The following is a 50989-nucleotide window of genomic DNA, read 5'->3' as shown; positions in this document are numbered from 1 at the left end:
TGGGACTGGCTCGCATCTGGCGCCAGGCGTTCCACCCGCAGGGCCGGCTGCGCGACTTCACCGATGCCTGGCATACCTGCATCGATCCCTTGGCCTTGCATGCTTGCTGAAACCTCCTACAGAGGAGTCAGAAACGCCTTTCGATATAAGTAGGATTGTCCTACAAAACCGCTCTATCTCCGGGGATTCAGCCTGTAGCGCGCCGAAGGAAATGTTGGTAGCGTTGGCCTCGGAGATCCCAAGGAGTTCTAATAATGAAAACAGTAATGCTCAAATCTTCTCTCGCCATCGCCGTTACACTCGCTTCCAGCCAACTGTTCGCCGGCGGTTTCGCGCTGAACGAACAAAGCATCAGCGGCATGGGGACAGGATTCGCGGGTCGTTCTTCCGCTGCCGAAGATGCAAGCACCGTGCACGGCAACCCTGCCGGCATGTCGCGCCTCAAGCGCGAACAATTCACCGTGGGCGGCGCCGCCATCATCGCCAAGGCCGATATCAAGGGCGGCAGCTCCTATGGCGGTGAAACCGATGGCGACATGGTGCCGGTGGTGGGCGTCCCCTTGGGGTACTACGTCAAGCCGATCGATGACCACTGGAGCGTCGGCTTCGGCCTGTACGTGCCGTTCGGGCTGGTCACCGACTATGGCAGCGATGATGCCGCGCGCTACTGGGGCAAGAAGAGCCATGTCGAAGTCATCACCCTGCAGCCCACCGTCAGCTATGCCTTCAACGACAAGGTTTCGATCGGCTTCGGCCCGACCTTCAACCGTATCAAGGGCGAGCTGGGCTCGAACCTGCGCACGCCGATACCCGGCGCCAGCGATGGTTCGGTCAAGATCAAGGGCGACGATACCGCGGTTGGCTACAACATCGGCCTTCTCGTACAGGCCACCGACAAGACACGCCTGGGCCTCACCTACCACTCGATGGTCGACTACAAGCTCGAAGGCAAGACCCGCATCAGCACCCCGCTGATCGGCGGCCTGAGCGGTCGCAAGTTCGATGCCGAGCTGAAGATCAAGACCCCTGAGTCGGTGGACTTCTCGGTGACCCACGAGCTGGATGATCAGTGGACCCTGTACGCGGGCAGCACCTGGACGCGCTGGAGCCGGCTGGAGGCCATCACCGTGACCAACGATGTTCCAGCGCCGATTTCGGGTCAGTTCGGCACCATCTCCGAAGACCAGAACTGGCATGACAGCTGGGCCCACGCCATTGGTGCATCGTACAAGGTGAACAAGCAGTGGACCTTGCGCACCGGCTTCACGGTCGACCAGTCGCCGACCAACAACCATGACCGTTCGCCGCGCATTCCCACGGGTGATCGCAAGATCTTCAGCCTCGGTGCCGGCTGGAGCCCGAACGACGACGTGACGGTCGACGTGGCGTATTCCTACCTGTGGGAAGAAGACACCAAGGTCAACCGCACCGGTGCCACGCCGACCGAAAGCCTGCTCAAGGGCAGCTACAACGCCAAGTACGAGAACAGCGCCCACGGGATCGGGGCTTCGCTGACGTACCGTTTCTGATCGGGTTCAGCGCCTGACGACAAGCCGCCCTCCGGGGCGGCTTTTTATTGAGCGGGTCAAGCGCTACCCATCCGGGCTTGCAGGTAGTCCATGAAGGCTCGGACGTTGGCGGTGAGGGCGAAGCACAACCGATATTCACCCACCGCAAAGGCCACCACAGCAAAGCGCATCAAGCCACTACAGAGCCCGCCACAGCAAATAGCTACCTGAACGCCACAGAGCCCATGCCCCAAAACCACTAAAAAAAACCTCAAGGCCGCGAAGCAATCGCCTTCTCGATCGCCGCCTTGAACTCCGGATCATCCGGCTTGGTCAGGCTGGAAAAACTGGCAATCACCTTCCCCCGCCGATCCACCACATACTTGTAGAAATTCCACTTCGGCGCACTGCTCTGCTCAGCCAGCTCCTTGAACAACCCGATGGCATCATCACCGCGAACCGGCTGGGCCTTGGTCATGGTGAAGGTCACGCCATAGTTGGCATAGCACACCTTGGCAGTCTTCTCGCTGTCGGTGTCTTCCTGCTTGAAGTCGTTCGACGGCACACCGAGCATTTCCAGGCCTTGCCCGTGGTACGCCTTGTAGGCGCCTTCGAGCCCTTCGAACTGGGGCGCGAAGCCCCAATAGCTGGCGGTATTGATGATCACCAACGGCTTGCCGGCAAAGCGCTGGCACAGGTCAACCTGCTCCTTGCCACGCAGTTCCGGCAGGCTGCCCTGCAACAACGCCGGACACTCGGCCGCCCAGCTCGATGCCGCGGTGGCGAGGGTCAACAGCGGAATCGACAACCAGCGTGCTCGCATCTTCGTTCTCCTGCCTAATGGTCCTTGAAGCCGCAGATTACGCCTAACAGACGCCCATGCCCAACTGCATCAACGCCAGCCCGCCCCTCTGCCAGCCCCACCAGGCCAGTGCCAGCAGCGCCAGCCCGGCAGGAAGCAGCAGCCAGGACAACGTGCGCCGGCTCATGCCACGCCTGCCTGCAAGCGGGCAACCGGGCGTTCGCGAACCGGCCAGTTCAGCGCGGCGGCCATCAGGCTGAGCAGCACCGAAATCTGCCAGACCAGATCATAGTTGCCGGTCTGGTCATACACCACGCCACCCAGCCAGCCGCCGAGGAAGGCACCCAGCTGGTGCAGCAGGAACACGATGCCGCCAAGCATGGACAGGTTTCGCACGCCAAACAGCGTGGCCACGGTGCCGTTGGTCAAGGGCACAGTGGACAGCCACAGCAGGCCCATGGCGATGCCGAACAGGTAGGCGCTGACCTCTGTCACCGGAGCGAGAAGGAACAGCACGATGACCACCCCGCGCAGCAGGTACAGGCCGGTCAGCAGCCGTGGCTTGGACATGCGCCCGCCGAGCCAGCCCGCGGTATAGGTCCCAACGATGTTGAACAGCCCGACCAGGGCCAGCACGGTGGTGCCGGTACTGGCTGGCAGATGCTGGTCGACCAGGTAGGCCGGCAGGTGCACGCCGATGAACACGACCTGGAAGCCGCAGACAAAGAAGCCCAGCGCCAGCAGCCAGAAACCGGAATGCGAGCATGCCTCGCGCAGGGCCTGGCCCAGTGTCTGGTCGACACCCGCCTGGCTGGGCAGCGGCCGGTCACGCAGCAGGCCCACCAATGGCACGATGAACGCCACCATCAGGCCGAGCACCAGCAGCGCCGCCGACCAGCCGAGCCAGCCGATCAGGCCGAGGGTGCCAGGCAACATGGCAAACTGGCCGAACGAGCCGGCGGCGCTGGCGATGCCCATGGCCATGCTGCGTTTTTCCGCAGGCACCGCGCGGCCAACCACGCCGAGAATCACCGAGAAGGAGGTACCGGACAGCCCGATGCCGATCAGCAGCCCGGCGCTCAGTGACAGTGACCAGGCGGAGTCGGCCATGCCCATGAACATCAGCCCCGCGGCATAGAGAATGCCACCGACGATGACCACCCGCGCGGCGCCCAGGCGGTCAGCCAGCGCACCGGCGAATGGCTGGGCCAGCCCCCAGATCAGGTTCTGCAAGGCAATGGCGAAGGCGAACACTTCGCGCCCCCAGCCAAAGTCGGCGCTCATGGGCGCCAGGAACAGGCCGAAGCCGTGTCGCACACCGAGCGACAGCGCCAGGATCAACGCCGCGCCAACAAGGATCCAGCCACTGGTTCGCCAAACGGAAGTCATTATTGTTCTCCAGCCGTCGCAAGGTTATCCGGGTATATACCCGCTTATAGTCGTTCGAAATCAGGCCAAGCGTTCCAGCAAGCGTATGAGCTCATCCCGCTGCCCTTCACCCAAGGTATCAACCAGCGCGTTTTGCGCCTGTTCCCACGCCGGCCAGGCCGCGTCCAGGCACGACATGCCCCGTGGCGTCAGCTGCACCAGGCGATTGCGCTGGTCGCTGCCCTCGGCCAGCGCCACCAGCCCGTCCGCCTCCAGCACGCGCAGGTTGCGGCCTAGCGTGCTGCGGTCAAGGCCCATGGCCTCGGCCAGCGTGGAAATGCTGGGTTGGTCGAGACGTTTCAGGTGACGCAACAGGGAAAACTGGGCGACATTGATGCCGAAGCCCGCGAGGGCCTCGTCATAATGTCGGCTCACCCCGCGGGCGGCACGACGCAGATGGGTGCAGATGCATTCACTGGTCAACATGAATACGTGTATATACCCGCTTTAACCTCACGGCAAGCGCTGCGTGCGGTGGTCAGGGTTGCAGTCGTCGGCGGACAGGTTCGAATTCCGGGGTGGCCTTGCGCGCGATCGGGTCAGGCACGCCCTTTTCGATCGCCTGCCAGTACGCCCAGGGCACCTTCGCCGACCCCAGTTCGTAATCCATGCCATCCCAGCTGTCTTCGCGAAAACTGTAGAACGCCCAGTGCAGACGCGCGTCGTCGAGCACCCCCAGCACGTCCTCCAGATACTGCCGACAACCCGGCAGCCGGCGCATGCACCCCAGTTCACCGACCACCAGCCGCGAGCTGGGCAGGTTCACTGCCGCCGCCCAGCGCAGCGGCTGGTGCAGGTAGTCCGCCACTTGGCGGGCATCCCAGGTTTGCGTCCGACCGCCGAAGGGCACCGGGCCGGGATAGGCGTAAGGCTGGTCACGCAAGAGATTGGGTGCGCTGGTGGCCGCATAGGGCTCGTACATGTGCACGCTATACAGCGCTTTGCCGTCCGCCAGTGGCGCCGGCCAATAGGCGAAAGCGTCGGCCGCGGCGTACCAGCCGGCGTCGAGCATCACCGGGGTGCGCGGGTCGACTTCGCGAATGGCCGCGACCACCTGCTCGTAGAACAACGGCAGATCCCGCGATCCGCCCTGCTCACGCTGGTACCAGGCGCGCATCGCCTCGGCGCTGGCATGCTCGGGCAGCCACCCGTTCTTTTCAGGGGCCGGTTCGTTGATCAGGTTATAGGCGGCGATTGCCGGATGGTCCTTGAGGGCAAGCGCCAGGTCGCGCCAGAAGGCGGCCGACTGGTCCCAGTAATGCTTGTCTTGCCAGAGACGGTCGTCGAAGCGGCCGTGATTGTTCTGCGCCCAGCGCATGCCGGGCAGCGACAACGGGGCGATGACCACCTTCAAGCCGGCGGCGTGGGCATCGTCCAGCACCCGGCGGAGCGTGGCCAGATCGGATTCGGCGATACCCTGGTAGTCATCGGCGTCGCCCAGCAGGAAATCCCGTTCGCTGGGCTGCCACTTGTCGTAGGACAAACGCACCCAGCTCGCGCCATGGCCGCGCAGGGCATCGAAGTAGTCCTTGCGCGGCGGCAGGCGGTTGAAGCTGTTGCCGCCATGGCGCGGCGTGTCCCAGAAACCGATCAGGTCGGCGGCGAGCGCCTGGCCCGAGAAACAGCACAGCGTTATCAGGCTCGCGATGATCCAGTTGCGCATGCAGCCTCCCCGGCCACCATGAGAAAGGCGGCGAGCTTACGGCCGGGGCGCTGTTCAAACACTAAACGACACGTGTCCAGCCGTTACAAGGCCAGCACCACCACCACGGCCAGCTCCAGCAGTTCCAGCAGCGCCCCCGCCGTGTCTCCGGTGGTGCCACCCAAGCGCCGGCACATGAGCTGGCGCAGCCAGGCGAAGACCAGCAGCGACACTGCCAGCACCACAAAGGCTTGCGCCCCGCCGAGCAGCAGGCACCCCAGGCCGCACGCCAGCAGCATCAGACGGCCTGCGCCTCGCGGCAGATGATCGGCGAGCGCCTGGCCCAGGCCACCGGGCCTGACGTAAGGCGTGCACAGGAACAGCCCCAGCAGCCCCGCCCTGCCGATCAAGGGCGCCAGGACCAGCCAGGCGCCCTGCCCGCGCTCGACCAGCACCCACAGCGCACAGAACTTGAGCAGCAACACCAGCACCAGGGTGACCACGGCGATCGGGCCACTGCGCGGATCCTTCATGATCTGCAAGGTGCGCTCGCGGTCGCCGAAGCCGCCCAGCCAGGCGTCGGCGCTGTCGGCCAGGCCGTCCAGGTGCAGCGCGCCGCTGAGCAGCACCCAGAACGTCAGCAGCAACGCGGCCTGCAACGGTGGTGCGGTGCCCTGCAGCGCGCTGCAGGCGCCCCACAGCAGCACGCCGAAGAGCAGCCCGACCAGCGGATAGCACAACAGCGAGCGCCCCATCTGCCGAGGCGCGGGCATGCCGGGCAGGGTGACCGGCAGGCTGCTCAGGAACTGCAGGGCAATCCAGAAAGGCAGCACTCAGGCCACCTCGCCCAGCTGGCCATCATCCTGCAGCGCAAGGCGCATCAGGGCGCCATGCGCGACCTCGACCTGCAGCAACTGCTCGCGCGGCAGGCCACGGGCACGCGCCAGCAACAGGCGCATGACACCGCCGTGGGTCACCAGCAGGACACGTTTGCCCGCGTGAGCACCTTGCAGCCGCTCGATCGCGGCCAGTACCCGCTCGGCGAATGCCGTGACCGGCTCGCCGCCAGGTGGGGTACAGGCGTAGGGATCAGACCAGAAGCGCCCCAGCTCATCAGCGTGAGTGTCCATCAGCTGCGCGGCGCTGCGGCCTTCCCACTCGCCGAAATGCAGCTCCTGCAACGCAGGTTCACGCTGCACCGGCAGGCCCAGGCGCGCACCCAGTTCATCAGCGAACAGCGCGCAGCGCTGCAGGGGCGAACTGACCAGCACATCCCACGGCCCGCCCTGCTCCACGGCCTGGCGCATCTGCGTCCAGCCCAGCGCGGTGAGCGCGTCGTCCAGGCTGCCGCGCAGCCCGCCGCCCTGCTCGGTCTCGCCATGGCGCAACAGGTCGAGGATCATGCCGGACGGTCCGCCACGGCCGCTTCGGCAAAGGTTGCCATCTGCCCGTGCAGGGCGCAGGCCAGGCGCAACAGAGGCACGGCCAGGGCGGCGCCACTGCCTTCGCCCAGGCGCAGCCCCAAGGCCAGCAAGGGTTCGGCTTCAAGCGCGGCGAGCACGGCCTGGTGGCCGGGCTCGGCGCCTTGGTGGGCAAACAGCAACCACGGCCGCGCGGCAGGATTCAGCCTGACCGCCACCAGCGCCGCCACGCTGCAGATAAAGCCATCGACCAGCACCGGCACGCCTTGCTGCGCGCAGGCAAGATAAGCGCCCGCCAAGGCGGCGATCTCGAAACCGCCGACGCAGCCCAGGGCATGCAACGGATCGTCGGCCTCCACGCCATGCAACGCCAGCGCGCGCTCGATCACTTGTGCCTTGTGGCGCACCCCGGCGCTGTCCAGGCCGGTGCCTGGGCCGCTGAGCGCGCTTGGCGGGCAATCCAGCAAGGCGCTCGCCAAGGCCGCCGCGGCGGTGGTGTTGCCAATGCCCATCTCGCCACCGATGAACAGCTGGGCGCCCTGCTCGACCGCTCGCAGGGCACTGTCGCGTCCACCCTGCAGCGCCTCGTGCAACTGCTCCTGGCTCATCGCCGGCTGGCGGGCAAGGTTGCTGGTGCCGGCGCCCAGGCGCAGGTGCCGCACACCCGGCAGCTCAAGTGCCGGATCGATGGTGCCCAGGTCCACGACATCAAGCGTTGCATCGAGCTGGCGCGCCAGCACGCTGATCGCCGCGCCGCCGCCGACGAAGTTGCGTAGCATCTGCCCGGTCACGGCCTGCGGATAGGCGGAGATGCCCTCCTCCACCACGCCATGGTCGCCGGCGAAGATGCTGATCCACACCTGTTCCAGCCGTGGTCGTTCACGGCCTTGCAGGCCGGCCAGCAGCACCGCCAGGGGTTCGAGCTGACCGAGGGAGCCGGCCGGCTTGGTCAGTTGCTGCTGACGGGCGCGGGCCTGGTCCATGGCGTCGAGGTCGAGAGGTTGGCAGGCATCGAGCCACCACGGGTGAGTCATAAAGCAGGTCCTTTGAGCATGAGGGGAAGGCCGGCGACCGTCAGCACCACGCGCTGGCAGCGCTCGGCCACGGCCTGGTGCAGCAGGCCGGCCAGGTCGACGTAACGGCGGGTCAGCTCGCCCATGGGCACCACGCCCAGGCCGGTTTCGTTGCTGACCAGGATCAGCGTGCCGGGCAGCGTGCCCAGGCAGTCGAGCAGCGCGTCACGCTCCTCGGCCAGGCGCTGCGGGTCTTCGAGCATCAGCAGGTTGGTCAGCCACAAGGTCAGGCAGTCGACCAGCAGGCAGCGGCCTTCGCCGGCCTCGCGGCGCAGCACGCTGGCCAGCGCCAGGGGCTCTTCGATCAGCCCCCAGTCAGCCGGACGCCGCTCGCGGTGCAGTTGCACCCGCGTGTTCATTTCGCCATCCAGCGGCTCGCTGGTGGCGATGTAGGTGACCGGCAGGCCGCTCGCCGCGGCCAGTTGCTCGGCCAGGCGGCTCTTGCCCGAGCGGGCGCCACCAAGGATCAGGCTATGCATGTCAGGCGATTCCACAGAGTCGGCGCAAGGCCGTGGTGTCCAGGTGCTGCTCGACCAGGTCGGCCAGGCGCTCGATGTCACGTTCGCGCAGGGCCTGGTAATCGACGGGCTCGACCGCCTCCAGCCCGGCCCAGCGCAACAGCGCGGCGCACGATGCGGTCCCTTCGAACAGGCCGTGCAGGTAGGTGGCCAGCACCTGCCCGTCGGCGCTCACCGCGCCGTCGCAGCGTCCGTCGGCCAGTTGCAGCGCGGGGCGTTCAAGGGCCGGGCCGGTGGTGACGCCCGCGTGGATCTCATAGCCGGTGACCGGCGCCTGCTCGAGCTCCAGGGTGCCAGCGACGTTTCGCAGCTGTTTATCGGCTTCGAGCACGGTGCCGTAGTCGAGCAGTCCCAACCCAGGGCTCGAGCCTGCGGCGCCTTCCAGGCCCAGCGGATCGTGCACCTGCTGGCCCAGCATCTGCAGGCCGCCACAGATCCCGATGACTTTGCCGCCATAGCGCAGGTGGCGGGCGATGGCGCTGTCCCAGCCGCGCGCGCGCAGCTGCGCGAGGTCGCCGCGCACGCTCTTGGAGCCCGGCAGGATGATCAGGTCGGCCGGCGGGATCGGCTGGCCAGGACCGATGAACTGCAGGTCGACCTGCGGGTGCAGGCGCAACGGGTCGAAGTCGGTGTGGTTGCTGATGCGCGGCAGCACCGGGACGATCACCTTGAGGGCGCGAGCGTGCTTGGCGCCCTGGCGCTGGTCGATGCCATCCTCGGCTTCCAGGTGCAGGTCGGTGACAAACGGAAGCACGCCCAGCACCGGCTTGCCGGTGCGCGCCTCAAGCCAGTCCAGGCCAGGCTGCAGCAGGGCGATGTCGCCACGAAAACGATTGATGACAAAACCTTTGACCCGCGCCTGCTCGCTCGGCGACAACAGTTCGAGGGTACCGACCAGATGGGCGAAGACCCCACCCCGGTTGATGTCGGCCACCAGGATCACCGGGCAGTCGACGGCCTCGGCAAAGCCCATGTTGGCGATGTCGCCAGCCCGCAGGTTGATCTCGGCTGGAGAGCCTGCGCCCTCGACCACCACCACCGGGTACTGCTCGCCCAGGCGCTGGTGCGATGCGAGCACGGCCTGCATGGCGATGGCCTTGTAGTCGTGGTAGGCCACGGCGTTCATGCAGGTGACCGCGCGGCCATGCACGATGACCTGGGCGCCGGTGTCGCTGTTGGGCTTGAGCAGCACCGGGTTCATGTCGGTGTGCGGCGCCAGCCGGCAGGCCTGGGCCTGCACCGCCTGGGCGCGGCCGATTTCGCCGCCGTCGGCGGTGACGGCGCTGTTGAGCGCCATGTTCTGGGGCTTGAACGGTGCCACGGCGATGCCCTGGCGCAGCAGCCAGCGGCACAGCGCGGTCACCAGGGTGCTCTTGCCGGCATCGGAGGTGGTGCCTTGCACCATCAGGGTGGTCATGCGGGCTCCTTGCGGTAGTCGTTCAGGGCCTGGCGCAGGCGCTCCAGGTCGGCATCGTGCTCGGGCAAACCAAAGCGCAGGGCCGCCGGGGTGCTGAACAGGCGCACGAGGATGCCGCGCCGGGCCAGGAAATCATGCAGTCGCGCCGCGCGTTCGCTGCGCACGTACTGGAACAGGTCACAGCCACCGGCCGGCATCAGGCCGGTGCTGGCCAGCAGCGCGGCAAGGCGCTCGCTGGCCTGGGCGCAGCGGCGGATCTGTGCCTGGTGGGCATCCTCGTCGCCCAGGCAGGCCTGCCCGAGCACGCGCGTCGGGCCGCTGATCGTCCAGGGCCCGAGCAGCTCGGCCAGACGCTCCAGCAGCACCTGCTCGGCAAGCACGAAGCCCAGGCGCACGCCGGCCAGGCCGAAGAACTTGCCGAACGAGCGCAGGACGATCAGGCCAGGCTGCCCGGCATGGGCGGCAATGCTTTGCGACGGGGTGTTGTCCATGAAGGCTTCGTCCACCAGCAGCCAGCCGCCACGCGCGGCCAGGCGCGCATGCCAGGCCAGCAGACGTTCGCCCGGTACGACGCGGCCGGTGGGGTTGTTGGGGTTGACCAGCACCAGCACGTCCAGGCTGTCGAGCGCCGCGTCGAGCGCCGCCTCGTCAAGCTCGCGCACCTCGTGCCCGGCGCGTTGCCAGGCCTCGGCGTGTTCGGCGTAGCACGGCGCAAGCACGCCGACCACGCTGCGCTCGCGCAGCTGGGGCAAGGCCTGGATCGCCGCCTGGGAACCGGCGACCGGCAGGATCTGACGCACACCGTAATAAAGGCGTGCGGCCTGCTCCAGGCCGTCGTCGGTCTCGGGCAGGCGCGCCCAGGCCTGCAAGGGGATCTCAGGAATCGGATACGGCCACGGGGCGATGCCGCTGGACAGGTCCAGCCAGCGGTCCCGGGCTATGCCGTAGTGCTGCACCGCGCGCAGCAGACGTCCACCGTGTTCAAGCATTCCACTGCGCTCCCAGGCAGATCAGCAACAACCACAACCACACGCCCTTGCGCACCAGTTGCCAGCCACGCTCGATGGCGTCGGCATCGGCCATCGGGCCCTTGCCCAGGCGCGCACGTTCGTGCAGTTCACCGTGATAGACCGCCGGGCCGCCGAGTTCGACGCCCAGGGCACCAGCGCCCGCCGCCATCACCGGGCCGGCGTTGGGGCTGTCCCACAGTGGGGCCTGGCGGCGCCAGCAGGTCAGCGCCAGACGAGTCTTGCCCAGCAGCGCGTAGGTCAGCGCCACCAGCCTGGCTGGAATATAGTTGAGCACATCGTCGATACGCGCCGCCGCCCAGCCGAAGCGCTCGAAGCGCTCGTTGCGATAACCCCACATGGCATCCAGGGTATTGCTCAGGCGGTACAGCACCACGCCAGGCGCGCCGGCCACGGCGAACCAGAACAGCGCCGCGAACACCGCGTCGCTGCCATTTTCCAGCACCGATTCGGTGGCCGCGCGCGCGACGGCGGGCTCGTCCAGCTCGCGGGTTTCGCGGCTTACCAGGTAGCCCACGCGCTGGCGCGCCTGCGCCAGGTCGCCACGGCGCAGGGCCTCGGCCACTGGCAGCACGTGCTCGCCAAGGCTACGCATGCCCAGCGCGCAGTACAGCGCGAGAATGTCCACCAGCCAGCCCACATAGGGCAGCCAGGACAGGATCATCGCCACCAGCGTCAGCGGCACCACGGCCAGGAACCAGGCGCTGACGCCGTGACTGCGCCAGCCCCGGCCACCGGCATTCAGGCGCTGTTCAAGGCGCGAGGCCAGGCGCCCGAAGGCCACCAGCGGATGACGCCGCTGCGGCTCGCCCAGCAACGCGTCCAGGGCCACGCCGGCCACGGTCAGCAAGGCCATGCTCATTGTCCACTCCCCCATTGGTTTTCAAACAGCATCTCGCTCAGTGGCCGCTCCTGCGCCCAGCCTTCGAGCACCAGCATCGGCGCCGGGTAGAACGCCTCGACCGGGCCCAGGCACAGCACCGCCATCGGCTTGGCGCCCGCGGGCATGTGCAACAACGCGGCCAGGGCCTGCGGCTCGAACAGCGATACCCAGCCCATGCCCAGTCCCTCGGCGCGCGCCGCCAGCCAGAGATTCTGGATAGCGCACGACAACGACGCGAGGTCCATTTCCGGGAGGGTGCGCCGGCCAAAGATGTGGGGTTCTCGCTGGTCCATCAAGGCCGCCACCAGCACCTCGGCGCAGTCACCGATGCCTTCGACCTTGAGCCGCATGAAGTCGTCGGAGCGCTCGCCCAGCGCATGCGCCGTGCGTACCCGCTCTTCCTCCACCAGCGCCTGGATCTGCCCGCGCAAGGCCCGGTCGCTGATACGAATGAAGCGCCAGGGCTGCATCAGCCCGACGCTGGGCGCCTGGTGCGCCGCGCCCAGCAGTCTTCCCAGCAGCTCGGGGGCCACCTCGCCCCCGATGAAATGACGCATGTCGCGGCGCTCGCCAATGGCGCGGTAGACCGCTGCACGCTCGGCGTCGTTGAAGGCCTGCTCGCTCATGGCCGCAGCAGCGCCGCCGCCGCGTGGGGGTTGGACGGGAAATAGAAGTGCACGTACGACGCCGTCAGCCGGCCACGACGATAGACCGCCTCGGCGCCACGCCCGCCATTGGGGCTGTGGCCGCGGGCAATCGGCTCGAGCACGGTACTGGTCAGGGAATGATGGTAGGTGTGCCCGCGCAGGTTGCCTTCAGGCAAGGCGACGTCTTGCAGCGCCAGGGCGGCGAGGCGCTTCTGCATGACGGCCTCTCCCGGTAGCAGGCCCAGCAGCTCGGCCTTTTCCCCCGCCACGTCGGTCAGCGCGTCGAGCAGGTACAGCATGCCGCCGCACTCGGCGAGCAGCGGCTTGCCCTGGGCATGGTGGCCACGGATGGCCGTGAGCATGGGGATATTGCTGGCCAGGACCTGATGGTGCAGCTCGGGATAGCCGCCTGGCAGATAAAGGCTGTCGACGTCGGGCAGGTGCGCGTCGTGCACGGGCGAGAAGAACACCAGCTCGGCGCCCATGGCCCGCAGCAGGTCGAGGTTGGCACCGTAGATGAACGCGAAGGCCTCGTCACGGGCCACGCCGATGCGCACGCCTTCGAGCAGCGGTTCGACCGTCACGGCATCCGGCTCGGCAAAGGTGACAGGCGGCGGCAAGGCGGCATCGCAGCTTTCGCCCAGCGCCTGGGCGGCGGCATCGAGGCGCGCGTCCAGGTCATTCAGCTCGCTCGCCTGGACCAGCCCGAGGTGCCGGCTGGGCAGCTCGATATCGCTGCCGCGCGACAGACCGCCATACCAGCGCAGCCCCTCGGTCAGGCTGCCTTCGAGCAGTTGCGCGTGGCGCAGGGTACCGACCCGGTTGGCCAGCACGCCCGCGAACGGCAGGTCGGCCTGGTAGCGCGCCAGGCCCAGGGCCAAGGCGCCAAAGGTCTGGGCCATGGCCGTACCGTCGATCACCGCCAGCACCGGCACACCAAAGTGCCGGGCGAGGTCCGCGCTCGACGGGGTGCCGTCGAACAGGCCCATGACCCCTTCGATCAGGATCAGGTCGGCATCGAGCGCCGCTTCCCAGAGCAACCGGCGGCTTTCCTGCTCGCCGATCATCCACATGTCGAGCTGGTACACCGGCGCGCCGCTGGCGCGCTCGAGAATCATCGGGTCGAGGAAATCCGGCCCGCACTTGAACACCCGCACCTTGCGGCCGAGGTTGCGGTGCAGGCGCGCCAGGGCGGCGGTGACCGTGGTCTTGCCCTGGCCTGAAGCCGGTGCCGCGATCAGCACCGCCGGACAATGCCGGGCCTGGCTCATAGCTCGACGCCCTTCTGCGCGCGGATACCTGCCTGGAAGGCGTGCTTGATGACGCCCATCTCGGTGACGGTGTCGGCAAGGTCGATCAGCTCGGGCTTGGCGCCGCGGCCGGTGACGATCACGTGCTGCATCGGTGGACGCGCCTGCAGGTCGGACAGCACCTGGTCGAGGTCGAGGTAGCCGTGCTTGAGGGCGATGTTGAGCTCGTCCAGCACCACGAAGCCGATGCCGGGGTCTTGCAGCATCTGCCGCGACACGGCCCAGGCCGCTTCGGCGGCGGCGATGTCGCGCTGGCGGTCCTGGGTTTCCCAGGTAAAGCCCTCGCCCATCACGTGGTAGCGCACCTGCTCGGGGAAGCGCCGGTAGAACAGCTCTTCGCCGGTGCTGTTGCGGCCCTTGATGAATTGCACCACGCCACACTGCATGCCGTGGCCCATGGCGCGCGCGAGCATGCCGAAGGCCGAGCTGCTCTTGCCCTTGCCGTTGCCGGTCAGCACCAGCAGCAGGCCGCATTCATTGGGGGCGCTGGCGATACGCTCGTCGATCACTGCCTTCTTGCGCTGCATGCGCGCCAGGTGGCGTTCGTCACGCTCGGTGGATTCGCTCATCGAAGTTCTCCGCAGACTGTCGGGCGCCACGAACGGGCGCGCGCTGGCGGGCACCAGGCGACGACAGATAAATAGGCAGGCATACGGAAAACGCGCAGGGCCGAGGCGTGGGCCACGGTGCTCCGCGCATCACCCTCCGTGATGCCGTTGGCTGTAACAGGCCGGTCTCCGGGCTTGCGAGCAGGCTCAGGGCCTTGTGCCACGCGCCTTCCCGGGTGATCAGACCCAGTGGCCATGCGCGGCCTTGACTCGCTTACCGTTGCGGGGGCAGCGCCGGAATCACGCATCGATCGCGCTCACCGGCTTCCCAGTTTCACCCTGCCGAGCCTTCGCCCGCAGAGCACCTGAAACACGCCGCGAAGGTTAGAGGGTTGCACCGGGAGCGTCAATCGAACCTGGCCCGATCTGCCTTCGGACGGGACACGCTGAACCTCCCATGGGGCTATCGTTCTGAATACTGATGACCACCTTGCGAGGATGTCGAACATGGACAGGATACGCGTAGCGATCGTGCTGGCCCTGGCCACCGGCCTGGGCGGTTGCGGCGAGACCGCCCGGCTGCAGGTCGACGAAGGCTTCGGCCCGTCGCCCAAGCTGCCCGAGCCGAACAAGACCCTCATGCCCACCGTCAACATCGCCCCGGCGGTGGGCTGGCCGCCAGGTGCCAAGCCGCAGGCCGCGCCGGGCACCCAGGTGGCCGCGTTCGCCGGCAACCTCGATCACCCGCGCTGGCTCTATGTGCTGCCCAATGGCGACGTGCTGGTCGCCGAAACCAACGCCCCGCCCAAGCCGGATGACGACAAGGGCATCCGCGGCTGGGTCATGAAAAAGGTGATGAAGCGTGCTGGCGCGGGCGTGCCCAGCCCCAACCGCATCACCTTGCTGCGTGACGCCGACCGCGATGGCGTCGCCGAGGTGCGCACCACCTTCATCGATGGGCTCAATTCGCCGTTCGGCATGACGCTGGTTGGCAGTGACTTCTATGTCGCCGACACCGATCGCCTGCTGCGCTTCCACTACGCGCCCGGCGCCACGCAGGTGCAGAACCCCGCCAAGGTGGTCGACCTGCCAGGCGGCACGCTCAACCATCACTGGACCAAGAACGTCATCGCCAGCCGCGACGGCAAGAAGCTCTACGTCACCGTCGGCTCCAACAGCAACGTGGCGGAAAACGGGCTGGAGCAGGAGCAAGGCCGCGCCGCCATCTGGGAGGTCGACCGTGCCACCGGCCAGCACCGGATCTTCGCCTCGGGCCTGCGCAACCCCAACGGGCTGGACTGGGAACCGGCCACGGGCGCGTTGTGGACGGCGGTCAACGAGCGCGACGAGATTGGCAGCGACCTGGTGCCCGACTACATCACCTCGGTCAAGGACGGCGGCTTCTATGGCTGGCCTTACAGCTACTACGGCCAGCATGTCGACGCGCGGGTGCAGCCGCAGGCGCCAGAGATGGTCGCCAAGGCGATCGTGCCGGACTACGCGGTCGGCCCGCACACCGCGTCGCTGGGGCTGGCGTTCGCCAAGGACGGCGTGTTGCCGGCGCCTTTCGGGCGCGGTGCGTTCATTGGCCAGCACGGGTCCTGGAACCGTGATCCGCACAGTGGCTACAAGGTGGTGTTCGTGCCGTTCGGGGCGGATGGCAAGCCGTCGGGCAAGCCCGTGGACTTGCTCAGCGGTTTTCTGAATGAGGATGACAAGGCCATGGGGCGGCCGGTCGGGGTGGTGAACGACCAGCGCGACGGGGTACTGGTGGCGGATGATGTGGGGAATGTGGTGTGGCGGGTGACGAAGGCTAAGTGACTAAAAACCTTTGTAGCCAGGGCTGACTGTAGGTTGACGGGACTTCATGTGGACCCTGCCTGCGATGCAGGCAGGGGGTCGATTGGCCTACGGATTGATCGCCAGGTTACCTGCGGGAATGATCCGCTTCGCCTGCAGGTACGCCTTGTGCCAGTAACTGTTCGACAGGTAGTCCAGCCGCACTGTCCCGCCCGTGGACGGGGCGTGCACGAAGCGCCCTTCCCCTACGTAGATTCCGGCATGGCTCACGGTCGACCCGCCGTTGGTCGCAAAGAACACCAGATCGCCAGACTGCAGCGACTGGATGTCGATATCCGGCGCGCGCACGCCAATCATTTCGCGGGTCGTGCGCGGCAGGCTGATGCCGGCGGCATCGCGGTACACGTAGCCAATCAACCCGCTGCAATCGAACCCTGAGTCGGGCGTGTTGCCGCCCCACCGGTAGGGCGTGCCAACCAGCCCGATGGCCCTGAACAGCACATCTTCAGCCACCGGCGAGAACGAGGGCTGGCTGTACCTGACCACCGGCGCAGCGATCGGGGCCGGCGCAGGGACGTGACTTGAGCAGGCACCCAGGAGTGCCAGCAGGGAAAGAAGAGCCAAGCGCGCCATCATCGCCATGGTCAGAACATCCTGTCTGTAACCGGTCGACCGCAGTCGAAAAGAGTTGAGAAACCAGATTAGACGCTATGCGTAAATACGCACGGCGGCGAGCTTTTTTAGCTACGCCGCCGTGTTGGACCTGCGAGGTGTGCGATCAGTTGCGTGCGAGATTGGTCGGCGCCATGGCCAGGGCACGCTTTGCCTCGATGAAGGTCTTGCTCCAGTAGCGGTCACCGAGGTTGTCGATGCGCACGCCACCGCTGCGGCGGCTGCTGGAGTGGATGAACTGGTTGTCACCCAGGTAGATGCCCGCATGGCTGACACGGCCACGGCCGTTGGTGCTGAAGAACAGCAGGTCGCCGGGCTTGAGCTTGTTGCGCGCCACCAGCGGGGCATCGACCTTGATCATCTCGCGGGTCGAGCGCGGCAGCTTGACGCCGGCTTCCTCACGGAACAGATAGCCAATGAAACCGCTGCAATCGAAGCCGGATTGTTCCGAGGTACCACCGAAGCGATAGCGGGTGCCGATCAGCGACATGCCACGTTCAAGGATGCTGTCGGCCAGTACAGGAAGCGCATACGGCTTGCTGTTGCTGGAGAACACATCGCTCTCGTCTTCGTTGAGCAGGTCTTCTTCGCCGAACACCGAGGAGGCCGATGGCTTGGCCTTGACGGGCGACTGGATTGCAACAGGTTCTGGCGCCTGGGGCTGGGATACCGGGCCTTGGGCCGCGCAGCCAAACAGCAGTGTCACAAGTGCGAGGGGCACGAGGGGTGCGAAGCGCTTTAGCATGGGCACGACCGTGTCGGAAAAGTCTTTGGAAGGGCGCGACTATGCCTACTATCGAATCGATTTGCAAATTTAATCGATTTTTTTGTGACTTTTGAATTTGAAGGCTCTGGCCAGACCTTTTCGGGCTTTTTACCAGCCCAAGGTCTCTTTCAGGAAGGGGATCGTAAGCTTGCGCTGGGCCTGCAACGAGGCCTGGTCGAGGCGTTCGAGCAGGTCGAACAACGCGCTCATGCTCCGGGTGCCCCGGGTGAGGATGAAATGCCCCACCTCATCGGTGAGGTGCAGTCCGCGGCGCGAGGCGCGCAGTTGCAGGGCGCGCAGCTTGTCTTCATCCGACAGGCCGCGCATCTGGAAAATCAGCGCCAGGGTCAGGCGCGACTTGAGGTCCGGCAACTTCACGGGAAGCTCGCGCGGAGAACTGGACGCGGCGATCAACAGCCGGCGGCCGCTGTCGCGCAGGCGGTTGAACAGGTGGAACATGGCCTCCTCCCAGTCCGGCTTGCCCGCGATCACGTGCAGGTCGTCAAGGCAGACCAGTTCGTACTGTTCGAGGTAATCGAGCAGCTCGACGCCGCGGTCGAGCAATTGCGCCAAGGGCAGGTACACCGCCGGCTCGCCCATCTGCTGGAAGCGCTGGCAGGCAGCCTGGAGCAGGTGGGAGCGGCCCACACCCTGCTTGCCCCACAGGTAGATGAGGCTCTCGGTCCAGCCAGCGTCGGCTTCGCAAAGCCGCTCTACGTAGCCCAATGCAGCGGCATTGGCGCCCGGATAGTAGTTGATGAAGGTGGCGTCATCGCGCAGACGCACACCCAGTGGCAACTGGATGGGTTTCATGCTGGCTGGGCGGTCGGGATGATCCACAGGGGGCCTTTGGTGAAGAGTGTGCAAAGTCTATACCTGCCGTGCCGGTCGCACAATCGGCGTGCACAAGAGCGCAAGCGAAATCAAGGGCTTGCGCGCTTGTGACGACGACCGGCGGGGCTACAGCCGAGGATCCGCATCGCCAGCGTACAGGTCCGACTCTTTATAGAGGTCATGCACGTGGCGCAGCAACACCATGATCACCGCCGCCACCGGCAGTGCCAGCAGCACGCCTGTGAAGCCGAACAGCTCGCCTCCGGCCAGGATGGCGAAGATCACCGCCACCGGATGCAGGCCGATGCGATCGCCCACCAGCAGCGGCGTCAGCACCATGCCCTCAAGCGCCTGGCCGACCATGAACACGGCCACGATGGCGAGCAAGGGGTACGGGTCGCCGCCGAACTGGAACAGCCCGGCGATGATCGCCGCGCCGATGCCGATGATGAAGCCCATGTAGGGCACGATGGCGGCAAGCCCCGCGAGCAGGCCGATCAGCAGGCCCAGCTCCAGCCCGGCCAGCATCAGCCCGGCCGAGTAGATCAGGCCAAGGGCGAGCATCACCATCAATTGCCCTCGCAAGAAGGCGCCCAGCACTTCATGGCACTCCCCCGCCAGCCCGACCACCTGCTCCTCGCGCTGGCGCGGCAGCAGGCTGCGCAGCTTCGCCATCATCAGGTCCCAGTCGCGCAGCAGGTAGAAGCCGACCACCGGGATCAGCACCAGGTTGGCCAGCCAGCCGATCAGCGCCAGGCTCGAGGCGGTCGCCTGGGACAGAATGATGCCGACGATGTCGGTGGTCTGGCCCATGTGCGCGCCGATGGCGGCCTTGATCTTGTCGAACTTCCAGAAGCCATCGGCCAGGCCCAGGCGCGTCTGCACCCAGGGCAGGGCCACGTGCTGCAGCCAGTCGAGCATCTGCGGCGCCAGTTCGTACAGGCGCAGCAGCTGTTTGGCGAGCATGGGGATCAGCACCAGCAGCAATGCCAGGAAAATCAGCGTGAACAGGCTGAAGACCACCACCACGCCCCACGTACGCGACAGCCCCATGCGCTCCAGGCGATCGACCAGCGGGTCGGCGAGGTACGCCAGAAGGATGCCGATCAGGAACGGCGACAGAATGCCATGCAGCAGGTACAGCAGCACGGCGATCAGCAAGGCAACGCCCAGCCACGCCCAACGACGCATATCAGTCATCGACGACGCCCCTTACCAGCGAAACCGCAAGCCGTCGAACGGCTTGGGGGTGGGCGCGGGCGTCTGCGCCGCTTCGCCTGTCGTGCCTGTGGCCGCTGGCGTGGACGGCGCTGGGGCCGGTGGCACGGCAGGGGCCTGTTCGGCAGGCACTTCCTGCAGCTTGGCCAGGCCCAGTTGCGCGCGCAGCTGGTCGGCATTGCCGGTGACCTTGTAGACCAGGGTGCCGCCATCGGCCTGCTGCAGACGCGCGCCATAGGGTTCCAGCACGCGGCCCAGTTCCGCGTAGCGAGCCAGGTTCATGCCCTCGACTTGCACCTGCAGGTCACCGCTGGCACCGGGACGGGCGACGAAGCGCGGCGCCAGGCGAGTGCTCACCGCCAGCATCACCGCATCGGCCAGGGCGGCCTGGTCGGCGCCTTCGGCCGTGCCCTGCTCGCGCTGGTCGCCCAGCCACAGCTGCCACTTGCCCTGCCATTTGCCGTCCGCCTCGCTGGCATGCACGGCCAGCAGGGCATCGGCGTTGTAGCGTGTGGAGGCTTCGCGCAGGGGGGCTGGGTCCTTGCTTTCGAGCTGCTTGCCGTTGGCCACCAGCTGTTCCTGCAGGTCGGCCAGGGGCAGGCGCAGCGGCAGGCCACGGTGCTGGGCCGCACGCCGCAGCGCGCCGGCACCACTGTGCCCGTCACCCACCAGGCTGCTGCCCTCGACGCTGTCGTTCAGCCACCAGCCCAGGATCGATGGCCGATTGCTGCCCCACAACGCCAGGCCGGCCTTGCGCAAGGCGCGCTCGGTGCTGCCCGGGTCGAACTCGACCAGCACGGTTTCCGGCGGGCCGGCTTCGAAGCCGAACTGGCTGATGATCTGCTGCGGGTCCTTGCGCAAACCCGCCAGGGCCGGACTCTGCACGGCCTTGGCGTCGCCGGTCAGGCGCTGCACCAGGGTCTCGAGGGCCTTGCCGGTCGCCTGGGCGCGCGCCTCGGCGCCCTCGCCCACGACCGGCTCGCGCACCTGATAAAGGCCAGAGACCGTCTCGGCCTGCGCCGCGAAGCCGACCAGGGCCAGACAACCAACCGCCAGGTAATTGAAAAAACGCATGAGGGATTCCTGTCCAGATAACCAAGGGCGCCGGGCGCCGAAACAGCTGATGTGACCGCAAGGTGAAGAAAAACACTCACGGCCGGATGACCCGTTTGCGCACAAGGTAACATCCCACCGCCGTTCCTATACCTTATACAGCCTCTGGCAAGGCAACCAGCCGCGCGCGGCCAGACGCTGTTTTTTCGCTGTTTTTTCCGCAAACAACGCCCAGCCCGTCGGCTCAAGGATGGCCGCTGCACGGCAACCCTGATAAAATCGCGCGCCTTCGCAGACCAGCGACGTTCAGGCAGCCGCACCCTGGTATCCGGCCTTGACCGTTGCGGTCGATTCCACGAATCCCTCCCTCCTAAAGGCCTGGATCATGAGCAAGCAACCCTCCCTGAGCTACAAGGACGCCGGTGTAGACATCGACGCCGGTGAAGCATTGGTCGAACGCATCAAAGGCGTCGCCAAGCGCACGGCGCGCCCGGAAGTCATGGGCGGCCTGGGCGGCTTCGGCGCCCTCTGCGAGATCCCGGCCGGCTACAAGCAGCCGGTGCTGGTCTCGGGCACCGACGGCGTCGGCACCAAGCTGCGCCTGGCGCTGAACCTGAACAAGCATGACAGCATCGGCCAGGACCTGGTCGCCATGTGCGTCAACGACCTGGTGGTCTGCGGTGCCGAGCCGCTGTTCTTCCTCGACTACTACGCCACCGGCAAGCTCAACGTCGACGTTGCCGCGACCGTGGTCACCGGCATCGGCGCCGGTTGCGAACTGGCCGGCTGCTCGCTGGTCGGCGGCGAAACCGCTGAAATGCCAGGCATGTACGAAGGCGAAGACTACGACCTGGCCGGCTTCTGCGTCGGCGTCGTGGAAAAGGCCGAGATCATCGACGGCTCCAAGGTCGCGACCGGTGACGCCCTGATCGCCCTGCCGTCTTCCGGCCCGCACTCCAACGGCTACTCGCTGATCCGCAAGATCATCGAAGTGTCCGGCGCCGACATCGAAACCATCGAGCTGGACGGCACCCCGCTGACCGAGCTGCTGATGGCGCCGACGCGCATCTACGTCAAGCCTCTGCTCAAGCTGATCAAGGACACCGGCGCGGTCAAGGCCATGGCCCATATCACCGGTGGCGGCCTGCTCGACAACATCCCGCGCGTGCTGCCAAAAGGCGCCCAGGCCGTGGTCGATGTCGCCAGCTGGAACCGTCCGGCCGTCTTCGACTGGCTGCAGCAGCAGGGCAACGTCGACGAGCACGAGATGCACCGCGTGCTGAACTGCGGCGTTGGCATGGTCGTCTGCGTGGCCCAGGACCAGGTCGAAACCGCCCTGAACGTGCTGCGCGAAGCGGGCGAGCAGCCATGGGTGATCGGCCAGATCGGCGTCGCCGCCGAAGGCGCGGCCCAGGTCGAGCTGAAGAACGTCAAGGCGCACTGATGCCAAGCACGTCCTGTGATGTGGTGGTACTGCTGTCGGGTTCCGGCAGCAACCTGCAAGCCCTGATCGACAGCAGCCTGGCCGAGGGCAGCCCGGTACGCATCCGCGCGGTGGTGTCCAACCGCGCCGATGCCTACGGCCTGCAGCGCGCCGAGGCCGCCGGTATCGACACCGCCGTGCTCGATCACGGTGGCTACGAGGGCCGCGAGGCCTTCGATGCCGCGCTGATGCAGGTGATCGACGGCTTCGGGGCCGACCTGGTGGTGCTGGCCGGGTTCATGCGTATCCTGAGCGCGGGCTTCGTCCGCCATTACCAGGGCCGCCTGCTCAATATCCACCCGTCGTTGCTGCCGCTGTACAAAGGCCTGCACACCCACCGCCGGGCACTGGAAGCCGGTGACGCCGAGCATGGCTGCAGCGTGCATTTCGTCACCGAGGAACTCGATGGCGGCCCTCTGGTCGTACAGGCTGTGGTGCCGGTAGCCCCGGATGATACTGCGCAGAGCCTGGCCCAGCGGGTTCATGGCCAGGAACACCAGATCTATCCGCTGGCGGTGCGCTGGTTCGCCGAAGGACGCTTGCGTCTGGGCGCCCATGGTGCATTACTGGATGGCCAGCCGCTGGCGGCCAGCGGTCACTTGATTCGACCCTAGGAGATATTATGCGTCGCGCCCTGCTCTTGGCTCTCGCCGTACTCGCCCTGCCTCTCCAGGCAGCTGAACTGAAGCCTTTCTCGGCCAGCTACACCGCCGACTGGAAGCAACTGCCCATGAGCGGTACTGCCGAGCGCAGCCTGGAGAAGAACGCCAACGGTACCTGGAGCCTGAACTTCAAGGCTTCGATGATGATTGCCAGCCTGACCGAACAAAGCACGCTGCGCATGGAGAACGACACCCTGCTGCCGCAGAGCTATCACTTCCAGCGTGGCGGCCTGGGCAAGGCCAAGAAAGTCGACCTGGACTTCGACTGGACCAGCAAGAAGGTCACCGGCAGCGACCGTGGCGACGCGGTCAGCCTGCCACTGAACCGTGGCGTGCTCGACAAGTCGTCCTACCAGCTCGCGCTGCAGCATGACGTGGCGGCGGGCAAGAAGAGCATGACCTACCAGGTGGTCGACGGTGACGAGATCGACACCTACGACTTCCGCGTGCTGGGCACCGAGAAGGTTGCCACCAAGACCGGCCAGGTCGATGCGGTGAAGGTCGAGCGCGTGCGCGACCCGAGCCAGAGCAAGCGCATCACCGAGCTGTGGTTTGCCAAGGAGTGGGATTACCTGCTGGTGCAATTGCGGCAGGTCGAGACCGATGGCAAGGAGTACGTGATCGTGCTGCAGGATGGTACGGTTGATGGGAAGTCGGTGAAGGGGAACTGAGGCTTCACGCCTGTTTCGCCTCAACTGAAAACCCCGCCTGGTGCGGGGTTTTCTTTTGCAGGAACGCCCTTTCTGCTTGCGCACCACAGGGATCCAGCTTCTATCGACTCGGCCCTTCATGAAAAATGTTTCATGCTGTGTTTATTTACTTAGGCAGCTAACAAACTCTATAAAGAAGACCTGCGACACTCTGTCGCAGCCAACCAAGAGTGGAGTTTGCCGATGACTGTTCAAGTAACCGAACGCGACGAATCGAAACTGTCCCACGAAGGCCTGGCCGCTGGCGTGCGGATCTGGGATGTCCACCAGCAGGGCCAGCTGGTCGGGATGTTCCACAATGAGCACGAGGCCGAGCAGTACCGCAGCGAACTGGAAGTGCTGGAGAACCAGCGCACCACGCAATAGACCCCGCATACACGAAAAACCCCGCCTAGGCGGGGTTTTCGGTCTTTACCACATCAGATCGTCAGGGATCACGTACGCCGCGTACGGGTCATCGGCGTCCGGCTCCTCGACCTGGGTGTTGAGGAGCAGGATGCGCTCGGGCGCGCGCTCCTGGATCTTCACCGCGGCTTCACGCGGGATCACTTCGTAGCCGCCGCCATGGGCGACGATCGCCAGCGAGCCGCTGGACAGCTTGCTGCGCATCAGGGCGTTGACGGCGATGCGCTTGACCTTCTTGTCATCGACGAAGTTGTAGTAGTCCTCGGTCGTCAGCTTGGGCAGACGCGACACTTCGATCAACTGCTTGACCTGCGCGGCGCGGGCCTTCTGCTCGGCCTTCTCCTGCTGCTGGCGATTCAGCTCCTGGTCGCGCCTGGCCTTGTCGGCCATGGCTTCCTTGGCCTGGCGTTGCTGGCTGTCATCGACCTCGACCTGGCCTTTTTGCTCCAGCCGCTTTTGTTTCTTCTCGGTTTTGTTGACCTGCTTGACCTGTTTCTGATTGACCAGACCGGCCTTGAGCAATTGGTCGCGAAGGGAAAGGCTCATGGATTACTCACTCACTTATGCATCAGCTCAGCCGCAGCTGGGCAGGTTCTTTTCCTGACGTTTGGCTTCGCCCCACAGGGCATCCAGGTCTTCAAGGGTGCAATCTTCGATGGGACGGGCGAGGTCGCGCAAGGCCTGTTCGATAAAGCGGAAACGCCGCTCGAACTTGCGGTTGGCGCCACGCAGGGCATTCTCGGGGTCAAGCTTGAGGTGGCGGGCCAGGTTGACGGTGGCGAACAGCAGGTCGCCCACTTCGTCCTCGAGGGCTTTCGGGTCGCCGTCGGCCATGGCCTGAAGCACCTCGTCCAGCTCTTCGCGGACTTTATCGAGCACCGGCAGGGGATCGGGCCAGTCGAAACCTACCTGCGCCGCGCGCTTCTGCAACTTCGCCGAACGTGACAACGCCGGCAGGGCCGCCGGCACGTCGTCGAGCAGCGACAGTTGCTCGGGCACGCTTTTCTCGGCGCGCTCCTGGGCCTTGATCTCTTCCCAGCGCTGCTTGACCTCGGCCTCGCTCAGGCTCGGTGTATCAAGCGGGGCGTGAAGATCCCCGGTCGGGAACACGTGGGGATGGCGGCGCACCAGCTTGCGGGTGATGGCATCGACCACCCCGGCAAACTCGAAACGCCCGTCTTCACGCGCCAGCTGGCTGTAGTACACCACCTGGAACAGCAGGTCGCCCAGCTCGCCCTGCAGGTGCCCGAAATCGCCGCGCTCGATGGTGTCGGCAACTTCATAGGCCTCTTCGAGGGTGTGCGGGACGATGCTCGCGTAGTCCTGCCTGAGGTCCCACGGGCAGCCGTGACGCGGATCGCGCAGGCGGGCCATGAGGTGCAGCAGGTCGTCCAGGGTATAGGTCGTGGGCATGCTCAAGGGGTCCGGTTACGCCGTGTCTCGATGATGTTCGGCAGCTGCGAGATCCGGCCCAGCAGGCGGCCGAGCGCATCCAGCCCAGGGATTTCGATGGTCAGCGACATCAGCGCGGTGTTGTCTTCCTTGTTCGAGCGGGTGTTCACCGCCAGCACGTTGATCCGCTCGTTGAGCAGCACCTGGGAGACATCGCGCAGCAAGCCCGGGCGGTCGTAGGCCCGGATGATGATGTCGACCGGGTAGGTCTGCACCGGCACCGGCCCCCAGCTGACCTGGATGATCCGCTCAGGCTCGCGGCCCGCCAGCTGCAGCACCGAGGCGCAGTCCTGGCGGTGGATGGTCACGCCGCGCCCCTGGGTGATGTAGCCGACGATGGCATCGCCGGGCAATGGCTGGCAGCAGCCGGCCATCTGCGTCAGCAGGTTGCCGACCCCCTGGATCTGGATGTCGCCGCGCTTGCCGGGCTTGTAGCCGGTGGCCTTGCGCGGCACCAGTTCGATCTCTTCCCGGCGATCGGGCTCGAGCAGCTGCTGCGCGGCGTTGACCAGGTGCGCCAGGCGCAGGTCGCCGGCACCGAGGGCGGCGAACATGTCTTCGGCCGTCTTGACGTTGGCCTTCTCGGACAGGCGTTCGAAGTCGACCTGCGGCAGGCCCAGGCGGCTCAGCTCACGCTCGAGCAGGGTCTTGCCGGCGGCGACGTTCTGGTCGCGGGCCTGCAGCTTGAACCAGTGGACGATCTTGGCCCGCGCCCGCGAGGTGGTGACGTAGCCCAGGTTGCTGTTCAGCCAGTCGCGGCTCGGGTTGCCGTGCTTGCTGGTGATGATCTCGACCTGCTCGCCGGTCTGCAGGCTGTAGTTGAGCGGCACGATGCGCCCGTTGATCTTGGCGCCACGGCAGTTGTGGCCGATCTCGGTGTGCACGCGGTAGGCGAAGTCCAGCGGCGTGGCGCCCTTGGGCAGGTCGATGGCGTGGCCGTCGGGGGTGAACACATAGACCCGGTCAGGCTCGATGTCGACCCGTAACTGCTCGGCCAGGCCGCCGATGTCGCCCAGCTCCTCGTGCCACTCAAGCACCTGGCGCAACCAGGAGATCTTCTCTTCGTAGTGGTTGGAGCTCTGCTTGACGTCGGTGCCCTTGTAGCGCCAGTGGGCGCAGACGCCCAGCTCGGCTTCCTCGTGCATGGCGTGGGTGCGGATCTGCACCTCGAGCACCTTGCCCTCCGGGCCGATCACCGCGGTGTGCAGCGAGCGGTAGCCGTTTTCCTTGGGGTTGGCGATGTAGTCGTCGAACTCCTTGGGAATATGCCGCCACAGCGTGTGGACGATGCCCAACGCGGTGTAGCAGTCGCGCATTTCCGGCACCAGCACGCGCACGGCGCGCACGTCGTAGATCTGGCTGAATTCCAGACCCTTGCGCTGCATCTTGCGCCAGATCGAATAGATATGTTTTGCCCGGCCACTGATGTCGGCGTTGACGCCGGTGGCCAGCAGCTCGTTCTGCAGCTGGTTCATCACGTCGCTGATGAAGCGCTCGCGGTCGAGCCGCCGCTCGTGCAGCAGCTTGGCGATCTGCTTGTACTGCTCGGGCTCCAGGTAGCGGAAGGACAGGTCTTCCAGCTCCCACTTGATGTGGCCGATGCCCAGGCGGTGGGCAAGCGGCGCATAGATGTCGAACACCTCGCGGGCGACGCGCAGGCGCTTCTCGTCATCGGCGCCCTTGACCGCACGGATCGCGCAGGTGCGCTCGGCCAGCTTGATCAGCGCGACGCGCACGTCGTCGACCATGGCCACGAGCATCTTGCGCAGGTTCTCGACCTGCGCCTGCGAGCCGAGCACCAGCGACTGGCGCGGGCTGAGGCTGGCACTGATGGCCGCCATGCGCAGCACGCCGTCGATCAGCTTGGACACCACCGGCCCGAAACGCTGGCCGACGTCGGCCAGGGTCACCTTGCCCTCGCGCACGGCGCGGTAGATGACCGCCGCCACCAAGGAATCCTGGTCGAGCTTGAGGTCGGCCAGGATTTCGGCGATTTCCAGGCCTGCCTGGAAGCTCGACGTGCCATCGGCCCAGGAATGCTTGGCCGGATTGCCTTTTTTCTCGACGTCCTGGGCGAACTCGCAAGCCGCCTTGAGCGCCTCGCGGTCCAGCGCCAGGTCGACGCTTACCACATGATCCAGCCATGCCTCGAGATTGATACTGCCGTCGTGGTTGACCGGCTGGTGCACTCTCACCTGTACCATCTTTTACCTACCTTTCCATACAGCGCACCACGCGGGTGCACTGGCAATCACCTGTGCCGCCCCCTGTTCCCTGGGAGCCGCACCACACGGACCAGCACCGCTAGCCCGCTTCGAATAACGCCATGGCCTCGACATGCGCCGTCTGAGGAAACATGTCGAGAATCCCGGCCCTTTTTAACCGGTAACCCTCATCGGCCAGCACCTGCGCGTCTCGCGCCAAGGTGGCCGGATTGCACGATACGTAGACCAGGCGCCTCGCACCGAGCCTTGCGATGTTTCGCACCATCTCGAAGGCGCCGTCACGGGGTGGGTCCAAGATTACCCCAGAAAAGCCCTCGCCGGCCCATTCCGCGCCTGCCAGGGGCTGCGATAAATCGGCCTGAAAAAACCGTACGTTATGCACATCGTTGTCACGCGCGTTGGCCGCTGCCCGCTCGACCATCGCCTGCACCCCCTCGACCGCTACCACTTCACGCGCCAGGCGCGCCAGGGGCAAGGCAAAGTTGCCCAGCCCACAGAAGAGGTCGAGGACCCGCTCGTCGGGCTGCGGCGCCAGCCAGGCCAGGGCCTGCTGGATCATCGCGGTGTTCACCGGCGCGTTGACCTGGATGAAATCTCCCGGTCGCCAGGCCAGCTCCAACCCCCAGGGCTCCAGGACAAACCCAAGCTTCTGGTCGGCCTGGACAGCGTGCGGGGCACCCTCTCCTTGCAACCATAGCTGTGCCTTGGCTTCCTGGCAAAACGCCAGCAAGCGCTTCAGATCATCATCGGCCAGCGGCGCGGTGTGGCGCACCAGGACTGCCTCGGCGGTGCCGCTGAACAGCTCCACATGGCCGATGTCCTGCGGCTTGGCGAGGCTGCGCAGCAGGGTCGGCAAATGCCGCATGATCGACTGCAAGGGCTGTACCAGCACCGGGCATTCTTCGATGGCGACGATGTCATGGCTGGCCTCGGCACGAAAGCCCACGTCGAGCTGGCGCGCCTTGGGGTCCCAGCGCACGGCCATCCGCGCGCGGCGGCGGTAGCCGAATTCCGGACCCGCCAAGGGCGCGGCCCACGCGTCTGGCTGGATGTTCGCGACCCGCTGGAGCTGCTCTGCCAGCGTGCGCTGCTTGAGCGCCAGCTGTTCGTCGTGAGGCAAGTGTTGCAAATTGCAACCGCCGCAGCGGTCGAAGTGCTTGCACGGCGCCGGCCGGCGCTCGGCGCTGGCCGTGATTACCCGCTCCAGGCGGGCCTCCACCACCTTGCCACGGGCATTGAGCACCCGCGCCTCGACCGCCTCGCCCGCCAGCGCGCCGCTGACGAACCAGGTACGGCCCTCGTGGAAGGCGATGCCACGCCCGTCGCCGGACAGCCGTTCGATGGTCAGGTGCTGCTTCTTGCCCACGGGTACCTGGGGCGCGCGGTCGCCGCCGGCCGGCTGGAAGCGCAGGCCGCTGTTGCGTTTTTGTCTGGACATCAGGGCGCCGCGTCGAACAGGCCGGTGGACAGGTAGCGGTCGCCGCGGTCGCAGATGATCGCGACCATCACGGCGTTTTCCACCTCACGGGACAGTCGCAGCATGGCCGCGACCGCGCCGCCGGACGACACGCCGCAGAAGATGCCCTCTTCACGGGCGAGCCGGCGGGTGACGTTCTCGGCTTCTTCCTGGGACATGTCGACCACCCGGTCGATGCGCTCGGCATCGAAGATCTTCGGCAGGTACTCCTCTGGCCAGCGGCGGATGCCCGGAATGGCAGCGCCTTCCATCGGCTGCAGGCCGACGATCTGAATGGCCGGGTTCTGCTCCTTGAGGAAGCGCGAGCAGCCCATGATGGTGCCGGTGGTGCCCATGGAACTGACGAAATGGGTGATCGTGCCTTCGGTCTGGCGCCAGATCTCAGGGCCGGTGCTACCGTAGTGGGCCTCGGGATTGTCGGCGTTGCCGAACTGGTCCAGGACCAGGCCGCGGCCTTCGGCCTGGAGTTTCTCGGCGAGGTCGCGGGCACCTTCCATGCCCGCTTCGCGGGTAACCAGGATCAGCTCGGCGCCATAGGCGGTCATCGCGGCCTTGCGCTCGGCGGTCGAGTTGTCGGGCATGATCAGGATCATCTTGTAGCCCTTGATCGCCGCGGCCATGGCCAGGGCGATGCCGGTATTGCCCGAGGTGGCCTCGATCAGCGTGTCACCCGGTTTGATCTGGCCGCGCAGTTCGGCGCGGGTGATCATCGACAAGGCTGGACGGTCCTTCACCGACCCGGCCGGATTGTTGCCTTCGAGCTTGAGCAGCAGCGTGTTGCTGGTCTGGCCGGCCAGACGCTGCAGGCGAACCAGTGGCGTGTTGCCGACGCAATCGGCGATGGTTGGGTACTGCAGAATCATGGCGTATTTCGCAATCCGGACGGCAGGGGCGACTATCATACCGGCAAAGTTTCCCCGGCCATATCACGCAATGTGTGGGTCTTATAGCTACAAGCTATAAACCTGCTTCTCTGCCACACCCTGCGGTTCCTGGGTGAGCACAGAGCCCGGCATCCTGGGCGCATGGGCCTGCAGGCGCATGCACAGCCGCAGGCCGGTACTGCCGTTCTCCGCCCAGAGCATCCCGCCCTGATGGCGGATGGCGCTGCGGGCGATGCTCAGGCCCAGGCCAAAGCCGCCATCCCCGGGACGCGAACCATCCAGGCGCGAGAATGGCGCGAAGATGCGTTCAAGGTCATCCTCGTGCACCCCGCCGCCCTGATCCTCCAGCCACAACAGCCAGTGACTGCCCGCGCGGCGCCCGCCCATGCGGATCATGCCGCCTTCTGGCGAATGACGGATGGCGTTGCGCAACATGTTCTCAAGCGCCTGGGCCAGATCATTGAGGTTGGCCTGCAGCCAGCACGCGCTGTCGACGTCGCAGCGTAGCCGCTCGCGCGGCCAGCCGCTTTCATAGCAGGCGTCTTCGGCGAGCATGTCCCACAAGGCCTGCAACTGCACCGGCTCAAGGTTCAGGGGGGTACGCTCGGCATCCTGCCAGGCCAGCTGCAGGGTGTCTTCGACCAGGCGCTGCATGCCGTCGATCTCGCGGTCCAGGCGTTCACGCAGGCGGGTGATGTCGGTCTCGCCCTCGCTGGCCACGCGCAGCCGGCTCAACGGGGTGCGCATCTCGTGCGACAGGTCGCGCAGCAGCTGCTGCTGCAGGGCCACGGTGTCTTGCAGGCGCTCGGCCATCTGGTCGAAGGCGCGCGCCAGCTCGCCGAGCTCGTCGCGCCGGCGGGTGGTGCTGGGATCGAGCCGCGCCGAGAGCTGATCGGCGCGCCAGGCGCTGGCCTGCTCGCGCAACTGGTTCAGCGGCACGATGAGCATGCGGTACAGGCCCACGCACAACAGCAGGGCGAACAGGCCGGGGATGATGCCGTTGGTCACGATGCGCCACGCCAGGCGGTACTGGCCGGGATTCAGGCGTTCAGGCAGTTCCATGACCAGCATGCCTTCCCCGGGGGCACCGGGAAATGGCAGGCGCAGCCAGGGCTGGACCACCGAGCGGCGGCTCATCGGCCAGTCCACCTCACGCAGGCGGGTCAGGCGTTCCAGCGTCGCGGCTTCGAGTTCGGCGCTGCCCAGTGGCTGCAGCTCCGCGTCCAGCACCCCGATCCAGCCCTGCTCGCGCGAGCGCATGCTTTCGATCCACTCATCGACCCCGGCCCGTCCACCGCCGCGCCAGGCCTGTTCGGCTTCCTGGGCATAGCCCCGCAGCTGGCTTCGGGCCGACTCGGCGAGAAAGGCATTGCGGGTTTCCATGGCCCGGCCCCAGCTATAGCTGAGGCCGATCATCAGCAAACAGAAGCCGACCAGCAGGATGGACAACTTCCAGAACAGCGAATGGCGGTCGGGCACGGTTACTCGGCCTCGCTGGCGCTGAGCACGTAGCCCTTGCCCCAGACAGTGCGGATGTGGTGCTCGAGATAGCCGATGGCTTTCAGCTTGCGGCGAATCTGGCTGACGTGCATGTCGAGGCTGCGGTCATGCCGGGCATACCCGCGTTGCAGCACCTGCTGGTAGAGGAAGGGCTTGCTCAGGACTTCGTCCTGGCTGCGCCGCAGGGTCTCGAGCAGGCGATACTCGCTGGGCGTCAAACCCGCCCACTGCTCGCCCAGGCAGACATCGGTCACCTGCTCATCGAAGCGCAGCTGCCCCGGCAGCGCGTCGCTGGGTGCCTGGCGGCGGCGCTCCAGCGCCACCCGGCGCAGGATGGCTTCGATGCGCACCTGCAGCTCGGCCATGCTGAAGGGCTTGGGCAGGTAATCATCGGCGCCGCGCTGGAAACCGCTGATGCGGTCGGCCTCGGCGCCGAGCGCCGACATCAGGATCACCGGGGTGGTGCTGCGCGTGCGCAACTGCGCCAGGGCATCAAGCCCATTGAGCCCGGGCAGCAGGATGTCCAGCAGCACCACGTCGAAGGGCTTCTGGCCCGCCACCTCGAGGCCTTCGCGGCCATTGCGGCACCAGGTCACCTGGAAGCCGCCACGCTGCAGTTCTTCGTGCAGGTAGGCACCCAGGACCGGGTCGTCCTCGATGGCCAGGATGTTTGAGGCATGAATGAGGTCGGGATTCATTGTCGGCTGCTAGCAATTCTCAATCGCGCAAGTATTGAGCAATCCTGGTAGCCAGGCAACAGGTCTTCGACATACGCCGCATTTTGCCTGGCAATGACGCGCCGCGCGGGGTAATTTCCCCGGTGGACCGCGCACCCCAGACGAGAAGACGCGGCCTTGGTACATGACAGGAGACCAGTGTGCTCGATCGATTGGGAATCAGAAGCCGGGTGCTGCTGCTCGCCTTGCTGCCCGCCGGCCTGATGGCGGTGGTGCTGGGCAGCTATTTCAGCTGGCTGCAGCAGAACGAGCTGCGGACCCAACTGCTGCAACGCGGCAAGATGATCGCCGAACAACTTGCCCCCCTGGCCGCTCCCGCCATGGCCCGGCGCACCCGCGCGCAGCTCGAGCGTATCGCCGCCCAGGCCCTGGAGCAGACCGACGTGCGCTCGGTGGCCTTCCTGGCACCGGATCGCACCAGCCTCGCCCATGCCGGCCCGAGCATGCTCAACCCGCCGCCCAGCGGCGGCAATGGCACGCAGCTGCTGCAGCGCACCGGCAATGATGCCACCCGCTACCTGCTGCCGGTCTTCGGTCACCACCGGGACCTGGCCAACGACGCCGTGCCGGCCGAGGCCGAGCACCTGCTGGGCTGGCTGGAGATCGAGCTGTCCCACGATGGCACGCTGCTGCGCGGCTACCGCAACCTGTTCACCAGCGCGCTGCTGATCCTGGTCTGCCTGTCGCTCACCGCGCTGCTCGCCCTGCGCATGAGCCGCGCGATCAACCGCCCGATCGGGCAGATCAAGCATGCGGTCAACCAGCTCAAGGACGGCAACCTCGAGGAGCGCTTGCCAACCATGGGCAGCCACGAGCTGGACGAGCTGGCCGCCGGCATCAACCGCATGGCCGAAACCCTGCACAATGCCCACGAGGAGCTGCAGCACAGCATCGACCAGGCCACCGAGGACGTGCGCCAGAACCTTGAGACCATCGAGATCCAGAACATCGAGCTGGACATGGCGCGCAAGGAGGCCCTGGAAGCCAGCCGGATCAAGTCGGAGTTCCTGGCCAACATGAGCCACGAGATCCGTACCCCGCTCAATGGCATTCTGGGCTTTACCCACCTGTTGCAGAAAAGCGAGCTGACCCCGCGCCAGCTCGACTACCTGGGCACCATCGAGAAGTCCGCCGACAACCTGCTGGGAATCATCAACGAGATCCTTGATTTCTCCAAGATCGAGGCCGGCAAGCTGGTGCTCGACAGCATCCCCTTCAACCTGCGCGACCTGATCCAGGACACCCTGACCATCCTGGCACCGGCGGCTCATGCCAAGCAGCTGGAGCTGGTCAGCCTGGTCTACCGCGACACCCCGCTCTCGCTGGTGGGCGACCCACTGCGGCTCAAGCAGATCCTGACCAACCTGGTGAGCAACGCCATCAAGTTCACTCACGAGGGCACCATCGTCGCCCGCGCCATGCTCGAGGACGAGCACGAAGACAGCGTGCAGCTGCGCATCAGCGTGCAGGACACCGGCATCGGCCTGTCGCCCCAGGACGTGCGCACCTTGTTCCAGGCGTTCAGTCAGGCCGACAACTCACTGTCGCGCCAGCCCGGCGGCACCGGCCTGGGGCTGGTGATTTCCAAGCGGCTGATCGAGCAGATGGGCGGCGAGATCGGGGTCGACAGCACGCCCGGCGAAGGCTCGGAGTTCTGGATCAGCCTCACCTTGCCCAAGGCGCACGATGACGCCGAGGAGCGCCCCCCGCAGGCGCTGCTGGGGCGCCGCGCCGCCATCGTCGACGGCCACGAGCTGGCGCGCCAGGCACTGGAGCACCAGCTGGACGACTGCGGGCTGAGCGTCAGCCTGTTCGCGTCCTTCGAGCAGTTGCTGCAGGCGGTGCAGGCCGCAGGCCAGGCCGGGCAGCCCTTCGATTTCGCGGTGCTGGGCGCCAATGTCGGCACGCTCTCGCCCGAGCGCCTTGGGCAGTACAACCGGCAACTGGAGCACGAGGGTTGCCAGGCGGTGGTGCTGTGTCCTACCAGTGAACAGGCGATGTATCACCCCTACCTTGCCAATGGCCACGGCCAGTTGCTGTCCAAGCCGACCTGCACCCGCAAGCTGCGCCGCCTGCTGCTGGAGCTGGTGCAGCCGCGCAACACTGGCATCGAGCCCCTCATCGGTGGCAGCCAGCCTGCGCCAAGGATCCTGTGCGTCGACGACAACGCGGCCAACCTGTTGCTGGTGCAGACCCTGCTGCAAGGCCTGGGCGCCGAGGTGCATGCCGTCGACAATGGCTACGCCGCGGTGCAGGCCGTGCAGGACGAAACCTTTGACCTGGTGCTGATGGATGTGCAGATGCCTGGCATGGACGGGCGCATCTGCACCGAGCAGATCCGCCAGTGGGAAGCCGGCCAGGCCGGCACTCCCTTGCCCATCGTTGCCCTGACCGCCCACGCCATGGCCAACGAAAAGCGTGCCCTGTTGCACAGCGGCATGGATGACTACCTGACCAAGCCGATCAGCGAGCGGCAACTGGCCCAGGTGGTGATGAAGTGGACCGGCCTGAGCCTGGGCGCGGTGCAGACCCTCCACCGCCCTGCCCCGCGGCCGGTTGAAAGCGGCGAGCTGAAGGTTCTGGACCGTGACGAAGGGTTGCGCCTGGCCGCGGGCAAGCCGGACCTGGCCGCCGACATGCTGGCCATGCTGCTGGCCTCGCTCGATGCCGAGCGCGACGCCATCCGCGCAGCCGTCGAGGCGGCCGACCGCACGTTGATGATCGAACGCGTCCACCGCCTGAACGGCGCCTCGCGCTATTGCGGCGTGCCCCAGTTGCGCGCGGCCTGCCAGCGCAGCGAAACGCTGCTCAAGCAGGACCATCCGCAGGCGCTGCAGGCGCTGGAGGAACTGGACAGGGCTATAGTGAGGTTGGCGGCCGAGGCGCGCTTGAGTGCTTGAACAACCTGCTTTTCCATTCTCGTGACAGGAGCCCTTCCCATGCGCGCACTCTTGTTCAGCAGCCAGCACTACGACCAGGAAAGTTTCACCAGCGCCCCGGCCATCCCCGGCCTTGAACTGCATTTCCAGCCGGCCCGGCTGACCGTCGATACGGTCGCCCTTGCCGCGGGTTTCGAGGTGGTCTGCGCCTTCATCAATGACGAGCTGAACACCGAGGTGCTCAGGCAGCTGGCCGCCGGCGGCACGCGCCTGATCGCCCTGCGTTCGGCGGGCTACAACCATGTCGACCTGGCGGCTGCCGAACGCCTGGGCCTGGCGGTGGCGCGGGTGCCGGCCTACTCGCCGCACGCCGTGGCCGAGCATGCCGTGGCGTTGATCCTGGCGCTCAACCGGCGCCTGCACCGGGCCTACAACCGCACCCGCGACGGCGATTTCACCCTGCATGGGCTGACCGGCTTCGATTTGCATGGCAAGACCGTCGGGGTCATCGGCACCGGGCAGATCGGCGCCGCCTTCGCGCGAATCATGGCAGGCTTCGGCTGCCAGTTGCTGGCGTATGACCCCTACCCCAATCCTGACCTGCTGGCCCTGGGCGCCCGCTACCTGGAACTGCCGGAGCTGCTGCGCCAGTCGCGCATCGTCAGCCTGCACTGCCCGCTCACCGAGCACACCCGGCACCTGATCAACGCCCGCAGCCTGGCCGAGCTGCAGCCGGGGGCGATGCTGATCAACACCGGGCGCGGCGCCCTGGTCGATACCCCGGCGCTGATCGAGGCGCTCAAGCGCGGCCAGCTCGGCTACCTGGGGCTGGATGTCTACGAAGAAGAAGCGCAGCTGTTTTTCGAGGACCGCTCCGACCTGCCGCTGCAGGACGACGTGCTGGCCCGGTTGCTGACCTTCCCCAATGTCATCGTCACTGCCCACCAGGCTTTTCTGACCCGCGAGGCTCTGGCCGCCATCGCGCAGACCACGCTGGACAACATAAGCCGCTGGGCGGCGGGCAATCCGCAGAATCTGGTGGAAAGTTGATGCTAGGATACGCGCCATATTTGGAGGACCCATGGTCGAGCACGATTTCCGCTACACCCTATTCAACCCGCAACACACCCTGATCGAATGCCGCGCCCTGCTGCCGGGCCGCTACCAGGTCACCGGCAACGGTGGCTCGATCCGCAAGAGCGACGTCCTGCTGGTCACGCTCAAGGGCAGCCGGGACCTGTCCATGCGCCTGACCGTCGAGAGCGTGCGCCACCTGATCAACCCGAGCGGCCAGTGGGTCGCGGTGGCCAGCGGGCCGGTGTTCGGCGAGCTTGAAATCCTCAACTGGCAGGTCAAGTGCGACAGCTGCGACGCCGTGCTGGACTTCGAGTTCGCCGTCGACGGCAAGCTTGGCAACAAGGCCCGCCAGCCGGCGGCCACCGCGCGCATCGCAGCCCTTGGCTGGACCAGCCGTGGCGACAAGCACCTGTGCCCACGTTGCCAGGAGAGCGCCCAGTGAAGACACTGCTGCTTGGCGCCCTGGCGGTCGGCAGCCTGGTGGGCTGCGCCGCCGAACCGCTGCAATTGCAACAGGAGCGCAGCTACGTGCTGGAGTGGATCGGTGATCGTCCGCTGATCGACTACAGCCACCTGACCCTGACCCTGGCCGCCGATGGCCGGGCCTACGGCAATGCCGGCTGCAACCACTGGTTCGCGCCCTATACGCTGGACGGGGAGCAGCTGCATTTCGGCAAGGTCGGCAAGACCCGCAAGCTGTGCGCGCCGGCGTTGATGGAGCAGGAGCAGCGCTTCCTGCAGGCGCTCGAGTCCGTGCAGCGCTGGGACATCACCCCGCAGGAGCAGGTGCGTTTCTGGCCGGCCGAAGGCCAGCCGTTGCGGTTGTGGGCCGAGGAAGGCTGATCACCTTGTGGGAGCGGGCTTGTCCCGCGATCGGCCGCGAAGCGGTCGCAAGTCCTGAGTCCGCGATCTACCTGATCGGTCGAGGGGGCTGGTCCTACGGCCGCTTCGCAGCCGATCGCAGGACAAGCCCGCTCCCACAAAGGGTCTGATCAGGGAAGTTGCCTCACAGAAGCCTGAGCAGGGCAGTTGCCTTCAGAGCATCTGATCAGGGCAGTTACTCCCACCCTGTCCAGAACCTGCTTCTAGGCGCCTTTGAGCGCCTTGATCCTGGCCTGCAGCCCTTCCAGCGTCTGCTCGCCCATCAGTTGCTCGCGCACCTTGCCCTTGTCATCGATGATGTAGGTCACCGGCAGCGCTTCGCTGCGGGGCAGCTCGTAGCGCTCGGCCGGGTCTTGGGCGAGCACGGTGAAGCCGATGCCCAGGGCTTCGCTGGCCTGCTTGAGCTCCTGGCCCTGCAAGCCATCGAAGTTCACGCCCACCACCTTGATGCCTTGCGCCTGCCACTGACTGGCCGCGGCATTGAGCTCGGGGATTTCGGTACGGCACGGACCGCACCATTCGGCCCAGTAATTGAGCACCACCCAGTGCCCTTCGATCTGCTCGGCCTTTACCGTGTTGCCGTGCTGGTCCACGCCGTAGTCGGCACCGCAACCGCCGAGCAACAGGCCCGCGGTGATGGCCAGTGCTGCTGCCAAACGCCTTGCCATGGGTCAATCCTTCTCGAAGTTTCAAGCAAAATACACAGTCGCTGCGGTTAGAATAGCCGCCACACCCTGCTGGATGCGACCCCGTCATGACTGATCTGACCCTCTATCATAACCCGCGCTGCTCGAAGTCCCGCGGCGCGCTGGAACTGCTCGAAGGCCGCGGCCTGGCACCCACCGTGGTGCGCTACCTCGACACCCCGCCCGACGCCGACACCCTCAAGGCCCTGCTCGGCAAGCTCGGCATCTCGGCGCGCCAGTTGCTGCGTACCGGCGAAGATGAGTACAAGGCGCTGGATCTGGCCAATCCGGCCTTGGGCGAGGCGCAACTGATCGATGCCATGGTCAGGCACCCGAAACTGATCGAGCGGCCGATCCTGGTGGCGGGCGATAAAGCGGTGATCGGCCGCCCACCGGAGAAAGTACTGGAGATTCTGCCGTGAGCGCCCCCTATATCCTGGTGCTGTACTACAGCCGCCACGGCTCGACCAGCGAGATGGCCCGGCACATCGCCCGCGGTGTCGAGATGGCGGGCCTTGAGGCGCGCCTGCGCACGGTGCCGGCGATCTCCACCGAATGCGAGGCCGTGGCGCCGGACATCCCGCCCAGCGGCGCGCTGTACGCCACCCTCGACGACCTGCGTCACTGTTCGGGGCTGGCGCTGGGCAGCCCTACCCGCTTCGGCAACATGGCCGCGCCGCTCAAGTACTTTGTCGACAGCACCAGCAGCCTGTGGCTGGGCGGCGAGCTGGTCGGCAAGCCGGCGGCGGCATTCACCTCCACCGCCAGCCTGCACGGCGGGCAGGAATCGACCTTGTTGTCGATGCTGCTGCCACTGATGCACCACGGCATGCTGGTGCTGGGCCTGCCCTACAGCGAGTCGGCATTGCTCGAGACCCGCGGCGGCGGTACCCCGTATGGTGCCAGCCACCATGCCGGGGCCGACGGCAAGCGCGACCTGGACAGTAAAGAGATCGCGCTGTGCCGGGCGCTCGGGCAGCGCCTGGCGAAAACCGCCAAGGCGCTGGAAGCCGGTAATGGCTAGACCGCCCAAGGCCCTGCCGCCGCTGGAATGGCTCGCGCCGCGCCTGCGTGTGACACGGGCGTTGAGCCTGGCCCTGTTTGTCGGGCTGATGGTGCTGCTCACGGCCAACAACCTGTGGTTCGCCAACCTGCATGGCGCGCGGGTCGAGGTGATTCTGGCCGTCGAGCTGATGCCGCTGCTCCTGCTGTTGCCCGGCATGTTGCTGGGCAGCGCGCGGGCGCATGCCTGGACGTGCTTCGTGGTGAATATCTATTTCATCAAGGGCGTGCTGGCGGCGTTCGATCCGGGGCGTGCGCTGTTTGGCTGGGTCGAGGTGGGGGTGAGCCTGGGGTTGTTTGTCAGTGCGCTGATGTATGTGCGCTGGCGGTTTCAGCATGACCGGCGGGTGGCGGGGGAAGGCGCAACGCGGTATCAGTGATTGACCGTATGCGCCAGCATCACCGACAACTGGCAAAGTGGCCGGCCGCTCTCGGCGTGCCACTGGTTGAACACATCCTGCACCAGCGCGCGGTCCCGCTCGCTGGTCGGGGCCTTGTCGATGACGCCCTGGGCGATCAGCGCCGCGCTCATGTCATCGGTCGGCACGAAGGTGTCCTTGCCCACCATGCGCAGGAATCGCGGCGCGGATAGCCCGCCCAGCTGATTCCCATGCCTGGCCAGGTATTTCCACAGGCCAACGATATCGGTCACCGGCCAGTCGGCGATGAATGCGCCGAAACTGCCCTGCTCCTTGCGCACGTCCAGCACCATCTGCGCATTGCGCGGCACGCTCTTGAGCTTGCCCAGGTGACGGATGATGCGCGTGTCCTGCATCAGCCGCTCAAGGTGCTCGGCGCCCATCAGCACGACCTTCTCGGGATCGAAGCCAAAGAACACCTGCTCGAAGGCCGGCCACTTCGAATCCACCAGGCTGTGCTTGAGGCCGGCGCGGAATACGCGCAGGGCCAGGGTCGACAGGTAGCGGTCGTCAGCGATGCCGCGCAGCTGCGCCGGCGTCCTGGGCTGGGGCAGGAATGCCTCCAGGGCCTGGGACGAGCCGAAGCGGTTGAGGCAGTATTCGTGCAGCCATTGGTAATCGCGCATGCCGTCAGATATTCAGCACGTCGAGGAAACGCGGGGTGGCGCTTTCGTCGATCTTGAGGCTGCCGAAGTCGAACAGGTTGCGGTCCGCCAGTTGCGATGGCACCACGTTCTGCAGGCCGCGGAAGATGTTCTCGGTACGGCCCGGGTGCTTGCGCTCCCACTCCACCAGCATCTCCTTGACCACCTGGCGCTGCAGGTTTTCCTGCGAGCCGCAGAGGTTGCACGGGATGATCGGGAACTCGCGCATGTCCGAGTAAGCCTGGATGTCCTTCTCGCTGCAGTAGGCCAGCGGGCGGATCACCACGTTGCGGCCGTCGTCGGCGCGCAGCTTGGGTGGCATGGCCTTGATCGTGCCATTGAAGAACATGTTGAGGAAAAACGTCTCGACGATGTCGTCGCGGTGGTGACCCAGGGCCATCTTGGTCGCGCCGATCTCGTCGGCGAAGGTGTACAGCGTGCCGCGGCGCAGGCGCGAGCACAGCGAGCAGGTGGTCTTGCCTTTCGGGATCAGTTCCTTGACCACCGAGTAGGTGTCCTTCTCGACGATGTGGTACTCGACGCCCAACGTCTTCAGGTAGGCCGGCAGCACGTGCTCGGGGAAGCCTGGCTGCTTCTGGTCCATGTTCACCGCGACGATCTCGAACCTGATCGGCGCCACTTTCTGCAGGTGCAGCAGAACATCGAGCATGGTGTAGCTGTCCTTGCCGCCGGACAGGCAGACCATGACCTTGTCACCGTCCTCGATCATGTTGAAGTCGGTGATGGCTTCGCCGGCGAGCCGCCGCAGGCGTTTTTGCAGTTTGTTCTGGTTGACCGAAAGGGTGCCCATAGCGCTTGAATCCGCGAGGTGTGACAAAAGCGGCCTATTTTACGCACAAACCACCGTCTCGCGTAGACCAATCCGATAAAGACTGCAAGGTAATCAGCCCCCGCCGCGACAGCACGATTCGCTCTAAAAACGGCGGATTGCGTCGCGGCCCGCTTCCTATACTGCGACTTAAGGCCACGTAGCCGTGCGTTCGGTTTTGTCTGGCCTCGACCTCGGGTCGCGAGCTCCCCGTGGGCTGCGACAACGACGATAGGAGTGACCGGCATGATCCATCACGTTCTAGGACTGTTTACCCATCCAGACCAGGAATGGCGCGAAATACGTGGCGAAGAAGAATCCATCAGCCACATGTACCTGACACACACCTTGGTATTGGCAGCAATCCCGGTAGTTTCGGCGTTCATCGGCACCACCCGGATGGGTTGGGTGATCGGTGACCGACCGCCGGTGATGCTGACGGTGGAAAGCGCATTATGGATGAGCATCATGTCGTACGTGGCGATGCTTGGCGGGGTAGCCATCATGGGCGCTTTCATCCACTGGATGGCGCGCACCTATGACGCCAACCCGAGCATGGCCCGCTGCATCGCCTTCGCCACCTACACCGCCACCCCCCTGTTCGTCGGCGGCCTGGCGGCGCTCTACCCTGACCTTGCATTGGGGATGGTCGTGGGGCTTGCGGCCATTTCGTACACGGTGTTCCTGCTGTACGTAGGCCTGCCGACCTTCATGAGCATCCCTGCCGACGAGGGCTTCCTGTTCTCGAGCTCGGTGCTGGCGGTGGGACTGGTGGTGCTGGTGGCGATCATGGCCGCCACGGTGATCATCTGGGGGCTGGGCGTGGGGCCGATGTATACCAGCTAGGTTTGCAAGGGCGCTGGATAGAGGGCCGCCGCGAGGCGGCCTTTGGTTGTGCGCTGACCGGTGGCTGGGCTGCGCTGATGGCCTTGCGGCATAATGACCGCCCAGGAGATTGTCCCCGCCATGCCCGATTTGCTCACATCCCGCGTCGAGACCTGTTACCAGCAAGCCGAAGCCTTCTTCAAACGCTCGTTCACGCGCCCGCAGGTCAGCTTCAAGCTCCGCGGCCAGAAGGCCGGCGTCGCGCACCTGCACGAGAACCTGCTGCGATTCAACCTGCAGCTGTATCGCGAGAACAGCGAGGATTTCCTGCGCCAGACCGTCGCCCACGAGGTCGCCCATCTGGTGGCGCACCAGCTGTTTGGCGACCGTATCCAGCCCCATGGCGAGGAGTGGCAGCTGATCATGCGCGGGGTGTACGAGCTGCCTCCCAACCGCTGCCACAACTACGAAGTGAAGCGGCGTAGCGCCACGCGCTATATCTACCGCTGCCCCTGCCCTGACAGCGACTTTCCCTTCAGCGCCCAGCGGCACAAGCTGGTACACAAGGGGCGGCGGTACCTGTGCCGCAGGTGCCGCGAGATCCTGGTGTACAGCGGCGAAATGCGGGTGGAGTGACGAAGGGCCTGTTGAGGCATGCATCCCGACGCCCACGAAAAAGCCCGCCGAAGCGGGCTTTTTCAGTTCACGCGTTGAGATCAGCCGCGCGCGGACGTCTCGGCCACACCCAGGTCATCGACCGGATGCGTCTCGACGATCGGCGAACCGCCCGAGGCAAGCTCGGTCTGCAGCTTGTCGGTGTCCAGCTCGTCGACCCACTTGGCCACCACCAGGGTGGCAACAGCGTTGCCGATCAGGTTGGTCAGGGCGCGGGCTTCGGACATGAAGCGGTCGATGCCGAGGATCAGCGCCAGACCTGCAACCGGCAGGTGGCCGACCGCGGACAGGGTCGCCGCCAGTACGATGAAGCCCGAACCGGTCACGCCCGCAGCGCCTTTGGAGGCTACCAGCAGCACCAGCAGCAAGGTGATCTGGTGGGTGATGTCCATGTGCGTGTCGGTGGCCTGGGCGATGAACACCGCGGCCATGGTCAGGTAGATCGAGGTGCCGTCCAGGTTGAACGAGTAGCCGGTCGGGATCACCAGGCCAACCACGGACTTCTTGGCGCCCAGGCGCTCCATCTTGGTCAGCATGCGTGGCAGGGCCGATTCCGAGGAGGAGGTCCCCAGCACGATCATCAGCTCTTCACGGATGTAGCGGATCACCTTGAGCACGCTGAAGCCGTGGGCACGGGCGATACCGCCAAGCACCACCAGGATGAACAGCAGGCAGGTGATGTAGAAGCAGGCCATCAGGTAGCCCAGCTGCACCAGCGAACCCACGCCGTACTGGCCGATGGTGAAGGCCATGGCGCCGAAGGCACCCAGCGGCGCCAGCTTCATGATCATGTTGATGATGTTGAACATGACATGGGCGAAGCGGTCGATCAGGTCCAGCAGTGGCTTGCCATAGCTGCCCAGGCGATGCAGGGCGAAGCCGAAGATCACCGAGAACATCAACACTTGCAGGATATCGCCGTTGGCGAAGGCACCGACCACGGTGTTGGGGATGATGTTGAGCAGGAAGCCGATGGTGGTCTGCTGCGCGCCGGCGGCGGCGTAGGCGGCCACGCTGCTGGCGTTGAGGGTGGTGACGTCGATGTGCATGCCCGCGCCGGGCTTGACCACGTTGACCACGACCAGGCCGATGATCAGCGCGATGGTGGAGACGATCTCGAAGTACAGCAGCGCGTAGCCGCCGGTCTTGCCGACCGACTTCATGCTTTGCATGCCAGCGATGCCGCTGACCACGGTGCAGAAGATGATCGGGGCGATGACCATCTTGATCAGTTTGACGAACCCGTCACCCAGTGGTTTGAGGGCAACGCCGGTCTCAGGGTAGAAGTGCCCGAGCAGGATACCGATGGTGATGGCAACCAGCACCTGGATATACAGCGATTTGTACAGCGGCTGACGTGTCGTCATGGCTAATCTTTCCTCGAGGGTCTCGGCTCATCCTTCCCAGGATGCAGCGATACCCAAAGCGCGCGAACCCTCCTGCACCCGGAGGGATTTGTTGTTTGAAACCACGTGGCAGATTTCTGCCTTTCACCCAGAGCATTAGCAAGGGTGATGCCAGAATGCCCATGATCGGTGCGACAAGCGCTTTCAGAGGCTTTCCACGCACAAGGAAAAGGCAGAAACCCGCTGGGACTGGCGGATTTCCGCCCGCTGCCGTCCAGAATACCGAAGAGATGGCGGGAATCCGCCCGATGGCGGAAAACCCACGCCCTCGATCCGTGCTGGCGACTAGAGTAATCAAGACGCCTTGAGTCGCCGCCTGCCCGCTCGACCTTCATCCGCCTAGAAGCTTTCCCTGCCAAGGAGATCACCATGCGTTCCCTGCTTGCTCTGGCCCTGCTGTGCAACGCCGCCCTCGCCAACGCGGTGGTGCAGACCCGTGAGATTCCCTACCAGGATGCCGATGGCCAACGGCTGATCGGCTACTACGCCTATGACGATGCCGTCGACGGCAAGCGCCCGGGTGTCGTCGTGGTGCATGAAATCTGGGGACTGAACGACTACGCCAAGCGTCGTGCCCGTGAACTTGCGGCCTTGGGCTACAGCGCCCTGGCGATCGACATGTATGGCGATGGCATGCACACCGAGCACTTCCAGGGCGCCAAGGCCTACAACAGCGCTGCGATGAAAGACCCTGGCGCTGGCGCCAAGCGTTTCAATGCCGGGGTCGAGCTGCTGAAGATCCAGCCGCAGACAGACCCACGCAAGCTGGCGGCCATCGGCTACTGCTTCGGCGGCAAGGTGGTGCTCGACGCCGCCCGGCGCGGCGAACCCCTGGCCGGAGTGGTGAGTTTCCACGGCCCGCTGGTGACCCAGGCCCCGGCCACGCCCGGTAGCGTCAAGGCCAAGGTACTGGTCGAGCATGGCGCGGCCGACAGCATGGTCACCGAGGCGCAGGTCGAGGCGTTCAAGAAGGAGATGGATGCGGCGGGGGCGAGCTTCGAATTCGTCAGCATCCCCGGGGCCAAGCACGGCTTCAGCAACCCTGACGCGGACCGGCTGGGGCATGCCGGGCATGACAGCCATGGCGGCCCGGATATCGCGTACAACAACAAGGCGGATGAGAGTTCGTGGGCGGACATGCAGGCGTTTTTCAAGAAGCTGTTCAACTGACGCATCGAACCTCGCGGCTCGCAGCGTGTGGCTTCTGGCACAATACCCGCCATGAACAGACTCCCCGCCTGCTGCGACCCCCTACAACACCACTGGCCCTTGCCCCAGCCCCTGCCCGGCGCGGTGCTGGTCAGCTGCGGCTTCGACGCCAGCCGCCTTGGCGTCGATGACTTCCAGCGCTCGGGCATCGAGCAGACCGCGAGCCTGCAACGCTCGGTGGCCAAGCGCCAGGCCGAGTACCTGGCCGGGCGGGTCTGCGCACGGGCGGCGCTGCAGCGCCTGGACGGCCGGGATTACGTGCCGGGCACCCACGACGACCGGTCCCCCATCTGGCCGAGCGGTATCCATGGCTCGATCACCCATGGGCAGGGCTGGGCGGCCGCCGTGGTGGCGGCCGAGGGCAGTTGCCAAGGCGTGGGGCTGGACCGGGAAACCCTGATTGCCGATGCACGCGCCGAGCGTCTGGCCCGCGAGATCCTCACCGACGCCGAGATGCAGCGCCTGTCACCCGAGCATCTGGGGCTGACCGTGACGCTGACCTTCTCGCTCAAGGAAAGCCTGTTCAAGACGCTCTATCCCCTGACCCTCAAGCGCTTCTACTTCGAGCACGCCGAGGTGCTGGAATGGTCCGCCGACGGCCAGGCCCGCCTGCGCCTGCTTGCTGACCTGTCCCCGGCCTGGCGCCACGGCCAGGAAATCAGCGGTCAGTTCAGCGTGCAGGGCGACCAGTTGCTCAGCCTGGTGAGCGTCTAGCCTGGCGCGTCCGCTCGCGAGCGCGGCCAGTCCAGGCTAAAGCAGGCCCCGCCCAACTGCTCGCTGCGCCCCACCAGCGCGCGTCCCGCATGCCAATAGATGATGCGCCGGACGATCGACAAGCCCAGTCCGTGGCCGCCCGAGGCGCGGGCGCGGCTGTCATCGAGCCGGGTAAAGGGCGTGAATATCCGCTCCCAGGCGCGCTCGGGCACCCCAGGGCCGTCATCCTCGACATCGATGCGGCACTGCTGCTGCCCCAGGTGATAGCTCAGGATCACCTGCGACTCGGCGTGGCGCAGGGCATTGCTGACCAGGTTTTGCAACGCGCGGTGCAGGTAGCGCGGCTCGGCTTCGACCCAGGCGCCCTGCCGGTCCGCTGGCTGGCAGGCACCGCGGCTGACGGTCACGTCGGCGCGCAGCGGCGCGAGCTCGGCGATCACCCGCTCGAGCAGGGCGTCCAGGTCCACGGCCTGGAACACCAGCGCCGGGGCGCCCTGCTCCAGGCGGGCGTAGGTCAGCATTTCGTCGACCAGCCTGTCCAGCTCCTGAATGTCGCTGTCCATGCCGGCCAGGTGCTTGTCCCGCGCCTGGTCGGTGCTCGCGGTCTCGATCATCTCAAGGCCGAAGCGCAGGCGCGCCACGGGTGTGCGCAGCTCGTGGGACACCGCCCGCACCAGCTCGCGCTGCATGCTCAGCGAGCGCTGCAAATGCTCGGCCATGCCGTTGAAGGCCGCCGCCAGGCGCCCCACCGAGTCGGCGTCATCGGCCGCCACCCGGGTGTCCAGGCTGCCCTGGGCGATTCGCGTGGCGGCCACTTCGAGGCCCGACAGGCGGCGCTCGAGCTGGCGCACCAGCAGGTAGACCACCAGCCCGATCAAGCACAGGCCCAGGCAACCGATCAGCACCAGCAGTTGCGGCGGATAGAAGTTCATCTGGTACAGCGGGCCGATCTCCAGCACCCAAGGCGACCCCGAAAGCCCGGAAAACACCCGGACGGACTCGCCGTCCTTGTCCAGCGCCATGACCGTGTCGCCCTCCTCTACCCGGCGGCGCTGGTCATCGTCGAGGCCGGCGCGCTCCAGCCGCTGCAGGGCCAGCTCGAAGCCGAAGCCCTTGCTCTGCTTGAGCTCGAGCAGCCGCTGGCGCTGCTCGGTGACCGGGTAGCGCACCAGTTCGTCGGCCAGCAGATAGAGGGTGGCGCGCGCCAGCTGTTCGCTGACCTGCTTGACCTCGCCCAGCAGCACAACCTCCTGCGTGCCTACCTGGCGCAGCACCCGCGCCGCGTGGGGGCCGGTCTGCTGCACCACCACCAGGCCGCGTAGCAGGCGCGCGCGTTCGCCGGCGTCCAGCGGCGTCGCCGACAACGGCTGCAGGTCGAGGGGAATGCCCATCAGGCGCTCCCAGATCACCAGCGAGCGCTTGCGCTCCACCTCGTTCTGCAAGGCCAGGTTGTCGGCCATCAGGCTGAACGTGCCTTGCGCCAGGCGCTCGCGGTGCTGGCCGGCGCGCACCTCGTTGACCAGGTGCAGGCTGAGCACGCCCAGCACGGCCACCAGCACCAGAACGCCAAGCATGCCGCCATAGATGCGCAGGAAGATCGAGTTCATGGGGGGCTCGTCTGCCCGGCGGCTTCGGCGACGAACAGGTAGCCCTTGCCGCGCAGGGTCTTGATCAGGCGCGGGTGGTCCGGGTCGTCGCCGATGCGTGGGCGGATGCGTGAAATGCGCACGTCGATGGAACGGTCCTGGCCGTCATAGCCGACGCCGCGCAGGGAGGTGAAGATCGCCTCGCGGGACAATACGCGCCCGGCATTGCTCGCCAGCAGCCAGAGCAGGTCGAATTCGGCGCTGGTCAGTTCGATGCCTTGCCCGTGCAGCCAGGCTTCGCGCAGGCCGTTGTCGAGGCGCAGCGCGCCGAACTGCAATTGCTGGCGCTTGCCCTCGGGCGGCTCGCTGCGCCGCAGCAAGGCCTGGATCCGCGCCAGCAGCAGGCGCGGCCGCACCGGCTTGCAGATATAGTCATCCGCGCCCAGGTCCAGGCCCTGGATCTGGTCCAGCTCGTCGGTGCGCGCGGTCAGCATGAGCACAGGTCCCTGATAATGACCCCGCACCCTGCGGCAGATGCTGAAGCCATCCTCGCCGGGCAGCATCAGGTCGAGGATCACCAGGTCTGGCTGGCTGTCGATGATCCGCCGGGCGGCGCGCGCGCCATCGCCTTCCACCGCCACCTCGAAGCCGTTGGCCTGCAGGTACTCGGCCGTGAGCTCGGCGAGTCGCTGGTCGTCCTCGACGATCAATATCCGGTTGCTTGGCTGCTCCACCGACCACCTCTCGCATCGCGCTGTCGTACCTTGGGCGCCCTTTTGCGCAGGGCAGCATCGAATCGGATAGTACGTCTGTCGCGGGGCTCGACAAAGGCAAAATTCGTGATACCTTCCGCGCCCGAAAAAAAGTCTGCGAAGGCGGCGACAGGGGAAATATGCTGCAACGCGCTAGGGACAAGGCCTACAGCGGCGAGGCGCAAATCACGCACAAAATACCCACAAGTTATCCACAGCGGGTCACCTTGCAAAGGGCCCCGGACCGCATTATCTTGTATCCCCATCGCGGCGGACCAACTACATGTTGGGTTTTGCCCTAAATTACGCAAGCACAAGTCCGGCAGAAAACTCAAGCCCTGAGACAGCCAGGGAACGGTAAGTTATTGCCCTTTTTCCTGTTCTGTCCCGAAGTCGATACACCCGCCCAGGCGGATGCGCGCGTTTGTCGCGCGTCCCCGTATGGGTGGTCGAACGAGTGACGGAACGGGGCGCCCACAAGGCGCCTGAACACAACTTTGAGAATGTGGAGACACACCCCCCATGCAAACCGACACAACTCGCGAGAACGCGCAGGCCAAGGTGAATCCGGCCGCCGATTCGAACCAGGATCTGGCCGCGACCGCTCCGGGCCAGCTGCGCGTCATCAAGCGCAATGGCACTGTCGTCGCCTACACCGACGACAAGATCACCGTGGCCATCACCAAGGCGTTCCTCGCAGTTGAGGGTGGCACCGCCGCCGCCTCGTCGCGCATCCACGACACCGTCGCGCGCCTGACCGAGCAGGTCACCGCGACCTTCAAGCGCCGCATGCCGTCGGGTGGCACCATTCACATCGAAGAAATCCAGGACCAGGTCGAACTGGCCCTGATGCGCGCCGGCGAGCAGAAAGTCGCCCGTGACTACGTGATCTACCGCGACCAGCGGGCCAAGGAGCGCGCGACCCGCAGCAACGCAGACGCCGTGGTCCAGCCGCACCCAAGCATCCGCATCACCTTGGCCGACGGCAGCCTGGCGCCGCTCGACATGGCGCGCCTGAACACCATCATCACCGAAGCCTGCGAAGGCCTGGCCGAAGTCGATGGCGACCTGATCCAGCGCGAAACCCTGAAGAACCTGTACGACGGCGTCGCCCTGAAGGACGTCAACACCGCCCTGGTGATGACCGCCCGTACCCTGGTCGAGCGCGAGCCGAACTACTCGTTCGTCACCGCCCGCCTGCTGATGGACACCCTGCGCGCCGAAGGCCTGGGCTTCCTGGAAGTGGCCGACAGCGCCACCCACCACGAGATGGCCGAGCTGTACGCCAAGGCCCTGCCGGCCTACATCGCCAAGGGTATCCAGTTCGAGCTGCTGAACCCGGCCCTGGCCGACTTCGACCTCGAGAAGCTGGGCCAGGCGATCAACCACGAGCGCGACCAGCAGTTCACCTACCTGGGCCTGCAGACCCTGTACGACCGCTACTTCATCCACAAGGATGGCGTGCGCTTCGAGCTGCCGCAGGTGTTCTTCATGCGTGTGGCCATGGGCCTGGCGCTGGAAGAGAAAGACAAGGAAGCCCGCGCGATCGAGTTCTACAACCTGTTGTCGTCCTTCGACTACATGGCCTCGACCCCGACCCTGTTCAACGCCGGCACCCTGCGCCCGCAGCTGTCGAGCTGCTACCTGACCACCGTGCCGGACGACCTGTCGGGCATCTACCACGCGATCCACGACAACGCCATGCTGTCCAAATTCGCCGGTGGCCTGGGCAACGACTGGACCCCTGTGCGTGCGCTGGGCTCCTACATCAAGGGCACCAACGGCAAGTCCCAGGGCGTCGTGCCGTTCCTGAAAGTGGTCAACGACACCGCCGTGGCCGTGAACCAGGGTGGCAAGCGCAAGGGCGCGGTCTGCGCGTACCTCGAAACCTGGCACCTGGACATCGAAGAGTTCATCGAGCTGCGCAAGAACACCGGTGATGATCGCCGTCGTACCCACGACATGAACACCGCCAACTGGATCCCTGACCTGTTCATGAAGCGCGTCTTCGATGACGGCCAGTGGACCCTGTTCTCGCCGAACGAAGTGCCAGACCTGCACGACCTGACCGGCAAGGCCTTCGAGGAGCGCTACGAGTACTACGAAGCGCTGACCGAGTACAACAAGATCAAGGTGTTCAAGACCGTCCAGGCCAAAGACCTGTGGCGCAAGATGCTGTCGATGCTGTTCGAGACCGGCCACCCATGGCTGACCTTCAAGGACCCGTGCAACCTGCGCTCGCCGCAGCAGCACGTGGGCGTGGTCCACAGCTCGAACCTGTGCACCGAGATCACCCTGAACACCAACAAGGACGAGATCGCGGTCTGCAACCTGGGCTCGATCAACCTGCCGAACCACATTGTCGATGGCAAGCTGGACACCGCCAAGCTGCAACGCACCGTCAACACCGCCGTGCGCATGCTCGACAACGTGATCGACATCAACTACTACTCGGTGCCGCAGGCGCGTAACTCGAACCTCAAGCACCGCCCTGTCGGCCTGGGCATCATGGGCTTCCAGGACGCGCTGTACCTGCAGCATATCCCTTACGGTTCCGACGCTGCCGTCGAGTTCGCCGACAAGTCGATGGAAGCGGTCAGCTACTACGCGATCCAGGCCTCCTGCGACCTGGCCGACGAGCGCGGTGCCTACGAGACCTTCCAGGGCTCGTTGTGGTCCAAAGGCGTACTGCCGCTGGATTCGCAACAGATCCTGATCGAGGCCCGTGGCGCCAAGTACATCGACGTCAACCTGGAAGAGTCCCTGGACTGGGCCCCGGTGCGTGCCCGCGTGCAGAAAGGTATTCGTAACTCGAACATCATGGCCATCGCGCCGACCGCGACCATCGCCAACATCACCGGCGTGTCGCAGTCCATCGAGCCGACCTACCAGAACCTGTACGTGAAATCGAACCTGTCGGGCGAGTTCACCGTGATCAACCCGTACCTGGTCCGCGACCTCAAGGCCCGCGGCCTTTGGGACCCGGTCATGATCAACGACCTCAAGTACTACGACGGTTCGGTGCAGCAGATCGAGCGTATTCCGCAAGAGCTCAAAGACCTGTACGCCACTGCCTTCGAAGTCGAGACCAAGTGGATCGTCGACGCGGCCAGCCGTCGCCAGAAGTGGATCGACCAGGCCCAGTCGCTGAACATCTACATGGCCGGCGCCTCGGGCAAGAAGCTGGACGAGACCTATAAACTGGCCTGGCTGCGCGGCCTGAAGACGACCTACTACCTGC

51 protein-coding genes and 1 riboswitch are annotated in these 50989 nt (G+C 65.9%); of the genes, 18 read left to right on the top strand and 33 right to left on the bottom strand.

The genetic code is table 11. From position 1 onward, the window contains the following. Positions 1–254 precede the first annotated feature (254 nt). Complete coding sequence (locus tag VJS90_RS04005) at positions 255–1529, top strand: OmpP1/FadL family transporter (protein ID WP_324119351.1); 1275 nt, start codon at positions 255–257, stop codon at positions 1527–1529. Positions 1530–1779: 250 nt separating this feature from the next. On the opposite strand, the gene VJS90_RS04000 is transcribed toward VJS90_RS04005, so the two are convergent. The 15 genes from VJS90_RS04000 to cobO all read right to left on the bottom strand — a co-directional run bounded on the left by VJS90_RS04000 (position 1780) and on the right by cobO (position 14246). Continuing rightward, entirely contained in the window at positions 1780–2331 is a 552-nt protein-coding gene (locus VJS90_RS04000; protein ID WP_324119349.1) for a glutathione peroxidase, read from the bottom strand. A gap of 43 nt (positions 2332–2374) precedes the next feature. Continuing rightward, complete coding sequence (locus VJS90_RS03995) at positions 2375–2497, bottom strand: hypothetical protein (RefSeq protein ID WP_324119346.1); 123 nt, start codon at positions 2495–2497, stop codon at positions 2375–2377. After that, positions 2494–3699, bottom strand: a complete 1206-nt coding sequence (locus VJS90_RS03990) for an MFS transporter (RefSeq protein WP_324119343.1) — start codon at positions 3697–3699, stop codon at positions 2494–2496. Before VJS90_RS03990 ends, VJS90_RS03995 begins: the two co-directional genes overlap by 4 nt. A gap of 60 nt (positions 3700–3759) precedes the next feature. Continuing rightward, positions 3760–4164 (bottom strand): MarR family winged helix-turn-helix transcriptional regulator, encoded by a 405-nt coding sequence (locus VJS90_RS03985; RefSeq protein ID WP_324119341.1) that lies wholly within the window; start codon positions 4162–4164, stop codon positions 3760–3762. Between the two features lie 52 nt (positions 4165–4216). Further along, positions 4217–5401 (bottom strand): glycoside hydrolase family 5 protein, encoded by a 1185-nt coding sequence (locus VJS90_RS03980; RefSeq protein ID WP_324119339.1) that lies wholly within the window; start codon positions 5399–5401, stop codon positions 4217–4219. 83 nt (positions 5402–5484) lie between these two features. Then, positions 5485–6213, bottom strand: coding sequence for an adenosylcobinamide-GDP ribazoletransferase (locus tag VJS90_RS03975; RefSeq protein ID WP_324119337.1), 729 nt, complete (start codon positions 6211–6213; stop codon positions 5485–5487). Then, entirely contained in the window at positions 6214–6783 is a 570-nt protein-coding gene (gene cobC / locus VJS90_RS03970; RefSeq protein WP_324119335.1) for an alpha-ribazole phosphatase family protein, read from the bottom strand. It abuts the gene before it with no gap. Continuing rightward, positions 6780–7835, bottom strand: a complete 1056-nt coding sequence (cobT, locus tag VJS90_RS03965) for a nicotinate-nucleotide--dimethylbenzimidazole phosphoribosyltransferase (RefSeq protein ID WP_324119333.1) — start codon at positions 7833–7835, stop codon at positions 6780–6782. Before cobT ends, cobC begins: the two co-directional genes overlap by 4 nt. Continuing rightward, the gene (gene cobU / locus VJS90_RS03960; RefSeq protein WP_324119331.1) at positions 7832–8353 is read right to left on the bottom strand and encodes a bifunctional adenosylcobinamide kinase/adenosylcobinamide-phosphate guanylyltransferase; all 522 of its coding nucleotides are present in this window, start codon (positions 8351–8353) and stop codon (positions 7832–7834) included. Before cobU ends, cobT begins: the two co-directional genes overlap by 4 nt. Position 8354: 1 nt before the next feature. Further along, a complete protein-coding gene (locus tag VJS90_RS03955) occupies positions 8355–9809 on the bottom strand; it encodes a cobyric acid synthase (RefSeq protein WP_324119329.1) in 1455 nt (484 codons plus the stop codon). Further along, positions 9806–10798, bottom strand: coding sequence for a threonine-phosphate decarboxylase CobD (gene cobD, locus VJS90_RS03950; RefSeq protein WP_324119327.1), 993 nt, complete (start codon positions 10796–10798; stop codon positions 9806–9808). Before cobD ends, VJS90_RS03955 begins: the two co-directional genes overlap by 4 nt. Beyond that, entirely contained in the window at positions 10791–11699 is a 909-nt protein-coding gene (gene cbiB / locus VJS90_RS03945) for an adenosylcobinamide-phosphate synthase CbiB (RefSeq protein ID WP_324119325.1), read from the bottom strand. The genes cobD and cbiB overlap by 8 nt, the downstream gene beginning before the upstream one ends. Then, positions 11696–12346, bottom strand: a complete 651-nt coding sequence (gene bluB, locus VJS90_RS03940; protein ID WP_324119323.1) for a 5,6-dimethylbenzimidazole synthase — start codon at positions 12344–12346, stop codon at positions 11696–11698. The genes cbiB and bluB overlap by 4 nt, the downstream gene beginning before the upstream one ends. Further along, positions 12343–13638 (bottom strand): cobyrinate a,c-diamide synthase, encoded by a 1296-nt coding sequence (locus tag VJS90_RS03935; protein WP_324119321.1) that lies wholly within the window; start codon positions 13636–13638, stop codon positions 12343–12345. Before VJS90_RS03935 ends, bluB begins: the two co-directional genes overlap by 4 nt. Continuing rightward, a complete protein-coding gene (gene cobO, locus VJS90_RS03930; protein ID WP_324119319.1) occupies positions 13635–14246 on the bottom strand; it encodes a cob(I)yrinic acid a,c-diamide adenosyltransferase in 612 nt (203 codons plus the stop codon). The genes VJS90_RS03935 and cobO overlap by 4 nt, the downstream gene beginning before the upstream one ends. 142 nt (positions 14247–14388) lie before the next feature. Continuing rightward, a riboswitch (cobalamin riboswitch) is annotated at positions 14389–14609 on the bottom strand. A 123-nt stretch (positions 14610–14732) separates the two neighbouring features. Between cobO and VJS90_RS03925 the strand changes: the two genes are divergently transcribed. Further along, a complete protein-coding gene (locus VJS90_RS03925; RefSeq protein ID WP_324119317.1) occupies positions 14733–16046 on the top strand; it encodes a sorbosone dehydrogenase family protein in 1314 nt (437 codons plus the stop codon). An 87-nt stretch (positions 16047–16133) separates the two neighbouring features. On the opposite strand, the gene VJS90_RS03920 is transcribed toward VJS90_RS03925, so the two are convergent. From VJS90_RS03920 to VJS90_RS03900, 5 genes are all read right to left on the bottom strand, one after another. Next, positions 16134–16667 (bottom strand): C40 family peptidase, encoded by a 534-nt coding sequence (locus tag VJS90_RS03920; protein ID WP_324119316.1) that lies wholly within the window; start codon positions 16665–16667, stop codon positions 16134–16136. A gap of 136 nt (positions 16668–16803) precedes the next feature. After that, the gene (locus VJS90_RS03915; protein ID WP_324119314.1) at positions 16804–17442 is read right to left on the bottom strand and encodes a C40 family peptidase; all 639 of its coding nucleotides are present in this window, start codon (positions 17440–17442) and stop codon (positions 16804–16806) included. A 129-nt stretch (positions 17443–17571) separates the two neighbouring features. Next, a complete protein-coding gene (gene hda, locus VJS90_RS03910) occupies positions 17572–18276 on the bottom strand; it encodes a DnaA regulatory inactivator Hda (protein ID WP_324119312.1) in 705 nt (234 codons plus the stop codon). Positions 18277–18423: 147 nt separating this feature from the next. Further along, entirely contained in the window at positions 18424–19497 is a 1074-nt protein-coding gene (locus VJS90_RS03905; protein WP_324119310.1) for an AI-2E family transporter, read from the bottom strand. A 12-nt stretch (positions 19498–19509) separates the two neighbouring features. Next, positions 19510–20589: a DUF2066 domain-containing protein gene (locus VJS90_RS03900; RefSeq protein ID WP_324119308.1), complete on the bottom strand. Its 1080-nt coding sequence runs from the start codon at positions 20587–20589 to the stop codon at positions 19510–19512. 364 nt (positions 20590–20953) lie between these two features. Between VJS90_RS03900 and purM the strand changes: the two genes are divergently transcribed. The 4 genes from purM (at position 20954) to VJS90_RS03880 (ending at position 23789) form a co-directional block, all read left to right on the top strand. Beyond that, the gene (gene purM / locus VJS90_RS03895; protein ID WP_324119307.1) at positions 20954–22012 is read left to right on the top strand and encodes a phosphoribosylformylglycinamidine cyclo-ligase; all 1059 of its coding nucleotides are present in this window, start codon (positions 20954–20956) and stop codon (positions 22010–22012) included. Further along, positions 22012–22665 carry a phosphoribosylglycinamide formyltransferase gene (gene purN / locus VJS90_RS03890; protein ID WP_324119306.1) on the top strand — a complete coding sequence of 218 codons (654 nt, stop codon included), beginning with the start codon at positions 22012–22014 and terminating at the stop codon, positions 22663–22665. Before purM ends, purN begins: the two co-directional genes overlap by 1 nt. An 8-nt stretch (positions 22666–22673) precedes the next feature. After that, positions 22674–23384, top strand: coding sequence for a DUF3108 domain-containing protein (locus VJS90_RS03885; RefSeq protein ID WP_324119304.1), 711 nt, complete (start codon positions 22674–22676; stop codon positions 23382–23384). Between the two features lie 222 nt (positions 23385–23606). Further along, on the top strand, positions 23607–23789 hold the full coding sequence (locus VJS90_RS03880) for a hypothetical protein (protein WP_324119302.1): 183 nt from the start codon (positions 23607–23609) through the stop codon (positions 23787–23789). A 45-nt stretch (positions 23790–23834) separates the two neighbouring features. On the opposite strand, the gene VJS90_RS03875 is transcribed toward VJS90_RS03880, so the two are convergent. The 7 genes from VJS90_RS03875 to VJS90_RS03845 form a co-directional block, all read right to left on the bottom strand. Further along, positions 23835–24374, bottom strand: coding sequence for a DUF2058 domain-containing protein (locus tag VJS90_RS03875; RefSeq protein ID WP_324119299.1), 540 nt, complete (start codon positions 24372–24374; stop codon positions 23835–23837). Between the two features lie 27 nt (positions 24375–24401). Next, a complete protein-coding gene (mazG, locus tag VJS90_RS03870) occupies positions 24402–25241 on the bottom strand; it encodes a nucleoside triphosphate pyrophosphohydrolase (RefSeq protein ID WP_324119296.1) in 840 nt (279 codons plus the stop codon). A 2-nt stretch (positions 25242–25243) separates the two neighbouring features. Continuing rightward, a complete protein-coding gene (relA, locus tag VJS90_RS03865) occupies positions 25244–27484 on the bottom strand; it encodes a GTP diphosphokinase (RefSeq protein ID WP_324119294.1) in 2241 nt (746 codons plus the stop codon). 100 nt (positions 27485–27584) lie between these two features. After that, complete coding sequence (gene rlmD, locus VJS90_RS03860; protein WP_324119292.1) at positions 27585–28943, bottom strand: 23S rRNA (uracil(1939)-C(5))-methyltransferase RlmD; 1359 nt, start codon at positions 28941–28943, stop codon at positions 27585–27587. Beyond that, a complete protein-coding gene (cysM, locus tag VJS90_RS03855; protein WP_324119290.1) occupies positions 28943–29845 on the bottom strand; it encodes a cysteine synthase CysM in 903 nt (300 codons plus the stop codon). The genes rlmD and cysM overlap by 1 nt, the downstream gene beginning before the upstream one ends. Positions 29846–29932: 87 nt before the next feature. After that, complete coding sequence (locus VJS90_RS03850; protein ID WP_324119288.1) at positions 29933–31345, bottom strand: sensor histidine kinase; 1413 nt, start codon at positions 31343–31345, stop codon at positions 29933–29935. A gap of 2 nt (positions 31346–31347) precedes the next feature. After that, positions 31348–32064, bottom strand: coding sequence for a response regulator transcription factor (locus VJS90_RS03845; RefSeq protein WP_324119287.1), 717 nt, complete (start codon positions 32062–32064; stop codon positions 31348–31350). A 179-nt stretch (positions 32065–32243) separates the two neighbouring features. Here VJS90_RS03845 and VJS90_RS03840 point away from each other — a divergent pair, with 179 nt between their 5' ends. The 4 genes from VJS90_RS03840 to VJS90_RS03825 are packed head-to-tail and all read left to right on the top strand — an operon-like array spanning position 32244 to position 36902. After that, the gene (locus VJS90_RS03840; RefSeq protein WP_324119285.1) at positions 32244–35003 is read left to right on the top strand and encodes a response regulator; all 2760 of its coding nucleotides are present in this window, start codon (positions 32244–32246) and stop codon (positions 35001–35003) included. Between the two features lie 39 nt (positions 35004–35042). Further along, the gene (locus VJS90_RS03835; RefSeq protein ID WP_324119282.1) at positions 35043–36032 is read left to right on the top strand and encodes a 2-hydroxyacid dehydrogenase; all 990 of its coding nucleotides are present in this window, start codon (positions 35043–35045) and stop codon (positions 36030–36032) included. Positions 36033–36063: 31 nt separating this feature from the next. Then, entirely contained in the window at positions 36064–36501 is a 438-nt protein-coding gene (locus tag VJS90_RS03830; protein ID WP_324119280.1) for a hypothetical protein, read from the top strand. Next, positions 36498–36902, top strand: coding sequence for an META domain-containing protein (locus VJS90_RS03825; protein ID WP_324119278.1), 405 nt, complete (start codon positions 36498–36500; stop codon positions 36900–36902). Before VJS90_RS03830 ends, VJS90_RS03825 begins: the two co-directional genes overlap by 4 nt. Positions 36903–37144: 242 nt before the next feature. On the opposite strand, the gene VJS90_RS03820 is transcribed toward VJS90_RS03825, so the two are convergent. Further along, positions 37145–37609: a peroxiredoxin family protein gene (locus tag VJS90_RS03820; protein WP_324119276.1), complete on the bottom strand. Its 465-nt coding sequence runs from the start codon at positions 37607–37609 to the stop codon at positions 37145–37147. A gap of 86 nt (positions 37610–37695) precedes the next feature. On the opposite strand from VJS90_RS03820, the gene arsC reads away from it, so the two are divergent. The 3 genes from arsC to VJS90_RS03805 are packed head-to-tail and all read left to right on the top strand — an operon-like array spanning position 37696 to position 39069. Continuing rightward, a complete protein-coding gene (gene arsC / locus VJS90_RS03815; RefSeq protein WP_324119274.1) occupies positions 37696–38049 on the top strand; it encodes an arsenate reductase (glutaredoxin) in 354 nt (117 codons plus the stop codon). Then, on the top strand, positions 38046–38651 hold the full coding sequence (wrbA, locus tag VJS90_RS03810) for an NAD(P)H:quinone oxidoreductase (RefSeq protein WP_324119272.1): 606 nt from the start codon (positions 38046–38048) through the stop codon (positions 38649–38651). Before arsC ends, wrbA begins: the two co-directional genes overlap by 4 nt. After that, entirely contained in the window at positions 38644–39069 is a 426-nt protein-coding gene (locus tag VJS90_RS03805; RefSeq protein WP_324119270.1) for a DUF2069 domain-containing protein, read from the top strand. The genes wrbA and VJS90_RS03805 overlap by 8 nt, the downstream gene beginning before the upstream one ends. On the opposite strand, the gene VJS90_RS03800 is transcribed toward VJS90_RS03805, so the two are convergent. Further along, entirely contained in the window at positions 39063–39734 is a 672-nt protein-coding gene (locus tag VJS90_RS03800) for a DNA-3-methyladenine glycosylase I (protein WP_324119267.1), read from the bottom strand. The two genes, VJS90_RS03805 and VJS90_RS03800, sit on opposite strands and share 7 nt — an antisense overlap. Before the next feature lie 4 nt (positions 39735–39738). Beyond that, entirely contained in the window at positions 39739–40563 is an 825-nt protein-coding gene (ttcA, locus tag VJS90_RS03795) for a tRNA 2-thiocytidine(32) synthetase TtcA (protein ID WP_324119265.1), read from the bottom strand. 264 nt (positions 40564–40827) lie between these two features. Here ttcA and VJS90_RS03790 point away from each other — a divergent pair, with 264 nt between their 5' ends. Next, a complete protein-coding gene (locus VJS90_RS03790; RefSeq protein WP_324119263.1) occupies positions 40828–41427 on the top strand; it encodes a Yip1 family protein in 600 nt (199 codons plus the stop codon). Positions 41428–41520: 93 nt separating this feature from the next. Then, positions 41521–42042: a SprT family zinc-dependent metalloprotease gene (locus VJS90_RS03785; protein WP_324119261.1), complete on the top strand. Its 522-nt coding sequence runs from the start codon at positions 41521–41523 to the stop codon at positions 42040–42042. Positions 42043–42122: 80 nt separating this feature from the next. Here VJS90_RS03785 and VJS90_RS03780 read toward each other — a convergent pair whose 3' ends face one another. Further along, entirely contained in the window at positions 42123–43448 is a 1326-nt protein-coding gene (locus tag VJS90_RS03780) for a dicarboxylate/amino acid:cation symporter (RefSeq protein ID WP_324119259.1), read from the bottom strand. Positions 43449–43856: 408 nt separating this feature from the next. Between VJS90_RS03780 and VJS90_RS03775 the strand changes: the two genes are divergently transcribed. Then, a complete protein-coding gene (locus VJS90_RS03775) occupies positions 43857–44657 on the top strand; it encodes a dienelactone hydrolase family protein (protein ID WP_324119256.1) in 801 nt (266 codons plus the stop codon). Between the two features lie 51 nt (positions 44658–44708). Continuing rightward, positions 44709–45410: a 4'-phosphopantetheinyl transferase family protein gene (locus VJS90_RS03770; protein ID WP_324119254.1), complete on the top strand. Its 702-nt coding sequence runs from the start codon at positions 44709–44711 to the stop codon at positions 45408–45410. Here VJS90_RS03770 and VJS90_RS03765 read toward each other — a convergent pair. Next, positions 45407–47017, bottom strand: a complete 1611-nt coding sequence (locus VJS90_RS03765) for an ATP-binding protein (protein WP_324119252.1) — start codon at positions 47015–47017, stop codon at positions 45407–45409. The genes VJS90_RS03770 and VJS90_RS03765 overlap by 4 nt on opposite strands. After that, positions 47014–47730, bottom strand: coding sequence for a response regulator transcription factor (locus VJS90_RS03760; RefSeq protein WP_324119249.1), 717 nt, complete (start codon positions 47728–47730; stop codon positions 47014–47016). The genes VJS90_RS03765 and VJS90_RS03760 overlap by 4 nt, the downstream gene beginning before the upstream one ends. 540 nt (positions 47731–48270) lie before the next feature. Here VJS90_RS03760 and VJS90_RS03755 point away from each other — a divergent pair. After that, positions 48271–50989, top strand: a 2719-nt coding sequence (locus VJS90_RS03755) for a ribonucleoside-diphosphate reductase subunit alpha (protein ID WP_324119247.1), incomplete at its 3' end; no start/stop codon positions are given.

Origin of the sequence: Pseudomonas sp. (genome assembly GCF_035277045.1) — a bacterium.
GTDB lineage: Bacteria > Pseudomonadota > Gammaproteobacteria > Pseudomonadales > Pseudomonadaceae > Aquipseudomonas.
This window is presented reverse-complemented; position numbering and strand designations above follow the sequence as displayed.

Bases quoted from the DNA above. Each gene is read 5' to 3' on its own strand.
- relA (WP_324119294.1), bottom strand. From the start codon at position 27,484: ATGGTACAGGTGAGAGTGCACCAGCCGGTCAACCACGACGGCAGTATC.
- VJS90_RS03985 (WP_324119341.1), bottom strand. From the start codon at position 4,164: ATGTTGACCAGTGAATGCATCTGCACCCATCTGCGTCGTGCCGCCCGC.
- hda (WP_324119312.1), bottom strand. From the start codon at position 18,276: ATGAAACCCATCCAGTTGCCACTGGGTGTGCGTCTGCGCGATGACGCC.
- VJS90_RS03845 (WP_324119287.1), bottom strand. From the start codon at position 32,064: ATGAATCCCGACCTCATTCATGCCTCAAACATCCTGGCCATCGAGGAC.
- purN (WP_324119306.1), top strand. From the start codon at position 22,012: ATGCCAAGCACGTCCTGTGATGTGGTGGTACTGCTGTCGGGTTCCGGC.
- cobO (WP_324119319.1), bottom strand. From the start codon at position 14,246: ATGAGCGAATCCACCGAGCGTGACGAACGCCACCTGGCGCGCATGCAG.
- mazG (WP_324119296.1), bottom strand. From the start codon at position 25,241: ATGCCCACGACCTATACCCTGGACGACCTGCTGCACCTCATGGCCCGC.
- VJS90_RS03995 (WP_324119346.1), bottom strand. From the start codon at position 2,497: ATGAGCCGGCGCACGTTGTCCTGGCTGCTGCTTCCTGCCGGGCTGGCG.
- purM (WP_324119307.1), top strand. From the start codon at position 20,954: ATGAGCAAGCAACCCTCCCTGAGCTACAAGGACGCCGGTGTAGACATC.
- VJS90_RS03835 (WP_324119282.1), top strand. From the start codon at position 35,043: ATGCGCGCACTCTTGTTCAGCAGCCAGCACTACGACCAGGAAAGTTTC.
- VJS90_RS03830 (WP_324119280.1), top strand. From the start codon at position 36,064: ATGGTCGAGCACGATTTCCGCTACACCCTATTCAACCCGCAACACACC.
- VJS90_RS03785 (WP_324119261.1), top strand. From the start codon at position 41,521: ATGACCGCCCAGGAGATTGTCCCCGCCATGCCCGATTTGCTCACATCC.
- VJS90_RS03980 (WP_324119339.1), bottom strand. From the start codon at position 5,401: ATGCGCAACTGGATCATCGCGAGCCTGATAACGCTGTGCTGTTTCTCG.
- arsC (WP_324119274.1), top strand. From the start codon at position 37,696: ATGACTGATCTGACCCTCTATCATAACCCGCGCTGCTCGAAGTCCCGC.
- VJS90_RS03800 (WP_324119267.1), bottom strand. From the start codon at position 39,734: ATGCGCGATTACCAATGGCTGCACGAATACTGCCTCAACCGCTTCGGC.
- VJS90_RS03915 (WP_324119314.1), bottom strand. From the start codon at position 17,442: ATGCTAAAGCGCTTCGCACCCCTCGTGCCCCTCGCACTTGTGACACTG.
- cbiB (WP_324119325.1), bottom strand. From the start codon at position 11,699: ATGAGCATGGCCTTGCTGACCGTGGCCGGCGTGGCCCTGGACGCGTTG.
- VJS90_RS03955 (WP_324119329.1), bottom strand. From the start codon at position 9,809: ATGACCACCCTGATGGTGCAAGGCACCACCTCCGATGCCGGCAAGAGC.
- VJS90_RS03805 (WP_324119270.1), top strand. From the start codon at position 38,644: ATGGCTAGACCGCCCAAGGCCCTGCCGCCGCTGGAATGGCTCGCGCCG.
- VJS90_RS03885 (WP_324119304.1), top strand. From the start codon at position 22,674: ATGCGTCGCGCCCTGCTCTTGGCTCTCGCCGTACTCGCCCTGCCTCTC.
- VJS90_RS03905 (WP_324119310.1), bottom strand. From the start codon at position 19,497: ATGACTGATATGCGTCGTTGGGCGTGGCTGGGCGTTGCCTTGCTGATC.
- bluB (WP_324119323.1), bottom strand. From the start codon at position 12,346: ATGAGCGAGCAGGCCTTCAACGACGCCGAGCGTGCAGCGGTCTACCGC.
- VJS90_RS03820 (WP_324119276.1), bottom strand. From the start codon at position 37,609: ATGGCAAGGCGTTTGGCAGCAGCACTGGCCATCACCGCGGGCCTGTTG.
- VJS90_RS03775 (WP_324119256.1), top strand. From the start codon at position 43,857: ATGCGTTCCCTGCTTGCTCTGGCCCTGCTGTGCAACGCCGCCCTCGCC.
- VJS90_RS03900 (WP_324119308.1), bottom strand. From the start codon at position 20,589: ATGCGTTTTTTCAATTACCTGGCGGTTGGTTGTCTGGCCCTGGTCGGC.
- cysM (WP_324119290.1), bottom strand. From the start codon at position 29,845: ATGATTCTGCAGTACCCAACCATCGCCGATTGCGTCGGCAACACGCCA.
- ttcA (WP_324119265.1), bottom strand. From the start codon at position 40,563: ATGGGCACCCTTTCGGTCAACCAGAACAAACTGCAAAAACGCCTGCGG.
- VJS90_RS03875 (WP_324119299.1), bottom strand. From the start codon at position 24,374: ATGAGCCTTTCCCTTCGCGACCAATTGCTCAAGGCCGGTCTGGTCAAT.
- VJS90_RS03770 (WP_324119254.1), top strand. From the start codon at position 44,709: ATGAACAGACTCCCCGCCTGCTGCGACCCCCTACAACACCACTGGCCC.
- VJS90_RS03880 (WP_324119302.1), top strand. From the start codon at position 23,607: ATGACTGTTCAAGTAACCGAACGCGACGAATCGAAACTGTCCCACGAA.
- cobC (WP_324119335.1), bottom strand. From the start codon at position 6,783: ATGATCCTCGACCTGTTGCGCCATGGCGAGACCGAGCAGGGCGGCGGG.
- VJS90_RS03790 (WP_324119263.1), top strand. From the start codon at position 40,828: ATGATCCATCACGTTCTAGGACTGTTTACCCATCCAGACCAGGAATGG.
- cobD (WP_324119327.1), bottom strand. From the start codon at position 10,798: ATGCTTGAACACGGTGGACGTCTGCTGCGCGCGGTGCAGCACTACGGC.
- VJS90_RS03935 (WP_324119321.1), bottom strand. From the start codon at position 13,638: ATGAGCCAGGCCCGGCATTGTCCGGCGGTGCTGATCGCGGCACCGGCT.
- VJS90_RS03990 (WP_324119343.1), bottom strand. From the start codon at position 3,699: ATGACTTCCGTTTGGCGAACCAGTGGCTGGATCCTTGTTGGCGCGGCG.
- VJS90_RS03765 (WP_324119252.1), bottom strand. From the start codon at position 47,017: ATGAACTCGATCTTCCTGCGCATCTATGGCGGCATGCTTGGCGTTCTG.
- cobU (WP_324119331.1), bottom strand. From the start codon at position 8,353: ATGCATAGCCTGATCCTTGGTGGCGCCCGCTCGGGCAAGAGCCGCCTG.
- VJS90_RS04005 (WP_324119351.1), top strand. From the start codon at position 255: ATGAAAACAGTAATGCTCAAATCTTCTCTCGCCATCGCCGTTACACTC.
- VJS90_RS04000 (WP_324119349.1), bottom strand. From the start codon at position 2,331: ATGCGAGCACGCTGGTTGTCGATTCCGCTGTTGACCCTCGCCACCGCG.
- cobT (WP_324119333.1), bottom strand. From the start codon at position 7,835: ATGACTCACCCGTGGTGGCTCGATGCCTGCCAACCTCTCGACCTCGAC.
- VJS90_RS03925 (WP_324119317.1), top strand. From the start codon at position 14,733: ATGGACAGGATACGCGTAGCGATCGTGCTGGCCCTGGCCACCGGCCTG.
- VJS90_RS03920 (WP_324119316.1), bottom strand. From the start codon at position 16,667: ATGGCGATGATGGCGCGCTTGGCTCTTCTTTCCCTGCTGGCACTCCTG.
- rlmD (WP_324119292.1), bottom strand. From the start codon at position 28,943: ATGTCCAGACAAAAACGCAACAGCGGCCTGCGCTTCCAGCCGGCCGGC.
- VJS90_RS03780 (WP_324119259.1), bottom strand. From the start codon at position 43,448: ATGACGACACGTCAGCCGCTGTACAAATCGCTGTATATCCAGGTGCTG.